Source organism: Vibrio sp. Vb1755, assembly GCF_033338635.1.
Taxonomy (GTDB): Bacteria; Pseudomonadota; Gammaproteobacteria; order Enterobacterales; family Vibrionaceae; genus Vibrio; species Vibrio alginolyticus.
This window is the reverse complement of sequence record NZ_JAWOTA010000027.1, coordinates 1-56,291: the sequence shown is the minus strand read 5'-3', so window position 1 is coordinate 56,291 and position 56,291 is coordinate 1. Positions and strand designations below refer to the sequence as shown.

The 56,291-nt window shown below is 45.5% G+C and carries 48 protein-coding genes and 1 other RNA gene; 18 read left to right on the top strand and 31 right to left on the bottom strand.

Annotation, left to right across the window (positions count from 1 at the left end; all coding sequences use genetic code 11):
• Window positions 1-21: 21 nt before the first annotated feature.
• The 8 genes from gltB (at window position 22) to R7E00_RS18805 (ending at window position 10,656) form a co-directional block, all read left to right on the top strand.
• Window positions 22-4,485 carry a glutamate synthase large subunit gene (gltB, locus tag R7E00_RS18840; protein ID WP_158159560.1) on the top strand — a complete coding sequence of 1,488 codons (4,464 nt, stop codon included), beginning with the start codon at window positions 22-24 and terminating at the stop codon, window positions 4,483-4,485.
• A gap of 20 nt (window positions 4,486-4,505) precedes the next feature.
• Window positions 4,506-5,918: an FAD-dependent oxidoreductase gene (locus R7E00_RS18835; protein ID WP_005381833.1), complete on the top strand. Its 1,413-nt coding sequence runs from the start codon at window positions 4,506-4,508 to the stop codon at window positions 5,916-5,918.
• Between the two features lie 91 nt (window positions 5,919-6,009).
• Window positions 6,010-6,438: a DUF1499 domain-containing protein gene (locus R7E00_RS18830; RefSeq protein ID WP_158159559.1), complete on the top strand. Its 429-nt coding sequence runs from the start codon at window positions 6,010-6,012 to the stop codon at window positions 6,436-6,438.
• Between the two features lie 63 nt (window positions 6,439-6,501).
• Window positions 6,502-7,197, top strand: a complete 696-nt coding sequence (mtnN, locus tag R7E00_RS18825; RefSeq protein ID WP_005381837.1) for a 5'-methylthioadenosine/S-adenosylhomocysteine nucleosidase — start codon at window positions 6,502-6,504, stop codon at window positions 7,195-7,197.
• Window positions 7,198-7,208: 11 nt separating this feature from the next.
• Window positions 7,209-8,162 (top strand): cobalamin biosynthesis family protein, encoded by a 954-nt coding sequence (locus R7E00_RS18820; protein WP_158159558.1) that lies wholly within the window; start codon window positions 7,209-7,211, stop codon window positions 8,160-8,162.
• Window positions 8,162-8,983, top strand: coding sequence for a vitamin B12 ABC transporter substrate-binding protein BtuF (btuF, locus tag R7E00_RS18815; protein ID WP_181881276.1), 822 nt, complete (start codon window positions 8,162-8,164; stop codon window positions 8,981-8,983). The genes R7E00_RS18820 and btuF overlap by 1 nt, the downstream gene beginning before the upstream one ends.
• Before the next feature lie 69 nt (window positions 8,984-9,052).
• Window positions 9,053-9,673, top strand: coding sequence for a TRIC cation channel family protein (locus tag R7E00_RS18810; RefSeq protein ID WP_005387377.1), 621 nt, complete (start codon window positions 9,053-9,055; stop codon window positions 9,671-9,673).
• A gap of 128 nt (window positions 9,674-9,801) precedes the next feature.
• Window positions 9,802-10,656 carry a LysR family transcriptional regulator gene (locus tag R7E00_RS18805; RefSeq protein ID WP_017821479.1) on the top strand — a complete coding sequence of 285 codons (855 nt, stop codon included), beginning with the start codon at window positions 9,802-9,804 and terminating at the stop codon, window positions 10,654-10,656.
• Here R7E00_RS18805 and R7E00_RS18800 read toward each other — a convergent pair.
• Window positions 10,598-11,377 (bottom strand): TSUP family transporter, encoded by a 780-nt coding sequence (locus R7E00_RS18800; RefSeq protein WP_005381847.1) that lies wholly within the window; start codon window positions 11,375-11,377, stop codon window positions 10,598-10,600. The genes R7E00_RS18805 and R7E00_RS18800 overlap by 59 nt on opposite strands.
• A gap of 249 nt (window positions 11,378-11,626) precedes the next feature.
• Here R7E00_RS18800 and R7E00_RS18795 point away from each other — a divergent pair, with 249 nt between their 5' ends.
• Both R7E00_RS18795 and R7E00_RS18790 read left to right on the top strand, forming a co-directional pair.
• On the top strand, window positions 11,627-12,541 hold the full coding sequence (locus R7E00_RS18795; RefSeq protein WP_213899725.1) for a hypothetical protein: 915 nt from the start codon (window positions 11,627-11,629) through the stop codon (window positions 12,539-12,541).
• On the top strand, window positions 12,531-12,950 hold the full coding sequence (locus R7E00_RS18790; RefSeq protein WP_169644219.1) for a hypothetical protein: 420 nt from the start codon (window positions 12,531-12,533) through the stop codon (window positions 12,948-12,950). The genes R7E00_RS18795 and R7E00_RS18790 overlap by 11 nt, the downstream gene beginning before the upstream one ends.
• Window positions 12,951-13,025: 75 nt before the next feature.
• Here R7E00_RS18790 and carB read toward each other — a convergent pair whose 3' ends face one another.
• The 5 genes from carB to secA all read right to left on the bottom strand — a co-directional run bounded on the left by carB (window position 13,026) and on the right by secA (window position 22,100).
• Complete coding sequence (gene carB, locus R7E00_RS18785; RefSeq protein WP_262606255.1) at window positions 13,026-16,259, bottom strand: carbamoyl-phosphate synthase large subunit; 3,234 nt, start codon at window positions 16,257-16,259, stop codon at window positions 13,026-13,028.
• A 16-nt stretch (window positions 16,260-16,275) separates the two neighbouring features.
• On the bottom strand, window positions 16,276-17,415 hold the full coding sequence (gene carA / locus R7E00_RS18780; protein WP_262606256.1) for a glutamine-hydrolyzing carbamoyl-phosphate synthase small subunit: 1,140 nt from the start codon (window positions 17,413-17,415) through the stop codon (window positions 16,276-16,278).
• A gap of 481 nt (window positions 17,416-17,896) precedes the next feature.
• Complete coding sequence (dapB, locus tag R7E00_RS18775) at window positions 17,897-18,706, bottom strand: 4-hydroxy-tetrahydrodipicolinate reductase (protein WP_005381860.1); 810 nt, start codon at window positions 18,704-18,706, stop codon at window positions 17,897-17,899.
• A 110-nt stretch (window positions 18,707-18,816) separates the two neighbouring features.
• Window positions 18,817-19,215 carry an 8-oxo-dGTP diphosphatase MutT gene (gene mutT, locus R7E00_RS18770; RefSeq protein ID WP_005387387.1) on the bottom strand — a complete coding sequence of 133 codons (399 nt, stop codon included), beginning with the start codon at window positions 19,213-19,215 and terminating at the stop codon, window positions 18,817-18,819.
• A gap of 155 nt (window positions 19,216-19,370) precedes the next feature.
• Entirely contained in the window at window positions 19,371-22,100 is a 2,730-nt protein-coding gene (secA, locus tag R7E00_RS18765) for a preprotein translocase subunit SecA (protein WP_258482083.1), read from the bottom strand.
• Window positions 22,101-22,507: 407 nt separating this feature from the next.
• On the opposite strand from secA, the gene R7E00_RS18760 reads away from it, so the two are divergent.
• Window positions 22,508-22,966, top strand: coding sequence for a DUF721 domain-containing protein (locus R7E00_RS18760; RefSeq protein WP_005381869.1), 459 nt, complete (start codon window positions 22,508-22,510; stop codon window positions 22,964-22,966).
• Between the two features lie 113 nt (window positions 22,967-23,079).
• Here R7E00_RS18760 and lpxC read toward each other — a convergent pair whose 3' ends face one another.
• The 16 genes from lpxC to rsmI form a co-directional block, all read right to left on the bottom strand.
• On the bottom strand, window positions 23,080-23,997 hold the full coding sequence (gene lpxC, locus R7E00_RS18755; RefSeq protein ID WP_258482085.1) for a UDP-3-O-acyl-N-acetylglucosamine deacetylase: 918 nt from the start codon (window positions 23,995-23,997) through the stop codon (window positions 23,080-23,082).
• A gap of 101 nt (window positions 23,998-24,098) precedes the next feature.
• Entirely contained in the window at window positions 24,099-25,337 is a 1,239-nt protein-coding gene (gene ftsZ, locus R7E00_RS18750) for a cell division protein FtsZ (protein ID WP_017633617.1), read from the bottom strand.
• Between the two features lie 30 nt (window positions 25,338-25,367).
• A complete protein-coding gene (ftsA, locus tag R7E00_RS18745; RefSeq protein WP_005372946.1) occupies window positions 25,368-26,630 on the bottom strand; it encodes a cell division protein FtsA in 1,263 nt (420 codons plus the stop codon).
• On the bottom strand, window positions 26,623-27,405 hold the full coding sequence (locus R7E00_RS18740; protein ID WP_005387393.1) for a cell division protein FtsQ/DivIB: 783 nt from the start codon (window positions 27,403-27,405) through the stop codon (window positions 26,623-26,625). The genes ftsA and R7E00_RS18740 overlap by 8 nt, the downstream gene beginning before the upstream one ends.
• Before the next feature lie 192 nt (window positions 27,406-27,597).
• On the bottom strand, window positions 27,598-29,055 hold the full coding sequence (murC, locus tag R7E00_RS18735) for a UDP-N-acetylmuramate--L-alanine ligase (protein ID WP_005387395.1): 1,458 nt from the start codon (window positions 29,053-29,055) through the stop codon (window positions 27,598-27,600).
• 23 nt (window positions 29,056-29,078) lie between these two features.
• The gene (murG, locus tag R7E00_RS18730; RefSeq protein ID WP_047102003.1) at window positions 29,079-30,146 is read right to left on the bottom strand and encodes an undecaprenyldiphospho-muramoylpentapeptide beta-N-acetylglucosaminyltransferase; all 1,068 of its coding nucleotides are present in this window, start codon (window positions 30,144-30,146) and stop codon (window positions 29,079-29,081) included.
• The gene (gene ftsW / locus R7E00_RS18725; protein WP_193837548.1) at window positions 30,133-31,341 is read right to left on the bottom strand and encodes a cell division protein FtsW; all 1,209 of its coding nucleotides are present in this window, start codon (window positions 31,339-31,341) and stop codon (window positions 30,133-30,135) included. The genes murG and ftsW overlap by 14 nt, the downstream gene beginning before the upstream one ends.
• An 18-nt stretch (window positions 31,342-31,359) precedes the next feature.
• Window positions 31,360-32,673 (bottom strand): UDP-N-acetylmuramoyl-L-alanine--D-glutamate ligase, encoded by a 1,314-nt coding sequence (gene murD, locus R7E00_RS18720; protein ID WP_262606257.1) that lies wholly within the window; start codon window positions 32,671-32,673, stop codon window positions 31,360-31,362.
• Window positions 32,674-32,712: 39 nt separating this feature from the next.
• Window positions 32,713-33,795 carry a phospho-N-acetylmuramoyl-pentapeptide-transferase gene (gene mraY / locus R7E00_RS18715; RefSeq protein WP_005372931.1) on the bottom strand — a complete coding sequence of 361 codons (1,083 nt, stop codon included), beginning with the start codon at window positions 33,793-33,795 and terminating at the stop codon, window positions 32,713-32,715.
• Window positions 33,795-35,159 (bottom strand): UDP-N-acetylmuramoyl-tripeptide--D-alanyl-D-alanine ligase, encoded by a 1,365-nt coding sequence (locus R7E00_RS18710; protein WP_172563375.1) that lies wholly within the window; start codon window positions 35,157-35,159, stop codon window positions 33,795-33,797. The genes mraY and R7E00_RS18710 overlap by 1 nt, the downstream gene beginning before the upstream one ends.
• Window positions 35,156-36,637 (bottom strand): UDP-N-acetylmuramoyl-L-alanyl-D-glutamate--2,6-diaminopimelate ligase, encoded by a 1,482-nt coding sequence (gene murE, locus R7E00_RS18705; protein WP_171344379.1) that lies wholly within the window; start codon window positions 36,635-36,637, stop codon window positions 35,156-35,158. Before murE ends, R7E00_RS18710 begins: the two co-directional genes overlap by 4 nt.
• 62 nt (window positions 36,638-36,699) lie before the next feature.
• Complete coding sequence (locus R7E00_RS18700) at window positions 36,700-38,493, bottom strand: penicillin-binding transpeptidase domain-containing protein (protein ID WP_086046525.1); 1,794 nt, start codon at window positions 38,491-38,493, stop codon at window positions 36,700-36,702.
• Window positions 38,490-38,807: a cell division protein FtsL gene (gene ftsL, locus R7E00_RS18695; RefSeq protein ID WP_005372920.1), complete on the bottom strand. Its 318-nt coding sequence runs from the start codon at window positions 38,805-38,807 to the stop codon at window positions 38,490-38,492. Before ftsL ends, R7E00_RS18700 begins: the two co-directional genes overlap by 4 nt.
• Window positions 38,808-38,812: 5 nt before the next feature.
• Entirely contained in the window at window positions 38,813-39,763 is a 951-nt protein-coding gene (gene rsmH, locus R7E00_RS18690) for a 16S rRNA (cytosine(1402)-N(4))-methyltransferase RsmH (protein WP_005372918.1), read from the bottom strand.
• A gap of 175 nt (window positions 39,764-39,938) precedes the next feature.
• An RNA gene (rnpB, locus tag R7E00_RS18685) (RNase P RNA component class A) lies at window positions 39,939-40,369 on the bottom strand.
• A 167-nt stretch (window positions 40,370-40,536) separates the two neighbouring features.
• Entirely contained in the window at window positions 40,537-41,400 is an 864-nt protein-coding gene (gene rsmI / locus R7E00_RS18680) for a 16S rRNA (cytidine(1402)-2'-O)-methyltransferase (RefSeq protein WP_005372907.1), read from the bottom strand.
• Window positions 41,401-41,468: 68 nt separating this feature from the next.
• Between rsmI and R7E00_RS18675 the strand changes: the two genes are divergently transcribed.
• From R7E00_RS18675 to R7E00_RS18660, 4 genes are read left to right on the top strand one after another with little or no spacing between them, the layout of a single operon-like run.
• On the top strand, window positions 41,469-43,280 hold the full coding sequence (locus tag R7E00_RS18675) for a penicillin-binding protein activator (RefSeq protein ID WP_005372905.1): 1,812 nt from the start codon (window positions 41,469-41,471) through the stop codon (window positions 43,278-43,280).
• Window positions 43,267-43,635: a YraN family protein gene (locus tag R7E00_RS18670; protein WP_005372903.1), complete on the top strand. Its 369-nt coding sequence runs from the start codon at window positions 43,267-43,269 to the stop codon at window positions 43,633-43,635. The genes R7E00_RS18675 and R7E00_RS18670 overlap by 14 nt, the downstream gene beginning before the upstream one ends.
• A gap of 3 nt (window positions 43,636-43,638) precedes the next feature.
• Window positions 43,639-44,229 (top strand): phosphoheptose isomerase, encoded by a 591-nt coding sequence (locus R7E00_RS18665; RefSeq protein WP_005372901.1) that lies wholly within the window; start codon window positions 43,639-43,641, stop codon window positions 44,227-44,229.
• 21 nt (window positions 44,230-44,250) lie between these two features.
• Window positions 44,251-44,919 (top strand): BON domain-containing protein, encoded by a 669-nt coding sequence (locus R7E00_RS18660; RefSeq protein ID WP_017633609.1) that lies wholly within the window; start codon window positions 44,251-44,253, stop codon window positions 44,917-44,919.
• Window positions 44,920-44,990: 71 nt separating this feature from the next.
• Here R7E00_RS18660 and sspB read toward each other — a convergent pair whose 3' ends face one another.
• From sspB to zapE, 8 genes are all read right to left on the bottom strand, one after another.
• Window positions 44,991-45,476: a ClpXP protease specificity-enhancing factor gene (sspB, locus tag R7E00_RS18655; protein WP_005387408.1), complete on the bottom strand. Its 486-nt coding sequence runs from the start codon at window positions 45,474-45,476 to the stop codon at window positions 44,991-44,993.
• A gap of 17 nt (window positions 45,477-45,493) precedes the next feature.
• Window positions 45,494-46,129, bottom strand: a complete 636-nt coding sequence (sspA, locus tag R7E00_RS18650) for a stringent starvation protein SspA (RefSeq protein ID WP_005372897.1) — start codon at window positions 46,127-46,129, stop codon at window positions 45,494-45,496.
• A 96-nt stretch (window positions 46,130-46,225) separates the two neighbouring features.
• Window positions 46,226-46,963 (bottom strand): cytochrome c1, encoded by a 738-nt coding sequence (locus tag R7E00_RS18645; protein WP_005372881.1) that lies wholly within the window; start codon window positions 46,961-46,963, stop codon window positions 46,226-46,228.
• On the bottom strand, window positions 46,960-48,225 hold the full coding sequence (locus tag R7E00_RS18640; protein ID WP_005372880.1) for a cytochrome b: 1,266 nt from the start codon (window positions 48,223-48,225) through the stop codon (window positions 46,960-46,962). The genes R7E00_RS18645 and R7E00_RS18640 overlap by 4 nt, the downstream gene beginning before the upstream one ends.
• Window positions 48,225-48,815 carry a ubiquinol-cytochrome c reductase iron-sulfur subunit gene (gene petA / locus R7E00_RS18635; RefSeq protein ID WP_005372877.1) on the bottom strand — a complete coding sequence of 197 codons (591 nt, stop codon included), beginning with the start codon at window positions 48,813-48,815 and terminating at the stop codon, window positions 48,225-48,227. The genes R7E00_RS18640 and petA overlap by 1 nt, the downstream gene beginning before the upstream one ends.
• Window positions 48,816-49,487: 672 nt before the next feature.
• Window positions 49,488-49,880, bottom strand: a complete 393-nt coding sequence (rpsI, locus tag R7E00_RS18630) for a 30S ribosomal protein S9 (protein WP_005372876.1) — start codon at window positions 49,878-49,880, stop codon at window positions 49,488-49,490.
• A 15-nt stretch (window positions 49,881-49,895) separates the two neighbouring features.
• Window positions 49,896-50,324, bottom strand: coding sequence for a 50S ribosomal protein L13 (gene rplM / locus R7E00_RS18625; protein WP_005372872.1), 429 nt, complete (start codon window positions 50,322-50,324; stop codon window positions 49,896-49,898).
• A gap of 251 nt (window positions 50,325-50,575) precedes the next feature.
• Complete coding sequence (gene zapE / locus R7E00_RS18620; protein WP_005387411.1) at window positions 50,576-51,679, bottom strand: cell division protein ZapE; 1,104 nt, start codon at window positions 51,677-51,679, stop codon at window positions 50,576-50,578.
• 195 nt (window positions 51,680-51,874) lie between these two features.
• Between zapE and zapG the strand changes: the two genes are divergently transcribed.
• The 3 genes from zapG to degS all read left to right on the top strand — a co-directional run bounded on the left by zapG (window position 51,875) and on the right by degS (window position 55,141).
• The gene (gene zapG, locus R7E00_RS18615) at window positions 51,875-52,318 is read left to right on the top strand and encodes a Z-ring associated protein ZapG (protein WP_005379861.1); all 444 of its coding nucleotides are present in this window, start codon (window positions 51,875-51,877) and stop codon (window positions 52,316-52,318) included.
• Window positions 52,319-52,518: 200 nt separating this feature from the next.
• Window positions 52,519-53,886 (top strand): Do family serine endopeptidase, encoded by a 1,368-nt coding sequence (locus R7E00_RS18610; RefSeq protein ID WP_025768400.1) that lies wholly within the window; start codon window positions 52,519-52,521, stop codon window positions 53,884-53,886.
• A gap of 190 nt (window positions 53,887-54,076) precedes the next feature.
• A complete protein-coding gene (degS, locus tag R7E00_RS18605) occupies window positions 54,077-55,141 on the top strand; it encodes an outer membrane-stress sensor serine endopeptidase DegS (RefSeq protein ID WP_017633606.1) in 1,065 nt (354 codons plus the stop codon).
• Between the two features lie 37 nt (window positions 55,142-55,178).
• Here the strand turns inward: degS and R7E00_RS18600 are convergent.
• On the bottom strand, window positions 55,179-56,291 hold a 1,113-nt coding region (locus R7E00_RS18600), incomplete at its 5' end, for a DNA gyrase C-terminal beta-propeller domain-containing protein (RefSeq protein ID WP_318124458.1).

The window sequence follows — 56,291 nt, the reverse complement described above, 5'->3', positions numbered from 1 at the left end:
ATAAGCAAAGGGAGAATTGCAATGGCTCTTTATGATCCAAGTCTTGAGAAAGACAACTGTGGATTTGGCTTGATCGCGCATATGGAAGGCGAACAAAGCCACAAGCTGGTACGTACAGCAATTTCTGCACTTGACCGCATGACTCACCGTGGTGGTATCGCCGCCGATGGTAAAACTGGTGATGGTTGTGGTCTTCTATTACAAAAGCCCGATTCCTATTTACGTCTTATTGCCGAAGAAAATGGTTTCAACCTTGGCAAGCAATACGCCGTAGGGATGATTTTCTTCAACCAAGATCCAGTCAAAGCTCAACTCGCTAAAGACATCGTCAACAAAGAACTGGCGCAAGAGACGCTAACTGTGGCTGGTTGGCGTGAAGTACCAACTAATTCAGAAGTACTCGGTCCAATTGCGGCCAACTCGCTTCCAAATATTCAGCAAGTCTTTGTCTCTGCACCGGCAGGTTGGCGCGAACGCGACATTGAACGTCGTCTCTACATCGCACGCCGTCGCATCGAGAAACAAATCACCGAAGATCCGGATTTCTACATCTGTAGCTTATCGACTCAAGTTTTGGTGTACAAAGGCCTATGCATGCCTGCGGACTTACCGCGCTTTTATCTTGATCTTGCCGATCTACGTATGGAATCTGCTATCTGTCTGTTCCACCAGCGTTTTTCTACCAACACTCAACCGCGTTGGCCATTAGCTCAACCGTTCCGCTACCTTGCTCATAATGGTGAGATCAATACCATTGAAGGTAACCGACAATGGGCACGCGCTCGTGCTTACAAGTTCTCGTCACCACTGCTGCCTGACCTACAAACTGCAGCACCGTTTGTGAACGAGACAGGCTCAGACTCGTCTAGCCTAGATAATATGCTAGATCTCTTTTTAGCTGGCGGCATGGATATCTTCCGTGCCATGCGTATGCTTGTGCCGCCAGCATGGCAAAACCACCCTGACATGGATCCGGATTTGCGTGCGTTTTACGATTTCAACTCCAAACACATGGAACCATGGGATGGCCCAGCAGGTATCGTACTGTCCGATGGTCGTTATGCTGCTTGTAACCTAGACCGAAACGGTCTACGTCCTGCGCGTTATGTAATTACCAAAGACAAGTTGATCACTCTGGCGTCTGAGGTAGGGATTTGGAATTACGCCCCAGATGAAGTTGCCAAAAAAGGTCGTGTAGGTCCGGGGGAATTGCTCGTCATCGACACTCGTAAAGGTAAGCTTTGGCAATCTAGCGAGATCGATAATGACCTGAAATCTCGTCACCCTTATCGCGAATGGATGGAGAACAACGTTCGCAAACTAACACCGTTCTCTCAGCTGCCTGAAGATCAAGTAGGTGAGCGCAGCTTTGATGAAGACTTGCTTAAGACTTATCAAAAGCAGTTTGCTATGAGCAATGAAGAAGTCGATCAAGTATTGCGTGTCCTCGGTGATATGGGGCAAGAAGCCGTCGGTTCGATGGGTGATGACACCCCGATGGCGGTTCTTTCTTCGAAAGAGCGCTTGGTGACTGATTACTTCCGTCAGAAGTTCGCGCAGGTCACCAACCCACCAATCGATCCACTGCGTGAGAAACACGTCATGTCGCTGGCGACCAGCATCGGCCAGGAGATGAACGTCTTCTGTGAAACCGATGGCCACGCGCATCGTGTAACCTTTGATTCTCCAGTACTGCTCTATTCAGACATGCAGCAATTACTAGAGCTGAGTGACGATCATTACCGTAATACCATTCTCGATATCAACTACGACCCACAACAAAAAGATCTTAAACAAGCCATTGATGATCTGTGTGAGCAAGCAGAGCAAGTCGTTCGTGAAGGCACGGTTTTAGTGGTTCTTTCGGACAGAGCCTTGGTCAAAGGTAAGTTACCAATTCCGGCAGCAATGGCAGTCGGCGCCGTTCAAACTCGTCTGATTGACGCGAACTTACGTTGCGATGCCAACATTGTTGTCGAAACCGCAACAGCCCGTGACCCACACCAATTTGCCGTCTTGCTTGGTTTTGGTGCCACTGCGGTTTACCCATACCTTGCTTATGAAGCGTTAGGTAAACTGATTGATGATAAAGCACTAGAGAAAGACTACCGCGATGTGATGCAAAACTACCAATACGGCATCAACAAAGGCCTGTACAAGATCATGTCGAAAATGGGGATCTCAACCATCGCCTCTTACCGCTGCTCACAACTGTTTGAAGCAGTTGGCTTGAGCCAAAATGTGGTCGATCTGTGTTTTAAAGGCGTCACAACTCGAATTGAAGGCGCGAATTTTGACGACTTCCAGCAAGATCTTACAAACTTATCTCGTAAAGCATGGGCGAAACGCAAATCGATTGATCATGGCGGCTTGTTAAAGTACGTCCATGGAGGTGAGTATCATGCTTACAACCCGGATGTCGTCGGCACGCTGCAACAGGCCGTTAAATCTGGCGAAAGTAACGACTATCAGAGCTTTGCTAAGCAGGTAAACCAACGCCCTGTTGCCATGCTGCGTGACTTAATGTCGCTGAAAAAATCAGACTCACCGCTGCCACTTGAGCAAATAGAACCACGCACTGAACTGTTCAAACGCTTTGACTCAGCGGCAATGTCCATTGGCGCACTTAGCCCAGAAGCGCATGAAGCACTTGCAACGGCGATGAACCGTCTTGGTGGTTACTCTAACTCGGGTGAAGGCGGTGAAGATCCTCGCCGTTTCGGTACTGAGCGTAACTCACGTATCAAACAGATTGCTTCTGGCCGATTTGGTGTAACGCCGCATTACCTGACTAATGCGGATGTACTGCAAATCAAGGTGGCACAAGGTGCGAAACCGGGTGAAGGTGGACAGCTACCAGGACACAAAGTCACCGCAGAAATCGCAAAACTGCGTTATTCGGTACAAGGCGTGACTCTGATCTCCCCTCCTCCGCATCACGATATCTATTCGATTGAAGATTTGGCCCAACTGATCTTCGACCTTAAACAAGTCAACCCGAATGCGCTGGTTTCGGTAAAACTCGTCTCCGAGCCAGGTGTCGGCACCATCGCAACGGGTGTAGCCAAGGCTTACGCTGATCTTATTACCATTTCGGGTTACGACGGTGGTACCGCAGCAAGCCCATTAACTTCGGTAAAATACGCTGGTAGCCCTTGGGAGTTGGGGTTGGCAGAGACACAACAAGCTCTGGTTGCTAATGGTCTGCGTCATAAGATCCGCCTACAGGTAGACGGTGGTCTAAAGACTGGTTTAGACGTAGTTAAAGCCGCAATTTTAGGTGCAGAAAGCTTCGGTTTTGGTACTGCGCCAATGGTCGCTATGGGTTGTAAGTTCCTACGAATTTGTCACCTCAACAACTGTGCAACTGGGGTTGCGACTCAAGACGAGACACTGCGTAAAGAATATTTCAAAGGTCTACCAGAAATGGTGATGAATTACTTCATCGGCCTGGCAGACGAAGTGCGCGGATTACTCGCCGAACTTGGCGTTGAAAAGCTGACGGACTTGATTGGTCGTACCGATTTACTTGAGGCAGTAGAGGGATTTACAGCGAAACAGACCAAGCTGGATCTATCCAATATTCTAGAAGCTCCAGTATCACCTGAGGGCCATCCGCTATTTTGGACAGAGCCAAACAAACCGTTTGATAAAGCTGAGCTCAACCAAAAGATCGTTGATGATGCCATGCATGCGGTCGAAAACAGTCAATCGGCAAGTTTCTTCTACAATGTCATCAACACTGATCGTTCTGTTGGTGCACGCTTATCTGGCGAAATAGCAAAACGCTATGGCAACCAAGGGTTGGCGGCTTCCCCTATCAAAATCTATCTTGACGGCACCGCAGGCCAGTCCTTTGGTGTTTGGAACGCAGGTGGTGTAGAGCTTTACCTCACGGGCGATGCGAACGACTACGTGGGCAAAGGCATGGCGGGTGGTAAAGTGGTTATCAAACCTCACCTTGGCACTGCATTTAAGTGTAATGAAGCAACCATCATTGGTAACACCTGTCTGTACGGCGCGACCGGCGGTAAACTATTTGCAGCCGGTAAAGCAGGTGAGCGTTTCGGCGTACGAAACTCAGGTACGATAGCCGTCATTGAAGGTGCTGGCGATAACGCTTGTGAGTACATGACTGGCGGTATTGTTGCCATTCTTGGTGCGACAGGTGTGAACTTTGGCGCGGGTATGACTGGAGGCTTTGCCTATGTTCTGGATGAGAACCAAAGCTTTGAAGGTCGAGTTAATACTGAGTCTGTCGAAGCCATCTCATTGTCCGATCTTTACATCCACCAAGAACATTTGCGTGGCCTAATTGCGGAACACCTTGAAGAAACAGGGTCGAGTCATGCTGAAAATATTTTGGCGAACTTTGATGAATGGATTCCAAAGTTCTATTTGGTGAAACCACAAGCGGCAGATCTTCGCACGCTACTTGGTCACCAGAGCCGCAGTGCCGCAGAGCTGCGTGTTCAAGCACAGTAATCATGGAGGATGTTTGAATCATGAGCCAGAACGTTTATCAATTTATCGATGTGCAGCGTGTAGATCCTGCGAAAAAGCCTATCAAAGTTCGTAAGATCGAGTTCGTTGAAATCTATGAACCGTTCACTAAACAACAGGCGACTGCACAAGCGGATCGCTGCTTAGATTGTGGCAACCCATATTGTGAATGGAAATGCCCAGTCCACAACTACATCCCTCAATGGTTAAAACTTGCTAATGAAGGTCGTATTCTTGAAGCGGTTGAACTATCGCATCAAACCAACAGCCTACCGGAAGTATGTGGGCGCGTTTGTCCTCAAGACCGCCTATGTGAAGGTTCATGCACGCTTAATGATGACTTTGGTGCCGTCACCATCGGTAACATAGAAAAGTACATTACCGACAAAGCGTTTGAAATGGGCTGGAAGCCAGATATGTCCAAGGTGGAGTGGACCGATAAAAAGGTCGCAATCATTGGAGCAGGCCCAGCTGGCTTGGCTGCCGCGGATATCCTAGTGCGCAATGGCGTTAAGCCAGTCGTGTTTGACCGCTACCCTGAAATTGGAGGCCTTCTGACCTTCGGTATTCCTTCCTTCAAGCTTGAAAAAGGCGTGATGGAAAACCGCCGCCGTGTGTTCACTGAAATGGGCGTCGAGTTCCGCATGAACATGGAAGTAGGCAAAGATGTCCAAATGCAAGAGCTACTTGATGAATACGATGCTGTTTTCTTGGGCGTTGGCACCTATAAATACATGCGTGCAGGTCTAGATAATGAAGATGCGCCGGGTGTGTATGACGCGCTGCCATTTTTAGTTTCGAACACCTACAAAGTCATGGATCTTGAGAGTAACCAACCCTTTATCGATATGGCAGGAAAGAAAGTCGTCGTACTGGGTGGTGGTGATACAGCAATGGACTGCGTTCGTACCTCAATTCGCCAAGGTGCCTCCAACGTAGTTTGTGCTTATCGTCGTGATGAGGCCAACATGCCGGGATCTCGTCGCGAGGTAAAAAACGCAAAGGAAGAAGGCGTGAAGTTCATGTTCAACCTTCAGCCTTTGGGAGTGGAAGTGGATGCGTCAGGCAAAGTCTCGGGGGTCAAAGTGGTGAAAACCGCACTTGGTGAACCTGATGAAGCGGGTCGCCGACGTCCAGAGCCCGTTGAAGGCAGCGAGCACGTTCTACCAGCAGACGTTGTTATCATGGCGTTTGGTTTCCAGCCGCACAAAATGGACTGGTTAGCACCGTTTGATGTCGATTTGGATCAATGGGGTCGTATCAAAGCCCCAGCGAAGCAAGAGTTCCAATTCCAGACCAGCAATGAAAAGATCTTCGCGGGTGGCGATGCGGTACGAGGTTCTGATCTTGTCGTAACCGCAATTGATGAAGGACGAAAAGCGGCAGAAGGCATTCTCGATTACCTAGAAGTTTAATCTCAGCTAACCTCACAAAAAGGGTCCTGTTATTGGATCCTTTTTCTTTTGTATCCATATAATTAGAAACAAAATTATAAGAGTAAATATAATGAAAAAAGCCGCTCTCCTTTCCATTACTTTGCTCGGCTTAACCGCTTGTAGCCAAGGAGTCACAACCATGACGGATCGTTCTCAATCACCTTGTGGTGACAAACCAAACTGCGTCTCCACCCAAGACACGCGAGAAAAATACAACCTAACGCCATTTATCTTAGTTGATTCAGCGAACATCGACGCTATTGAGCAAGTTGCGCTTGAACTGCCAGGCGCGAAAACCGCGGTGAAAGAAAGCAACTACCTTCGTATCGAGTGCACATCTAAAATCATGCGCTTCGTGGATGACCTCGAACTAAAAATAGCAGGAGACCAACTGATTGTGCGCTCGGAATCTCGTGTGGGCTACTCTGACTTTGGCGTAAACAGAAAGCGCGCCGATCAATTACGACAAAAGCTCACTCAAGCTAAGCTCATCAAATAGAAAACTGCCAACGGGGAGTGCTATACTCTCGGCCAACTAAAATATTTACCTAAAGAGAGTGTTATGAAAGTTGGTATCATCGGTGCGATGGAACAAGAAGTGACCATCCTGAAGCAAGCAATTACAAACTGCAAAACTGTAAATAAAGCAGGTTGTACGTTTTTCTCTGGTCAAATTAACGATGTCGAAGTCGTCGTACTACAATCGGGCATCGGTAAAGTTGCAGCGGCAGTGGGCACGACAATCCTTCTTGATGAATACCAACCAGACGTTGTGATTAACACAGGCTCTGCTGGCGGTTTCGATTCAAGCTTAAACCTTGGCGATGTAGTTATCTCTACAGAAGTTCGTCATCACGATGCAGACGTAACCGCTTTTGGTTATGAAATTGGCCAAATGGCCGGTCAACCAGCTGCATTCAAAGCGGATGACAAGCTAATGGACTTAGCAGAAAAAGCCCTAGCACAAATGGAAAACACTCATGCGGTTCGCGGCCTAATTTGTACTGGCGATGCGTTTGTTTGTACTGCTGAGCGTCAAGAGTTTATTCGTAAACACTTTCCGTCTGTTATCGCTGTAGAAATGGAAGCATCTGCTATCGCTCAAACTTGTCACCAATTCAACACACCGTTTGTTGTTGTGCGTGCAATCTCTGATGTCGCTGATAAAGAATCACCAATGAGCTTTGATGAGTTTCTACCTCTAGCAGCAAAAAGCTCTTCCGAAATGGTATTCAAAATGCTGGAACTCATTAAGTAAACGACTCATTCATGGAAGAAGTTTTTCAGTCATTTTATGCCAACGGTGCGCTCCTTATAATGTGGGGCGCACTGCCCTTGCACCTTCTAGTGCCAATCCCCCATTCAGCGCACCCCATCACTTTATGGCGAAAGCTAGCAGAACAGCTAGCCAACAAAGTGAACAATAATCACAATTACTCACAGAGTGTAATCTCAGGCAGTCTTGCACTAGGCTTGATGCTGTTTCCTTGTTTGATATTACTGATTGCAGTAAAGCCATTTGTTTGGCAAATCCCTTTATATGAACTGGTTCTATTGATCCTTGCGCTAGACTGGCGCAACAGCGAAACGTTAACGAAACAGCTCGTAACTAGTATGTCTTCGGAAGACAAAGCTCAGTGTCGAGCATTACTGAGACCATACCTTAATCGCGATACTGGTAGCCTCTCGATCGTTGGCATAGGTAAAGCTGGCTCAGAAACCCTGATTATGGGATACAGCCGCAACGTGATCGGTGTGCTATTTTGGTACGCACTAACAGGTGGCATTGGTGCGTTAATGTATCGACTCACAACAGAATTAGCGCGAGTGTGGTCCCCTAGCCGACGCCAATATTTGCCGTTTGGTAAACCTGTGATTCAACTGGTTGCTACTCTGGATATTATTCCACTTCGTCTCTTTGCCATACTTTTAGCTGCCGGAAAGAATACAAGTAATGTGCTCTCTGGAATACAACAGCAAGCGAAGTCTTGGCCCTTACCAGGACCTAGCTGGGTGTTATGTACTATCGGACACAAACTACAACTGTCTTTATGCGGCCCTGCTATCTATCAAGGTGTGCGTGCAGAGCGCGCAAAAATCGGTGGGCGCATTGCGCCATCGGCTATTCACCTTTCACAAATACATACGCTGCTCGTTTGGCGCGTCCTGGCTTGGATCGCAATCCAAAGTTTGCTTTTAGGAATAATTTATCAAGGATTATGATGAATAAATTATGCTTCGCATTAACGCTGTTTGTTTCGACAGCGACCTTCGCTCAACCCGCTCAACGCATTATAAGTTTAGCTCCACATGCCACCGAAATTGCCTTTGCAGCAGGGCTAGGAGACCAGCTTGTTGCTGTCAGCGAAATGAGCGATTATCCAGAACAGGCAAAGCAGCTAGAAAGAGTCTCAAATTATCAAGGAATTAAATTAGAGCGCATTATTGCTCTTCAGCCGGACTTAGTGATTGCTTGGCCAGCCGGAAACCCCGCTAAAGAGTTGGAGAAAATTAAACAGTTCGGTATTCCTATCTATTACTCCACTACAGGTTCATTAGAAGATATCGCCAACAATATTGAGCAACTCAGCCAATACAGCGAAACTCCACAAGTAGGAAAAAAGGCCGCTGAAGATTTTAGAACGCAACTGAGTACACTAAAAGAACAGTACAACACGAACGAGAAAGTTCGTTACTTTTATCAGTTGAGTGAAAAGCCTATCATCACTGTCGCCGGAAAGAACTGGCCAAGTGAAGTCTTTACTTTTTGCGGTGGTGAGAACATTTTCGCCACATCTAGCGCGCCTTATCCTCAAGTTAGCATCGAGCAAGTCATTACTCGCCAGCCAGAGGTTATTTTTACTTCTCGTCACGCAATGAGTAACGATGGTATGTGGGCTGAGTGGAGTAATGAGCTTCTTGCTCTTAAAAACAAACACATCTGGTCCCTAAACTCTGATTGGATTAACCGTCCGACACCACGCACATTGAACGCGATCAAGGAAGTGTGTGAGCACTTTAAAAGCGTTCGTCAAAAACGCTAACGATTTCGTGGCAAATACCGTACAATTTCCGCCCATTTTTTCTCACACTATTTAAAGGTACTAAGTAACATGGACTCCATGCTGCTTTATATGATCGATTTGTTCGGTACCGCTGTTTTCGCTATCTCTGGCGTATTACTGGCTGGCCGTTTAAAAATGGATCCATTCGGCGTTATCGTACTCGGCAGTGTGACTGCTATAGGTGGCGGAACAATCCGAGACATGGCGCTTGGTGCCACTCCCGTATTTTGGATAACAGATACGACTTACTTATGGGTGATATTTGTTACGTGTCTACTAACCATGCTTGTTATTCGAAGACCCAAGCGACTCTCATGGTGGGTATTACCCGTTTGTGATGCCATCGGTCTCGCTGTATTTGTGGGAATAGGAGTAGAAAAGGCACTCGCCTACAATGCTTCTGGGATGGTCGCGGTGATAATGGGGGTTATTACTGGCTGTGGCGGTGGCATTATACGAGACGTGCTGGCTCGCGAAGTTCCTATGGTATTAAGAAGCGAAGTCTATGCTACGGCATGTATTATTGGCGGCATCTTCCATACGATGGCGGTAAACATGGGTTATGACCACTCAACGGCTTTACTCGCTGGTGTAATCTCAACGCTCATTATACGTCTCGGTGCGATTCGTTGGCATCTATCCCTGCCAACTTTCGCCATTAACCGTTAAACACAAACAACATCACTCACCATGGAGTCGACCAAGTGTCGGCTCCTCTCATTTATGCTCATTTGATTCGCCAATTCTTGGGCAATTCGCTAAATTATCTCAACCATTCCTAACTTTCATTAATCATTATGTTGCTTGAAGGTATTGAAACGTTACTTGTCCTCAGTAAAGAAAAAACCATGAGCCGCACGGGCAGTCAACTCTATATTAGTCAATCTGCCGTGAGTAAACGTATTTCAAATCTAGAGAAGAAGTTAGGAAAAAAATTAATAGAGCCAAATGGTCGGCACATAAAGCTGACCTCCGATGGCCTTGCCCTCATCAACACGATCGAGCCAACGTTCAATGAGTTAAGAGGTCAGATCTATGATCAACAACAAATAGAAGATACTTCTTTGATCAAGATAGACTGCTCTGAAACCTTAGTCGCTGGATACCTCAGCATGATCATGGCAGAACACTTTGCCCATGATCAGTACATACGAATATCGACCAATCATACGCCACGCATTATTGAGAATGTGAAATCAGGCAAAGCAACATTGGGATTTTGCGCTGGCTATCTACCACCTCATCATGGATTAATGAGCCTTCACCTCGCCGATGAACCTTTCTCAATTGTCAGTCGACATTCACTTTCACAACTACCTAAAGCTATTTTGACCAATGACCTAACTAACCCTGCCAACACATATCAACAAGCTATTTTATCCAAACACGGAATCGAACCTTTGATGGAAATGGATTCGTATACTGCGGCAGCACAACTGGCTTTGGGAGGTATGGCTCCCGCTTTAATCCCTAAATCTATCCTAACGACACTTAATATCACATCTAAGTTCTGCTATGACTTTGAAGAGCTAGATCAGTTAGTTCGACCAATACATATCTGCTTACGTCACAGCACATATCGTAGCGAACGAGTTAAAGCACTGACAGAATCCATTGCTGATGTTGTTGCCAAAGAAGTTTCGTTGCCATAAGCATCGACATCACTATAACTAGAGGACGAATCCATTTTTGTCCTTTACTTACCACGACCTTCGCTCCTAACTGAGCACCAAGAAAACCGCCAACAGCCATGGTTAAGCCAAGCTTCCACACGGGCAACCCAGCGAAGATAAAAAAGAGTAGTGCCGCAATGTTTGACGTGAAATTGAGAATTTTGGTTCTAGCAGTGGCTTCGACCAAAGAAAAGTGACCTAGTGCAACAAAACAAACAGTAAAAATAGATCCAGTCCCAGGGCCAAAAAAGCCATCATAGAAACCGATTCCGCCACCAATGCATAGCGCAAACATCGCTTCAGATAACTTTGGTTCTCCATCGATTTTTCGCGTACTTGGCGCGAGTAAAAAATAGAGGGAAATGGCTATCAAAAGAACAGGGATCAAACTGGTGAGTACGCTAGCATCAATAAACTGCACAGCCTCGGCACCGATTGCAGCGCCTATAAAAGTGCAGAGTATCGCAAAACGCATTTCCTTTAAGCTGACAATACCGTTACGCACGAAATACCAGCTAGCAGAGAAACTGCCAAACGAACTTTGTAACTTATTGGTTGCTAGAGCTTGAGTCGGACTCAACCCCGCAGCCAAAAGCGCAGGGAGCGTAATGAGCCCCCCCCCACCAGCCATCGCATCAATAAAGCCTGCGGCAGTCGCAACCAAAAATAAGGCCAACAAAATCTCAACCGTGATTTCCACTACACTTCCTTTTTGAAGAGGTATCAAAGAGGAAGAAACGGTAGCACTTATTCACAAAACTACCAATGGAAAGTCAAGACACCAATCTATTCCTAATTTTCATCAGTCAATAAATCTAGAGAATGATACATTAAAAATATCAATTACATCCAAATATAGAGCCTCACCTCAAGAGCCTCTTAATATTTTGATAGAAAAAGAAAATGCTGTCTTAATAGGAAATATTTAATCTGATAAAAAACGAAAATAATGGAAGCCTTACTAACTCGACCATCAATAAAAGAGCAGCAATTACGCTTAAAAATCGAACAGATAGTGAATGTTAATCAGCTATTCAGCGTTATTGACTCTAAACCAGAGACTAGCGGTGCGGGTGTAATTTATATTGATAACAAATTCACCGTTGTACGCTTAAGAGACTTTAAATCCACATGCCATATCAATCCTACCTTTATCATTCTACGAGAACCGATAAAATTACAATCATCTCAAGAATTTGCAAAAAAAATAAAACAGGAAGAGTCAAAATCAAGATTCAATCAAGAGCTTCTATCAGCGAGCATTAGCTGTATTGGTGCAGCGATTGGCTGGATTGGGGTAGTTGGTTCGGGGCTAACAATACCAGTAAGTGGTCCTGTGGGCGTAACTATGTCCTATATCTCACACGCCGCTACTGTTGCTGCCACAGCTCAATGTGCTATTGGAGTAGCAAGAACCCGTATAGTATCTAAATCACCAGACAAATTATCGGATATAGACAGTAATGAGTGGTATCAAAATACAACTAAAGCTTTAGATTACATCTCCTTAGCTGGAGCGGGCGCTAGTGGATATCAAACGATAAAAATGGTTCAATCTCTTAAGCAAACCACTAAGAAAGGCGTTCCCGAGATTCTAAAAGGCTTAAACAGACAAGAAAGAACAAGATTAACTAAAGAAATCATCCGTAAAAACCTTCCGAGCATTTCGAATAAAGCTCGTAAACAGCTAATGTTGTCAGGAGAAATTCCTAAGAGGTATTCACAAGCAACAATATCCGCATCCATTTCTCATCAGCTTCTAGATGCAATTGGAGGCTCAATTAGCATAGTAGGAAGCGGTTATTCGGGAGAGTTAAGAAATCTTGCAATTGGAATCTATGAGGAATTGAAAGTTGAATACTAAATCAATTAGCATAGCAAACATCTCACTAAGTATATGTTTATACTTGGCATTGACTATTGGTCTGGCTATTAGCTTGAGCATTTGGAATGACTGGTTTTCTTTCACTCAACACATTGCTCTAGATACTTACCTTCTTACATTGGGAGCTATTACGGTTGTTGTTGTATGCATTCCAAACATTCTGACAATAAGCAAAGGATTAAGTATTGCTGCAAAAATAAACTTACTTACTATCTCTTTTATCATTCTCACTTGCAGCATTAATTTTGTTGCAGCAAGTGGTAGTACTATTTCTTCATCTTTGGGTACATTGCTTGCCATCATTAGCTTAATGATCTTCAAAAGCGAAGCATACCAATCGTTCCTAGCACACTTTAATGCTCTTCATTTTAGAAAAACCTCGATATAAAAAAGCCCGCTCAAATGAGCGGGCAATGAGGTTGTCATGTAAGCCCTGATTAATGAGCTTACTGATTTTTATCTGTTACGCGTCTAGACTCGCTTTCACTTTAGCGTGCAACTCTTGAACCGAAGTTACTGACGCTTTTGCGTCTGCAGTATGAGACATACATGTAGCGAACGCTGCATTCAGTGTCGTTGTGTAGTTCACTTTTTCTGCCAGTGCACCACGGCGTAGAACTTTCGAATCTTCAATCGCTTGACGACCAGCAGCCGTGTTTACGATGTAGGTGTATTCGTTGTTCTTGATGCGGTCAAGAATGTGTGGACGACCTTCGTGTACTTTGTTTACCAAACGTGGGTTAATACCCGCTTCGCCCAGAATTACAGCAGTACCGTGTGTCGCATCCAACTGGTAACCCAGTTTCACTAACTTAGAAGCTAGGTCAACAACACGCTCTTTATCACCTTCACGTACAGACAGTAGCGCACGACCACCTTCAGGATAAACCGCACCACAACCTAGCTCTGCTTTCGCGTAAGCTTCTGCGAACGTTGCACCCACACCCATTACTTCACCTGTTGAGCGCATTTCAGGGCCCAATAGAGGGTCAACACCAGGGAATTTGTTGAACGGCAGAACCACTTCTTTCACTGAGTAGTAAGGAGGGATAATCTCTTTAGTAAAGCCTTGTGACTCTAGAGATTGACCCGCCATTACACGTGCAGCGATTTTCGCTAGAGGAGCGCCTGTCGCTTTCGATACGAATGGTACCGTACGAGCAGCACGAGGGTTCACTTCAATTAGATAAACGTCGTTATCTTTCACAGCAAACTGCGTGTTCATCAAACCGCGTACACCGAGTTCGAATGCTAACTTCTCAACTTGCTCACGCATCTTGTCTTGAATTTCCTGACTTAGCGTGTATGCAGGCAGTGAACATGCAGAGTCACCAGAGTGAACACCCGCTTGTTCGATGTGCTCCATGATACCGCCGATAACGACGCGTTCACCGTCACAGATAGCATCAATATCAACTTCGGTTGCATCATCCAAGAAACGGTCTAGCAGAACTGGAGACTCGTTCGATACGCTTACTGCTTCGTTGAAGTAGCGACGCAGGTCTTGCTCGTCGTACACGATTTCCATCGCACGACCACCGAGTACATAAGATGGACGAACAACTAATGGGAAGCCAATTTCTTTCGATTTCTCAACCGCTTGCTCCATCGTTGTTACTGTCGCGTTTTCTGGCTGAAGTAGACCTAAACGGTCAACAGCGGCTTGGAAGCGTTCACGGTCTTCCGCACGGTCGATAGCATCTGGGCTAGTACCAATGATTGGCACACCAGCCGCTTCTAGAGCACGAGCCAGTTTAAGTGGCGTTTGACCACCGTACTGAACAATCACACCTTTTGGTTTTTCAACGCGAGCGATAGACAGTACATCTTCCAGAGTTACTGGCTCGAAGTACAGACGATCAGACGTATCGTAGTCAGTAGATACCGTTTCTGGGTTACAGTTAACCATAATGGTTTCGTAACCGTCTTCACGCAGCGCAAGTGATGCATGAACACAACAGTAATCGAATTCGATACCTTGGCCGATACGGTTTGGACCGCCACCAAGAACCATGATCTTATCTTTGTCTGTTGGGTTTGCTTCACATTCTTCATCGTAAGATGAGTACATGTAAGCCGTGTCAGAAGAAAACTCTGCTGCACATGTATCCACACGTTTGTAAACCGGATGAATATCAAACTGCTCACGAGCACGGCGAATTTCACTTTCAGCGACACCAAGCAATTTAGACAAGCGAGCATCAGAGAAGCCTTTGCGTTTCATCTGACGAAGCACTTCTTTGGTCAAACCTGCGTAGCCGCCCGCCTTGACTTGTTCTTCGAGTTTTACAATTTCTTCGATTTGAACCAGGAACCAGCGGTCGATTTGAGTCAAGTTGAACACACCGTCGACTGACATACCCGCTCGGAATGCATCGGCGATGTACCAGATACGCTCTGCACCTGCTTCTTTAAGTTCGTGACGAATCTTAGTCAGTGCATCTGGCGCTTCCAGATCGACCATCTCATCAAAACCAGTTGCGCCAACTTCTAGGCCACGCAGTGCTTTGTGAAGAGATTCTTGTTGGTTACGACCAATCGCCATTACCTCACCAACCGATTTCATCTGAGTTGTCAGACGATCGTTTGCACCAGCAAATTTCTCGAAGTTAAAGCGAGGGATCTTAGTTACGACGTAGTCGATAGTTGGTTCAAATGACGCAGGTGTTGCACCACCTGTGATGTCGTTTTGTAGTTCGTCTAGCGTAAAGCCAACAGCCAGTTTCGCGGCAATTTTCGCGATTGGGAAGCCTGTTGCTTTTGATGCTAGCGCAGAAGAGCGAGATACACGTGGGTTCATCTCGATGATGACCATACGACCATCTTTCGGGTTGATACCAAACTGTACGTTTGAACCACCTGTTTCAACACCAATCTCACGTAGAACGGCTAGCGATGCATTACGCATAAGCTGGTATTCTTTGTCAGTCAGTGTTTGTGCTGGAGCAACCGTGATTGAGTCGCCCGTATGGATACCCATTGGGTCAAAGTTCTCGATTGAACATACGATGATACAGTTGTCCGCTTTGTCACGAACGACTTCCATTTCGTACTCTTTCCAACCGATTAGTGACTCATCGATAAGAAGTTCGTTGGTCGGAGATAAGTCCAGACCGCGACGACAGATTTCTTCGAACTCTTCTTTGTTGTACGCGATACCACCACCAGTGCCACCCATGGTGAACGATGGACGAATGATACAAGGGAAGCCAACCATATCTAAAACTTTGTGAGCTTCTTCCATGCTCTTCGCTGTATCTGCGCGAGGACACTCAAGGCCGATAGACTTCATCGCTTTATCAAAACGAGAACGGTCTTCCGCTTTGTCGATTGCATCAGCCGTTGCACCAATCATCTCTACGCCAAACTCTGCGAGAACGCCGTGCTTCTCTAAATCTAATGCACAGTTAAGTGCTGTCTGACCACCCATAGTTGGCAGAACTGCATCAGGACGTTCTTTCTCGATGATCTTGCGTACCACTTCCCACTGAATCGGCTCGATGTAAGTCGCATCTGCCATCTCTGGGTCAGTCATAATCGTTGCTGGGTTAGAGTTAACCAGGATAACTCGGTAGCCTTCTTCGCGAAGAGCTTTACACGCTTGTGCGCCAGAGTAGTCAAACTCACATGCCTGACCGATAACAATCGGACCAGCACCAAGAATTAGAATACTTTGAATGTCAGTACGTTTTGGCATTATCTACTACTCCGAATTAAGCGCTGTGTTTTTTGATTAGTTCGATAAAGTGGTCAAATAGCGGTGCCGCGTCATGTGGACCAGGGCTCGCTTCTGGGTGACCTTGGAAGCTAAATGCTGGCTTGTCTGTGCGGTGGATACCTTGCAAAGAGCCATCAAATAGCGATACGTGAGTAGCACGTAAGTTTTCCGGTAATGTTGCTTCATCGGCCGCAAAGCCGTGGTTTTGCGAAGTGATCATCACAACGTTACGCTCTAAATCTTTTACTGGGTGGTTTGCACCGTGGTGACCAAACTTCATTTTCACCGTTTGCGCACCTGATGCTAGCGCCAGAATTTGGTGACCTAGACAAATACCAAAAATTGGTAGGCCTTTTTCTAGGAACACTTTGGTTGCTTCAATCGCGTAAGTACATGGTTCTGGGTCACCAGGGCCGTTCGATAAGAATACGCCATCTGGATTTAGTGCCAGAACTTCTTCCGCTGACGTTTCTGCAGGTACAACCGTTAAGCGGCAGCCGCGGTCAACCAACATTCGTAAGATGTTGCGTTTTGCGCCGAAGTCGTAAGCGACAACGTGGTATGGCAGCTCGCTGTCATCTTTCGCCTCTGGAAGTCCACCTTCAAGCGTCCACGAACCTTGCTTCCATTGATACGCTTCTTTTGTTGTAACTTCTTTCGCAAGGTCCATTCCTTTTAAGCCTGGGAATTCTTTTGCTTTCGCTAGTGCCAAAGCTTCGTCTAGGTTGTTGCCCGCAACAATACAGCCGTTTTGAGCACCTTTTTCACGCAGGATACGAGTGAGCTTACGAGTATCGATATCAGCGATGCCAACGATATTTTGAGACTTAAGATAATCAGAGAGGGATTGTTTGTTACGGAAGTTAGAAGCGATTAGAGGAAGATCGCGAATCACAAGGCCTTGTGCATGAATGGAAGAGGATTCTTCATCTTCGGAAGTGGTTCCGGTATTGCCAATGTGAGGATAAGTGAGAGTGACGATTTGCTGAGAATAGGAAGGATCAGTGAGGATTTCTTGATACCCCGTCATCGAGGTATTAAAAACGACTTCACCAACGGAAAGACCATCTGCCCCTATGGACACTCCGCGGAACACTGTCCCATCTTCTAGGACCAACAGTGCTAATTTACCCAAGACAACCTCCAGAATAAAAATGCAAAAAAAATAAATCAAACTGCAAACATGCCTTCCTTTACCTATAAAATCTACATAAATAGGTATTTCAGACAAATTGGCGGTATTCTAAAGTTGGACTCGAAACCTGTCAACCTACAATCAAAAATAAATGATTAATTTCTAGCGAGTAAGGTCATTTTGAATCAGTAAGGCCCAAAAAGATAACTTTTACATGCTATTACATAGAGAGGCATAGAGGTTTAATGAATTTTACAAATTTGAACTTTTTAGAGATCACAAAAAAGTATGTATTTTTCACGCAAACGTTCACCCAACAAAAAAGACATTAGTTTTTAGACATCAAAACCAAAAATACCCACAAAACAACCAAAACAACAACAAAAGTAAGCACCAAAAGACTTTCTGTTAGAATCATTTCATTTACAAATAATTCTATAGATATAAAAAAGCCGGCTACCGCCGGCGAATAATTATGTATTTAGAGTTCATTCAATCCCAAAACATCTGTCATGGTATAAAAGCCTGCTGGTTTGGCACTCAACCAAACAGCGGCCTTGACGGCGCCATTAGCAAACGTCATACGATCGGTCGCTTTGTGCGTTATCTCCACTCGTTCCCCGATATCAGCAAACATGGCTGTGTGCTCACCGACAATATCGCCAGCGCGAATTGTAGCAAAGCCGATCTCATCTTTAGTACGTTCACCTGTGATACCTTCTCGCGCATAGACAGCTACATCATTCAGCTTGTTGCCCATCGCACCAGCAATGGCTTCGCCCATCCCGATAGCGGTACCAGAAGGAGCATCAACTTTATGACGATGATGTGCTTCGACAATCTCAACATCACAGTAGTCGCCCATCACTTTGGCTGCTTTCTCAAGAAGCTTAAATACTAGGTTCACACCAACAGAGTAGTTAGGAGCCATGACAACAGGCACTTGCTTAGCGGCTTCGTCAATCAGTTCACGCTCTGCATCACTGAAACCAGTCGTCCCAATCACAATACTCTTTCCATGCTTCTTACACAGTTCAAGATTCGCCAACGTACTTACTGGGGCAGTAAAATCGATGATTACATCAAAATTATCGACGTCTTTAGCAAGATCATCCGTTAAGAACACATCGAATTTGCCTTCACCACAAAGTTCACCGATATCGACACCGACAAGTGAGGACTCAGGTCGTTCTGATCCCGCGCTCACTGTCGCCTCTGGGTTAAGGTGTGAAGCTTTAACCAAATTACGGCCCATTCGGCCTGCTGCTCCTGCGATTGCAATACGAACCATTGCGCTTTCTCTCCTTCTCTGGATAACGAGGTTTGCTCTCGTTCTCTCGTTTCGCTTAATCTGTTTAAACTAACAACATACCGTGGTTACCACAAGCAAGTTCATCAGGCTTAAGCGAACTCTTTTACGACACGCTCCAAGATAGGCACGTTCGCTTCAGGAAAGGCATAGTTACCCAATTCTCTTATCTCAACCCAGCGACCTTCTTGACCTTCTCGGCCGTAAGGCTCATTACTGAACTTAGATACCGTAATAAAATCAAACTTAAGTGATTTGTCTGGATAGTCATATTCCAAATGCTCGAAAAGGGCTTGCTCAGTAACTTCAATTCCTACCTCTTCTTCAAGTTCTCTTGCTAGAGCATGTTCAATACTTTCTCCTGACTCGACTTTCCCGCCGGGAAACTCCCAAAACCCGCCTTTATGCTTGTCGTCTGGACGCTTTGTAATAAAAATTTTTGATTTGTCTTGGTTAAAAATAATAGCCGCGACTATGTGAATTCTTTTCATAGGGGTTCCTAACTCTCAAGCTGTTACACTTCAACGGTCTTTGAATCTCTAAAACTATCCGATGCTATCAAAACTTATGAAATTCGACAGCCACAGAATTTGCTTAAAAAAAGAGCCGCCTAGGCGACTCTTTAAAAAATTATCTGACTAATACGTTAGTCGATTTTGCCGTGGCACTGTTTATACTTCTTACCACTACCACAAGGGCAAGGCTCATTGCGACCTACTTTACGTTCATCACGTACCATTGGCTGACTTGAACCTTCTTCAGATTCTTCACCTTCAGAAAGAGGGTTTTGTGCTGCTGCGTGTTGCGCTTGAGCACGACGAGCGGCCTCTTCAGCTTGCGCACGACGTTGCTCTTCCATACGTTCAACTTCTTCTTGTTGCTGAACTCGAACGCGAGATAGAACAGTAATCACATCGGTTTTCAGCGCTTCTAGTAGACCTTCAAACAGTTCAAACGATTCACGCTTGTATTCCTGTTTCGGGTTCTTCTGCGCATAGCCGCGTAAGTGAATCCCCTGACGCAAGTGATCCATTGCTGCCAAGTGCTCTTTCCAAAGCGTATCCAACGTTTGAAGCATAACCGATTTCTCGAAGTTACGAAGTACTTGCGCACCCACCACTTCCTCTTTCTCTTTGTACACTTCAACGGCTAGATTGATGATCTTCTCGCGTAGCGCCTCTTCGTAAAGCTTATCGTCTTCTTCAAGCCATTGCTTCACTGGCGCATCAAGATCGAAGTCTGCTTTCAAGCGCTCTTGTAGACCTTCAACGTCCCACATATCTTCTAGTGATTGTGGCGGGATGTACTCATCAATAACCGCTGTTAGCACATCTTCACGGTTTTGCTCGATCATACCGCTGATGTCTTCAACGTTCATCAATTCGTCGCGCAGCTCGTAGACAACCTTACGCTGATCGTTTGCCACATCATCGTATTCTAGTAGCTGCTTACGGATATCAAAGTTACGACCTTCCACTTTACGCTGTGCTTTTTCAATTGAGCGAGAAAGCATTTTCGATTCAATTGCTTCGCCTTCTTCCATACCACTTTGGATAAGGCTCGCCATACGATCAGAAGTGAAAATACGTAACAAAGAGTCTTCCATAGATAGGTAGAAGCGAGATGAACCCGCATCTCCTTGACGACCAGAACGACCACGTAGCTGGTTATCAATACGGCGAGATTCGTGGCGCTCAGTACCAATGATGTGTAGACCACCAGCATCTAGTACTTGATCATGTACCACTTTCCACTCTGCTTTAATCGCATCGATTTGTTCTTGAGTTGGGTTCTCCAAAGCTTCCACTTTTGATTGCCAACTACCGCCAAGCACAATATCCGTACCACGACCGGCCATGTTGGTCGCGATAGTTACCGCACCCGGCATACCCGCTTCAGCAACAATTTCCGCTTCCTTCTCATGGAATTTCGCATTCAATACGTTGTGTTTGATCTTCGCTTTCTTCAAGGCGTTGGAGAGTAGTTCTGATTTTTCAATCGATACGGTACCAACCAATGTTGGCTGACCTTTCGCAACGCGCTCTTTGATATCTTCAATGATTGCCGCAAACTTCTCAGCTTCGGTACGGTACACCACATCCGGCATATCGTTACGAATCATTGGTTTGTTGGTTGGGATAACAACAGTTTCCAAGCCATAAATAGATTGGAACTCAAACGCTTCAGTATCCGCAGTACCTGTCATACCAGACAGTTTTTCGTATAAGCGGAAGTAGTTCTGGAAGGTAATCGAAGCCAAAGTTTGGTTTTCGTTTTGAATCTTAACGCCTTCTTTCGCTTCTACTGCTTGGTGAAGACCTTCAGACCAACGACGACCTGGCATTGTACGACCAGTATGTTCATCAACAATTACTACTTCACCTTCGTCAGTAACGATGTAATCAACGTTGCGCTCAAACAACACATGAGCACGCAAAGCGGCATTCACGTGATGTAACATGCTGATGTTAGTCGGAGAGTAAAGTGTGTCACCCTCTTCCATAAGACCATTTTTCACCAACAGTTCTTCAACGTACTCTTGGCCCGTTTCTGTGAGGTATACTTGCTTTGATTTCTCATCAACAGTGTAGTGACCATCACCACGATATTCTTCAGAGTCTTCTTTGTCTTGCTTTTTAAGATGCGGGATCAAAAGGTTGATTCGGGTGTATAGCTCAGAGCTATCTTCAGCAGGACCAGAAATGATTAAAGGGGTACGAGCTTCATCAATTAGGATTGAGTCCACCTCATCGACAACTGCAAAGAAGCGTTCACGTTGTACGCGATCTTCGCTACGGAAAGCCATATTGTCACGAAGGTAGTCAAAACCAAATTCATTGTTCGTTCCGTACAAGATGTCAGCTTGGTACGCTTCTTTTTTCTCTTGAGGAGGCATGTTTGGCACGTTTACGCCAACAGTCATACCTAAAAATTCAAATAGAGGGCGGTTTGTCTCTGCATCACGTTTAGCTAGATAATCGTTCACTGTTACAACATGAACGCCTTTACCAGCTAGGGCATTTAGGTAAGCAGGGAGCGTTGCCGTCAGCGTTTTACCTTCACCCGTACGCATTTCAGCGATTTGACCCGCATTTAGAACCATACCACCGATAAGCTGGACGTCGAAGTGGCGCATACCGTAGACACGCTTAGATGCTTCACGAACCGTAGCAAAAGCTTCTGGAAGTAGTTTATCAAGAGTTTCACCTTTCTCTAGGCGCTCACGGAATTCAACCGTCTTTGCTTTTAACTCTTCGTCACTTAGAGCTTCGAATGTTGGCTCAAAGTTATTAATTTCTTTTACAATTTTTCTAAGGCGGCGCAGTGTTCGGTCGTTGCGACTGCCAATCACTTTTGTCAGTAGCTTAGTTATCATTTTTCGTGAATCTCTCTTTATTCAGACCGTTCCCGATCTACTCATAATGCCTTCAGTCTCTGCCAGTTTGGAACTAAGAATACTGAGATAAATCATTTATCAAAGATATTGAGTTCAAACATCCATATTTCAAGGCTAAGTTTTGAAACAATGTGGCTTAGTGTAAGGATTTTTAATCGATACAACCATAAATAGACGTATTTGTTTGAAGCACTCTGAAGTTTTTACTTAAAGTGGTGACTGATTAGCCGATATTGCATACCGCAATATGTGTAATCCATCCAGAGCAAACTTTGCTTTTTACCTTGCTACATTGTAAAACTGAAGCTAAAGACGTTAATGTAAACTATACCTTGATAGAAAGCTGCTCTAGAATAGCTATATCTCAACAAAATTAGATTTTACCTATGCGTGATCACCGTCCAACCTCGACTGAAGATGTTATTGCTGAGTCACAGTTCAAGCAGATTCAAGAACATGCTGGAGAAATCTTACAGCTTAACCAAGCTTTGCAAGAGGTCTTACCCATGGGGACGGCCGATCATTGCCGAGTAGCGAATGTTCGTAACGGCCATCTATTGATCGATGTCTCTAGTGCCGCGATCAAAATGAAGATCGATTACGATCGCCTCATGATCCTAAATAAACTTCGTACTCAAGGCTTTGCCAAGCTGATGAGCGTTGAAGTGAGGATCAATCCTTCACTATATAGAAACCGCTTTCAACAAGACGACAGACCTAAGCGTCCACCACTAACAGAATCTGCAGCAAAGTCATTAATGACGATTGCCGACATGGCGCCACCTAAAATTCAAGAGCGTTTAAAACGATTAGCCGATATGGCAGAAAAGGAAGATCGTAAGTGAACGTTATTTCAATATGCTGAAAGCTTGAATGTTATTGATAAGTCGAAGATTAAAGCCAAATAGCAAAAAACCAGGCATAAACCTGGTTTTTTATTAATTCTAATGCCAAGTATTTACGCAAGCACCATATTTGGTTCTGCGAATGCTACTGGTGAGCCGACTTCTTCTTCGAATGTAGTCCACTCCCACGCTTCCTGATCTGCAAGAACAGCACGTAACAGTTGGTTATTTAAACCGTGGCCAGATTTAAAGGCACGGAATTCACCAATGATTGGATGGCCACACATGTAAAGGTCACCAATCGCATCCAACACTTTGTGAGTCACAAACTCATTTTCAAAGCGTAGACCTTCTTCATTAAGAATACGGTAATCATCCAAAACGATAGCATTATCAAAACTACCACCCAAAACTAGGTTTTGAGATTGTAGATATTCGATATCACGCATAAAGCCAAACGTACGTGCTCGAGAAATCTCACGAACAAAGCCTTTTGACGAGAAATCAAACAGCAAACGTTGCTCGTCTGATTCAATCGCTGGGTGATTAAACTCAATTTCGAAGTCCATACGGAAGCCGTTAAATGGTACAAATTCTGCCCATTTATCACCATCTTCAAAACGAACTGACTTTTTGATGCGGATGAAGCGTTTTGGCGCATTTTGCGTTTCGATACCTGCCTGTTGTAGCAAGTATACAAATGGGCTTGCACTACCATCCATGATCGGAATTTCAGGTGCGTCTACTTCGACAACAATGTTATCGATGCCCATACCAGCAAGTGCCGCATTCAAGTGCTCAACAGTTGAAATACGCACACCTTCATCGTTTACCAATGCAGTACAAAGCATGGTGTCACGAACCGAAGCTGGATCAGCTGGAAAATCTACAGGTGGATTTACATCTGTACGACGGTAAATGATACCTGTATTTGCAGCAGCCGGGCGCAGAGTAAGTGTGACTTTACGACCAGAGTGGAGACCCACACCAGTTGTTTTCACTATTTCTTTCAGAGTACGTTGTCTGATCATCTGCTTGCCTCTCAAAAATTTGCTACAAAACACGGCCGTCTGTAACGTCGACCGTGAATGCTACCATAATTTTGAGCCATGTCAAATTTATGGGTTAAAGATTAATCAGCCTGACGACGCAAAAATGCCGGTATATCTAAATAACCACTTTCCTTTTCTTGCTTTGGAGCCGCAGAACTTTGGCTCGACGAAGCTGGAGAAGAAGGAGCAGTGTTTGTCGGCTGAGGAGTTACCTGTGGCTTCTCTTGCACTTGATTATTTTGCAAGGTCTGTGCCGGTTTTTCTTCAGCTTGCGTTGCCGCTGCTTGTTGCTGTGGTTGAGCTTGCGGCGTCGGTGCCACTTTCGCTTTACCACCCGCAACTAGCGTGATATCTGGCTTTTTCTCATTACCAATACCTGTCGCTACAACTGTTACGCGAATTTCGTCAGTCATATCAGGGTCTAGAGAAGTACCGATAACAACAGTCGCATTGTCAGAAGCGAATGCCTTCACTGTATTACCAACCGTCTCAAACTCGTCAAGACGCATATCCAGACCAGCAGTAATATTGACAAGAACACCACGAGCGCCCGCTAGATCGATGTCTTCCAGAAGTGGGCTAGAAATTGCCATTTCAGCCGCTTCTTCAGCTCGGTCTTCACCTTTGGCGATGCCGCTACCCATCATTGCGTGACCCATTTCAGACATTACAGTTCTTACGTCCGCAAAGTCGACGTTGATCATGCCAGGGCGAGTAATTAGCTCAGCAATACCTTGAACGGCATTCTTAAGAACATCGTTAGCGCTTGCAAAAGCTTCTAGTAGTGTTACACCACGACCAAGTACTTTAAGTAGCTTTTCGTTTGGAATCGTGATCAAAGAGTCAACATGCTTAGACAGCTCATCGATACCTTGCTCAGCAAATGCCAAACGCTTTTTACCTTCAAAACTAAACGGTTTAGTTACTACCGCTACTGTTAGAATGCCAAGCTCTTTAGCCACTTCAGCAATAACAGGCGCTGCACCAGTACCGGTACCGCCACCCATACCAGCTGCGATAAACACCATATCGGCGCCAGTCAGGGAATCTTTAATTCGATCTCTGTCTTCGAGAGCTGCGTCACGGCCAACCTGTGGATTAGCACCTGCACCCAGACCTTTAGTGATATCACCACCGATCTGAATAACATTGCCAACGCTTGTCTTACGAAGTGCTTGAGCATCAGTGTTGACGCTGATGAATTCCACACCTTCGATGGATTCACGCACCATGTGTTCAACGGCGTTACCACCGCCGCCACCAACCCCAACGACCTTGATTACTGCATCGTCAGACATTTCCATCATCGGTTCAAACATGTGTTGTCTCCGTTTATCCTGCAACTCAGGTTAAAACTCTTTTTGTATCCAGTTACGCAATTTATCGAAAAAGCCAGTTACAGATGAGCGTTTAGGTTCATTATAATCGCTATCGTCGCTAGACTGCATGTCTCTTGCGTAATGAAGTAATCCAACTGCCGTAGAATGGTACGGCTCTTTTACATAGTCAGTTAATCCGCTGACTTCGAGCGGTTTGCCGACCCTTACTTGATTGCGGAATACGCGTTCCGCACATTCTACCACTCCGTCCATTTGCGCAGCACCGCCGGTGAGTACAACTCCCGCAGCCAGATGGTGCTTGATACCCTCTTCGCGCAATTTTGCTTGTACAGAGTCGATAGTTTGGTTAACCAGTCCCATAAGCTCAGAGTAGCGTGGCTCAATCACTTCTGACAACGTTTGACGTTGCAGGCTACGTGATGGTCGTCCACCTACGCTTGGTACATTAACCGTGTCATCCTTACTGACCAGTTCACTCAAAGCACAGCCATATTTGACTTTTATTTCTTCAGCATCGCTCACTGGCGTGCCAAAAGCAAAAGCAATATCACTGGTTACAGCATTTCCTGCGTACGAAAATACTTCTGTGTGACGTAACGCACCGCCAGTCCAGATGGCCACATCCATCGTGCCGGCACCAATATCAACCACACAAACTCCAAGCTCTCTTTCATCCTCGGTGATTACTGCATTACTAGCAGCAAGCCCAGAAAATACGAGTTGTTCTACTTTAAGGCCGCAGCGTTCTACCGCCTTAATAATGTTGCGTGCCATGTCATTATGGCATGAGATAAGGTGGACACTCACTTCCATTCTTACCCCAGATAAACCAAGCGGATTTTTGATTCCTTCTTGGTAATCAATGGTGAACTCTTGCGGGATCACATGAAGAATTCGCTGTTCATCACCGATTTTAATCGATTTTGCGGTATGGATAGCGCGATCCATGTCTTCTTGAGACACCTCTTCATCAGAAATCGTGCCCATACCTTTTTCAATTCGGCTTGCGATATGCTTACCAGACAACGAAATGAAGACTCGGCTGATCTGGCACTCTGCCATTAATTCAGCTTGATCAATTGCACGTTGTACTGATTTTACAACCGACTCCAAATCATTCACGCCACCTTTATCCATGCCGCGTGAGGGGCTACTACCTGCGCCAATAATATTAATTTGACCGTCTGGTAAAACCTCACCCACTAGAGCCGATACGGTTGCAGTGCCTATATCAAGACCAACAATAATGTTGTCATCAGCGGCCTTAGTCATCTGTACTCTCTTCTAACTCTTGTTCAGGGAACCAACCAACTGCGGCTCCTGTATCGTACCTAAGATCGATATAACTGATTCTTTGCGTGTCACTGCCAAGCTTGTTATAGAGCTTAAAAAAGCGCTCTATACGCTCAAGAAGAGACTCTTTACCGAGCTCTAATCGAATACCGTTATCAAGGATGATTTGCCAAGCTCGTCGCTCGTTTAATACCAGAGACGATATCGCTAAACCCAATTGCTGAAACTTAGGACTCAAATCACGGTAAGTCTGTAAGACTTCCGGTCCGCTATCTTTGGGTCCGTACAGCTTCACTTTTTCTTCTTGCAACAGAGCAACATCTCCATCAAAAACGAACCCGTTTTTATCTAACAGTTCGTTGCCATTCCAAATGGCTTCTGGTTGATGCTCCGTCAAAAAAACTTTTACTGTATCCGGCCACTGCTTTCGGATTGCGGCATGCGCTACCCATGGCAGAGCTTCGACACTTTGCTGTAATACATCAATATCCTGAGACATAAATGTACCGATGTGATCAATTCGACTAAATGCAGCCTGCACATCGTCAGCTTGGACATACTCCAGTTTCCCCTGAAGTACTATTTTGGAGAGAGGTAACCTTTGGTCATCCCACATCCAACTGATCGCCGCGTACAAAACAGAACTAATTAAAGTCACAACCACAACGAAAAATAACGCACCCAAGATTTTTTCTTGGCGACCACGGTTGTTACCCGTGTTTGGTCGCTCGTCATTCAGTGCAATATTCAACAACGTCTTCGTTTCCTGACTTTTGTCGTGTACTTTTTACCCATATAATTACGCAGAGGTAAAAGTCTTGACTTTAACCTTGGGATTATACTGAGCTCTTGTAAACTATCAAACACTGATAGCAATAAATCACAATGATATTGACGCAAAATCGAGATCTGAGTCTTTATCTGTCCTTCGCATCAACAATATGTGTCAGCCAAGCATCTTGTTTATATTCAATTTAAGACCTGCCAGCTGTTTCGCCACTTTACCAATATCACCCGCACCTTGCGTTAAGATTAGGTCGCCGTCTTGTATAACGTTAGCTAAAACTGAAGGTAATTGCTCGATTTCTGGAACAAAAATCGGATCTACCTTGCCTCGGCTGCGAATTGTGCGACATAAAGCGCGCCCATCAGCACCTGCAATCGGCTTTTCACCCGCTGCGTAAACATCCAGCATGATCAATACATCCACCTGTTCAAGCACATTCGCGAAATCATCGTATAAATCACGAGTACGGCTATAACGGTGCGGTTGGAAAATCATCACCAAACGCTTGTCTTGCCAACCACTGCGTGCTGCATTAATGGTTACATCCACTTCTGTTGGATGATGGCCGTAATCATCAACAAGCATTGCATGGCCGTTGCCAGTATCAAACTCGCCAAGGTGATCAAAACGTCTTCCCGTACCTTGCGTACCAGCCATTGCCTTTAGGATCGCATCGTCTTCAATATCATCTTCAGTAGCAACCGCAATCGCAGCAGACGCATTCAATGCATTGTGACGACCTGGAATATTCAGCGTGATATCTAAGTTAGCTCGCCCTTTACGTACTACCGTAAATTTGCCTTGCTGTCCCTCTTGACGATAATCTTCAATACGTACGTCGGCATCTTCAGAAAAACCGTAAGTTATCACTTGACGACTAATACGTGGGATTAACTCTCGAACTACAGGATCGTCAATGCAAACAATTGCTTGGCCGTAAAACGGTAGATTATGAAGGAAATCGATGAAGGTTTGCTTTAAGGTTTCAAAGTCACCACCATAGGTATCCATATGATCGGCTTCGATATTGGTAACAATGCTCACCATTGGTTGCAAGTGCAGGAATGACGCGTCACTTTCATCTGCCTCTGCAATTAGAATACGACTCGAGCCTAGACGCGCATTTGTACCTGCGCTTTTCACCAAACCGCCATTCACAAACGTTGGATCAAGACCGGCTTCAGAATAGATTTGAGTAACAAGAGCGGTCGTCGTGGTTTTACCGTGTGTACCCGCAACGGCAATACCGTGACGGAATCGCATCAATTCAGCCAACATCTCTGCGCGGCGTACAATAGGGATGCGTAATTCACGTGCCGCCATCACTTCTGGGTTTTCTTCGTTGATCGCCGTTGACACAACAACCACACTGGCTTTTTCTACATTACTGGCTTGATGACCAATAAATACCGTCGCACCTTTTGATACCAAACGCTCTGTCACAGCGTTCTCTGATAGATCAGAACCTGTGATTTGGTAGCCTTCGTTCAACAGCACTTCTGCAATGCCGCTCATGCCCGCACCACCAATACCGATGAAGTGGATGGATTTCACGCGGCGCATCTCTGGCACCATTGCGCGAATCTGAGCTAAGTCTTGTGTATGTTGGATTGTCATCAATTCTATTCTCAATAATTCGGTTAACGCTTTTCGGTCAAAGCGACAATGGCTTGTGCGACAACTCGGTCAGCATTCAATTTTGCAGCGCCACGCGCTTGCTCAGCCATTGTAAGTAAAGCTTGGCGATCCAATTGTTGGATCTGCTGAGTCAGAGACTCAACGGTTAAATCTGGTTGTTCAATCATTTTCGCCGCGCCGCAATCCACCAAGTGGTCTGCATTAAGTGCTTGCTGGCGGTCTTTGTGCATGAATGGAACAAAAATAGCGCCTACACCTGCCGCCGAGACTTCAGAAACGGTTAACGCTCCAGAGCGACAAACTAAAAGGTCAGCCCATGCGTAAGCTTCTGCAACGTCATCAATGAATTCCATTACTTCTGCATTTACCACACCATTAGCTTGGTATGCTGCATTCACTTCTTCGGCGGCACCTTTGCCCGCTTGATGACGAACATAGTAATCTTCGCCCAATTTCGACATCACTTCTGGCAGAGTTTGGTTAAGAATACGTGCGCCTTGGCTGCCACCCATCACCAAAATGCGAATTGGACCTTGGCGCTCTTGCATGCGCTCAATTGGCGCTGCTAATTGAGTCACATCTTCACGAACAGGGTTCCCAACCACTTCGGCATTTGGAAAAGCGCCTGGGAAAGCCTGAAAAACCTTCTTAGCGATTTTCGATAACCATTGGTTCGTTAAACCTGCTACTGCATTTTGTTCATGCAGAACAACAGGAATGCCACTCATCCAAGCGGCAATACCGCCCGGGCCGCTAACATAACCGCCCATACCAAGCACTGCGTCTGGCTGCCAGCGTTTCATGTGAGCACGAGCCTGCATAATGGCATTGATAATTTGAAATGGTGCTGCAAGAAGACGTTTAACGCCTTGACCTCGTAACCCTTTCACTTTGATAAAGTCGATTTCAATGCCATGTTTTGGCACCAAATCCGCTTCCATTCGATCCGCCGTACCTAACCAACGGATCTCCCAACCTTGCTCTTGAAGCTGTTTTGCTACCGCCAAACCTGGGAATACGTGACCGCCAGTACCACCAGCCATCACCATCAAACGTTTATTTTGTTTCATTAGCTTGTTGTTCTGATTGTTGTTCTGATTGTTGTTGCTCGCGTTTCAAGCGGCATTCGTAATCGATACGCAGTAGTATGGACACTGCGACGGACATAATTATTAGACTAGAACCACCATAACTGATGAGTGGAAGTGTTAAACCTTTAGTTGGAACAATACCGGCGGCAGCTCCAACATTAACCAAGGTTTGAAACGCAAACCAAATACCAATTCCGAAAGCCAGATAACCTCCGAACATTTCGCCTTCTTCAAATGCACGCTTGCCGATGTAAACCGCTTTTAGCACCAAGCTAAAAATCAGCATTAAGACCAGCACTACGCCTACGAAACCAAGCTCTTCAGCAAGTACGGCAAACACAAAGTCGGTATGCGCTTCCGGTAGATATTCCAGTTTTTGAATTGAATTACCGAGACCTTGTCCGAACCATTCACCACGACCAAACGCCATCAAAGACTGAGTCAACTGATAGCCACTGCCAAATGGATCTTCCCACGGGTCAAGGAAGGAGGTTACTCGTCGCATACGGTATGGCTCGACGAGAATCAAACCTACTACAGCGCCGATACCAGCCACCATCAAGGCGAGAAACTGGGTTAGTTTTGCACCTGCGATAAAAAGCATGCCAAACAGCGTGACCAGCATCACGACGACCGTCCCCAAGTCTGGCTGACCAAGTAGTAATACTGCGAAGAAGGCAAACACCATGATTGGCTTCATAAAGCCACCAAAGAACGTTTGTCGTACTTCGTCTTGCTTTCGAACTAAGTAACCAGACATGAAGATAAACAGCGATAGCTTCGCGACTTCCGCTGGCTGAAGGTTAAACAGCCCAAGGGGAATCCAACGAGACGCACCATTAACCGACTTACCCGCCAAGAGCACGATGATCAACAGTGCGAAAGAAGCCCAAAGTAAGTAATGGCTCTTCTTAAACCACTCTTGCAAAGGCACTTGCAAAATAACAGCGGAGGTCCCTAACGCCAGCACGAGAAACGTCGCATGACGAAACATAAAGTGGAACGGCTGTTCCGTTAATCGAGAGCTGATTGGAAATGATGCAGAGGTTACCATGACCAAACCAGTCAACATCAAACCCAGTGCAATCCACACTAACTGACGATCAAACATCGCCTCTGGGGCTGGATGCTTGAGCCAATTGCCAATACTGCGTTTAACGTTACCTAAACCCACGAAGTGTGTAACCTTTAATTATGCATATTTCTGAGCAAGAGCAGCGAAAGCATCACCTCTTGCCATAAAGTTGTCGAATTGATCAAAGCTAGCACATGCAGGAGACAGCATCACCATATCACCTGGTTTTAACTGCGAAGATACTTGTTGAATCACATCTTCCATAGTGTCGAAACGTATTGCAGATTCATGCAGTGGCATAAATTCATCGCCATCAGCGCCAAAGCAACACAGTTGCAAGTTAAGCGTCGCGAAGATCGGTTTTAATGGCGAGAAGTCAGCACCTTTGCCAACACCACCAACGAGTAAGTAGAGCTTGCCTGTCGATTCCAAACCAGATAGCGCAGCCACAGTGCTGGCAATATTAGTTGCTTTAGAGTCATTCACCCATTTGACGCCTTGATTATCCGCAACCACCTGGCATCGGTGTGTCAGTCCCGTGTAATTTTTAAGTGCATTCAATGCTTTGTGATAGTTTACGTCCGCAGCTTTTAATAGCGCTAAAGCAACCAGAGCGTTAGATAAGTTGTGCTTACCAACCAACTTAAGCTCATCACTTGCGACAACTCGTTGACCGTGATCGAGCAGCCAAGTACGGTTGCCATCCACCTCGAGACCAAAGTCCTGATTGTCGCTGCCAAATGTCACCAATGGCATCTCTGCGTCTGGGAAGGTTTCTTGATCATCACGGTTCACGACTGCAAGAGCAGCATGGTTAAAAATACGCAACTTAGCTTGTCGATAGTCAGACATGCCTTGATAACGATCCATATGATCTTCAGAAAGATTCAGAAACGCAGCGGCTTTGAGCTTTAAGCTTGACGTCGTTTCTAACTGGAAGCTCGAGAGTTCGAGTACATATAGGTCTGCGTCTTGTTCTAACAAATCCAGAGCAGGCACACCGATGTTACCACCAACGCCAACATCCAAACCTGCAGCGTTAGCCATCACACCTGTGAGGTCGGTTACTGTGCTCTTACCGTTTGAGCCCGTAATCGCAATCACCGGTTTCTGCACCGCCCAAGCGAATAACTCGATATCACCTACTACTGCCGTACCTTTTGCTAATACGGCTTGGATCTCTGGTGTCGCTAGCGCAATACCAGGGTTGGTCACGATAAGATCCGCGTCAGAAAGCCAGTCTGTATTCCAACCACCACTATGCAGTTGAACATCTTCCGGCAAGCGCTCTGCACCCGGAGGATTTACGCGAGTATCAATGACTTTGACCACAAGCTGTGGCTGATTTTTTCTTAGGTGTTTAACGACAGAGAGCCCGGTAATACCGAGCCCTACGACGACAACACTATGTATGTTTTGCCAACGTTCCATATTTGATCACACTGTAAATCTTGTTCTTGGAAAGTGCGATTAACGCACTTTCAATGTCGCAAGACCAATCAGAACAAGAACCATAGAAATAATCCAGAAACGCACGATTACGCGAGGTTCTGGCCAACCTTTCAATTCGTAGTGGTGGTGAATCGGTGCCATACGAAAAATGCGCTGACCACGCAGTTTGTATGAACCCACCTGTAGAATTACCGACAGCGTTTCCATCACAAACACACCGCCCATGATCACCAACACCAACTCTTGACGAACGAGAACAGCAATAGTGCCTAACGCGCCGCCAAGCGCTAGTGAGCCGACATCACCCATGAACACTTGTGCTGGATACGTGTTAAACCACAAGAAACCAAGGCCTGCACCGACGATTGCTGTACATACGACAACCAACTCAGAAGCATGTGGTAAGTATGGTATATGAAGGTATTCAGAGAAGTTAACGTTACCGGTCGCCCATGCAATAACCGCGAAGCCTGCTGCAACAAGAACCGTTGGCATGATTGCCAAACCGTCTAGACCATCAGTCAGGTTAACCGCGTTACTTGTACCTACAATGACAAAGTAAGTCAGAATGATATACATCAAACCAAGCTGCGGCATGATGTCTTTAAAGAATGGCACCACTAGCTGAGTTGCTGCTGTGTCTTTACCGTAAGCATACAATGCGAAAGCGACGACAAACGCGATCAACGACTGCCAGAAGTACTTCCAACGCGCGATCAAGCCATCGGTATTTTTGCGTACCACTTTACGATAATCATCAACAAATCCGACCGCACCGTAGCCAAGTAAGACTGTCAGTACCGCCCATACGTAAGGGTTGGATAAGTCTGTCCATAGCAAAATCGTGATTGAGATGGCCGCTAAGATCATGATACCGCCCATTGTTGGGGTACCACGCTTACTAAAGTGAGATTCAGGACCTTCGTTACGCACTACCTGACCAATTTGCAGCATTTGCAAACGCTTGATCATGATTGGTCCCATCCATAATGACAGACCTAGAGCGGTTAATACGCTTAGGATTGCTCGAAAAGACAAGTATTCAAACAATCGGAAAAAAGACAGGTATGGCTGTAGCAGCTCGGCAAGCCAAATAATCATTAATAATACTCCTTCAAAGCAGCAGCGACTTCAAACATACGTGCACCATTCGCTCCTTTCACCAATATCGTATGGTTTTCAGGAACGGCTTGGTCTAGATGCTGCTTGATGTATTCAATCATCTCTTGGTGCGTCTCAAAATGAATGCCTTGGCAAAGATCACTGATCACCTTGGCGTCTGCACCATATGTGAGAACATGTTCAAATTTTTGTGGGGCAGCATGTTCCCCGACTTGACGATGAAGTGCAAGACTTTCCTCGCCCAATTCCGCCATATTACCTAAAATCAGCCAGCGTTGACCTGGGAAAGCGGCCAATAAATCAACTGCCGCTTTCATGGCTGGCACGCTCGCGTTGTAGCTGTCGTCAATCAATTTTATCTTTTCGCTCAGCGCTTCAACCTCGACGCGACCTTTCACTTTGTTCAAATGTTTAAGGCCAGCACGAACCTCTTCTAATGTGGCGCCCATTTGTAACGCAATAATAGAAGCAGCGATCGCATTCGCAACGTTGTGTTGACCTATAATACCCAGAGACAGTTCAATTTCTTGTGAGCTTGCTGCGATATGTAAGTCAAAGCTTGCTTCACCTGCGACGTTCAATACAATGTTAGAAGCGAAGAAGTCTGCATCAGTATTACTTTGTGAAAAAGTAATGACTTTCTTATCTGCTAACACTTCATCCCACTTGGCTTCACCATTGCTGTCTAGGTTAACAATCGCAATACCACCAGCTGAAAGGCCTTGGTAGATTTCACCTTTGGCTTGTTTCACGCCATCGATAGAACCAAAGCCTTCAAGGTGAGCGGCTGCTACATTGTTCACTAACGCGATATCTGGTTTTACTAACTGAGTCGTGTAAGCAATTTCACCTATATGGTTAGCACCAAGCTCAATCACGGCATAATCATCATCCTGCTGTGAGCGTAATAATGTCAACGGAACACCAATATCATTATTGAAGTTACCCGCCGTGAATAGCACTTTGCCTTTCAATTGCAGGATACTCGCAACCATTTCTTTTACGGTCGTTTTACCGCAACTTCCGGTGATGGCAACGGTAGGTGTTTGGCATGCTTGATGCACCCAAGAAGCAAATTCACCCAATGCAAGTTTGGTATCCGACACCACAATTTGCGGCACATTCACATCTAAGCGTTTTTCCACGAGTAAAGCACCGGCACCTGCATCTACCGCTTGTTGGCAAAAGTTGTGCGCATCAAAGCGCTCCCCTACTAACGCCACAAATAGAGCCCCACGCTCAATCGCTCGTGTATCAGTAGAAACCGCGTCGATAAGTAGATCGTCGCCGAATCGCTCGCCACGTGTGATGTCTGCAATTTGAGATAACGTTACTTTGATCATGAGGTCAATCCTAAAAGTTGCATTGCGGACTCGCGGTCGGAGTAATGAATCGTTTCGCCATTACGAATCTGATAATCTTCATGACCCTTCCCAGCTAACAAGATAATGTCGTTTGGCGAAGCATTTTCAATGGCATAAGACAGTGCTTTGAAGCGGTCATGCTGAACAATCGCTTCAGCAGGTTTTGACAGCCCAGCTAACATGTCTTTCACAATCTGAACCGGGTCTTCGCTGCGTGGGTTATCGTCAGTCAACACCACTCTGTCGCCTAGACGCTCTGCAATTTCCGCCATCATTGGGCGCTTACCTGCATCGCGATCACCACCGCAGCCAAAAATAGCCCACAGCTGGCCTTCACAATGAACTCGTAAAGCTTGCAGCGCTTTTTCTAAAGCATCAGGAGTATGGGCATAATCAACCACGACTTTGGCACGATCCTCAGTTTGGAATAACTCCATTCGGCCGAGTACAGGTTGCAGTTGACCTGCGGTTTCGAGTAACGCTTGTTTCTCTTTACCTAAGCTTAATAAGGTCGCAAAAGCGAGCATTAAGTTGGTTGCATTAAACTCACCAATCAATGGCGCGTGCAATTCACCTGAGCCAAATTTACCATCGAACTTAATAGTAATCCCTGACTCCGCGTAACTGACTTCCGTCGCCCAAATTGCGCTTTCAAATTCAGTATTCGGTTTGAGCGAAACAGCGACCGCATTACTTAACTGCGACGCCCATTGATGACCTACTTCATCATCAACATTGATAATGGCACGTTCACATTGGTGTTGCGTGAACAACCCAAGCTTTGCATTGGCATACTCTTCCATCGTGCCATGGTAATCAAGATGGTCACGACTTAAGTTAGTAAACACGCTCGCCGCAAATGATAATGCTTTGACACGACCTTGCGTCAGGCCATGGGAAGATACTTCTAGCGCGGTGTATGTGGCTTGTTGATTTGCGAGAGAGGAGAGCGTTTTCTGAATTTCAACGGCATTCCCCGTTGTATTCGCAGCTTGTTGCAAGTTATTGAGGAAGCCATTTCCTGTTGTTCCCATTACCGCCGCTTTATGGTCAAGCAGTTCTAGCCATTGCGCTATTAACTGGGTAATGGTGGTTTTGCCGTTGGTGCCGGTGACACCAATCAAATCCATATCAGGGTAAGCATAAAGCTTTCCAGCAATTGCGGATAAACGTTGGTCCAACCTATCAATGTAAATGACGGGAACATCATCAATGATTTCCACCGTACCATGTGTTTTGACATCGCAGGCTTGCGCCAGGGCTGCATTTGCACCTTGCTCAATTGCAGAGGCAATGAATTTACGCCCATCCACAACATGGCCAATCACTGCTACAAACGTGGTTCCAGGTTGAACTCTTCGGCTGTCGAGCTCCAATTCAGAAACAAGAACGGACGATAAGCTAGGGCAATCCACCCAAGGGGAAAGCAGCACGTCCATACTGATGGCTTTAGTCATATTTGTTCTCCGAGCTTTGGCTCAGGTTTTCTTAATTTTGTTTGCTCAGTAAACCACAGGGCTTACTGTTGGAATTTGTTTTCGTCAGGTGCAACATTGAGTATTTGTAGCGCGCCTTTCATGATTTCAGAGAAGACAGGAGACGCTACCGAACCACCATAGTAGTCATCGCCTTGAGGCTCGTTTACGATCACTACTAAAGCAATTCGCGGATCGCTAACCGGAGCAAGCCCAGCCGTGTAGGTGATGTACTCGTCGCTGTACCCACCGGCAGAAGCTTTACGTGATGTACCCGTTTTCGCTCCTACTCGATAACCAGGAACTGCCGCTCTGCGAGCCGAGCCCCCTTTTTGAGTTACGGTTTCCAACATGTCTAATACTTGACGCGCATACTTCGCACTCACCACTTGACGTGACATGTCATGATCATTGCTTTCAATAATATGAATAGGCTCGTATTTGCCAAGGTTTCCAAGCGTCGCATAAGCATGGGCTAGCTGGATTGGTGTAATTGATAGACCGTAACCAAACGCAATCGTGGCGCGTTCAATTGGCGACCAACGAGTTCGTGTAGGAAAAATACCCGTCACTTCCCCAACTAGGTTTAGGCCAGAAAGCTCACCAAAACCCACTGAACTGTACAGCCCAAGAAGCGCCTCTACCGGCATTTGCATTGCTAGCTTCGTCACACCGATATTACTCGACTTTTTAAGGATCGTGGTCAAGCTCGCTTTGCCTACGCGAGAGACATCTCTGACTCGACTACCACCTAAACGTAGGACACCATTACCGGTATCTACGATGGTATCTTTATCGGCTATCCCATTTTCTAAGGCGGCTAAAATAACGAAAGGCTTAATGGTCGAACCAGGCTCCATTGAGTCCGTGATCACTCGGTTACGCATTTGATAGCTTTGCCAATCGCTACGATTGTTAGGGTTGTAAGAAGGAGCATTAACCATGGCCAATACGGCGCCCGTTTTTACATCCAACATGACAACGGAACCTGAAGTGGCGCGGTGGTCCGCAACGGCTTGCTTAATCGCACGATACGCAATCGCCTGTAGGCGCTGATCGATGGTTAACTGAAGTGATTTACCTTCTTGCTTGTCTTGCCAAGCAATGTTTTCCACAACACGACCATAACGGTCTTTACGAATAGTTTTCTTACCCGCCGCGCCAGTGAGCCATTCATCGTAGCTACGCTCCACACCTTCTAGGCCATGCCCGTCAATGCCTGTTACACCGACTAAGTGAGCACTAACCTCACCTGCAGGATAATAACGACGAGATTCCGACTTAAGGCCAACACCTGGCAGCTTTAGCTCACGAATATAGTTCGCCATGGCCGGACTGACCTGGCGCTGCAAGTAGATAAAGCGGCGTTTTTCATTGCGCTTGATTTTGTCTATTAACCCTTGTCGGTCAATACCAAGAACATCCGCTAATGCATGCCAACTTTTGGTCTGGCTTAACGCGTTTTCTTTAAATATCGTGGCAGGATCTGCCCAAACCGCCTCAACCGGTACACTGACAGCAAGCGGCTCACCATTTCGATCCGAAATAATACCGCGAGCAGAAGGAATGGATTTAACACGAACCGAACGTAGGTCACCTTGTTTAATCAGGTTATCTGGCTCAATGATTTGGATGTAGGCTACGCGTGCCACCAAAAGGGCAAATGCACAAAAAACAAAAAACAGTAATAGATGGAAGCGCCAACGAATCAAGAAAGATTCTTCGACCGCCACTTTCACTGCTTTGTTATCGGTTTTCTTATCCCCCGTAGCCGCTTTCTCTTTTGCTACAGGTTTACGCTTATTGGCTTGTTTCGTGTTGGATTTTTTTCTAATCATTTGAGCGTGACAACCACTTCTTTATCGCCATCAGGTCGTTTCATTTCAAGTTCTTTTTTGGCAAGGTCTTGAACACGACTGTGTTCCGCGAGGGCAGTTTCTTCCAACATTAAGTTACGCCATTCGCTATCTAATCGTTCTCGTTCAACCAACGTATGGTCTTTCTCGGTGATCGCTTGACGCGCATGGTGGGTAGCAAATACCACTCCCATTGCCGATGCCACGATCAATAGCAACAACAGTAATGGCCAGCGACCAACAGTGAGGAGATCCGTTGCAATCAACTTAGCAAGATTAGGAGTGGATTTCGTCATAATAATTAAAGCTTTTCTGCAATTCTTAACACAGAGCTGCGCGAACGAGGGTTCATTTCAATTTCTTGTTTGCTTGGTTTAATCGCTTTGCTCACCGCTTTCATATTCGCACTACCAAGAGCACGAATTTGCTCTTCCGTCATTGGAATACCGTGTGGCACTTCAGGCCCTTTGCTCTCTTTACGGATAAAACGTTTGACCATACGGTCTTCCAGAGAGTGGAAGCTAATCACAGATAAACGGCCTTCAGGAGCAAGAATGCTCGCCGCGCCTTTAAGTGCCGTATCAATTTCTTCTAACTCACTGTTGATGTAAATACGAAAAGCCTGGAAAGCACGAGTCGCAGGGTGTTTTTTCTCTTTAAAACTTTTCGGTGCGGCATCTGAAATCAATTTTGCCAGCTGACCAGTGCGAACCATTGGCTCATTTTCTTCATCTTCACGGTAGGCAACAATCGCTTTTGCAATACGGCGCGCATGTTTATCTTCCCCAAACTCGCGAATGACCCAAGTGATATCATCGAGGTCTGCTTCCATCAACCATTGAGATACTGGAACACCTGATGTCGGGTCCATACGCATATCTAGCGGACCGTCTTTCATAAAGCTAAAGCCACGCTCTGCGTCGTCTAACTGAGGAGAAGAAACGCCTAAATCCAGCAGAACACCATCCACTTTTCCAACTAGCCCATACTCTTCAGCATACTCAGCAATACCAGAAAATGGACCATGAATAATGGTGAAGCGAGGGTCATTGATTTTGCCTGCCTCAGCGATCGCTTGAGGGTCACGGTCGATACTGTACAGTCGGCCATTTTCACCGAGTTTAGATAGAATTGTCCGGCTGTGACCGCCACGGCCAAATGTTCCATCAATATAGACGCCGTCTGGTTTGATAGCTAAGCCATCAATGGATTCATTTAATAACACGGAAATATGTTGGAAGGTTTCGGTCATAGCTTTCTCGTTGAATGATCTTGAGGCGATTCTTTAGTGTACTGATTTCCTACATCATCGCCACCACAAGTCTAAAGTTAGACGTGATTTACGCCAAGTTTATTGGTAATGACATAGTTTGCGTCAATTAAATGCAAAAAACCCATCACTACCGAAGTAGAGATGGGTCTCGAATAGGTGGAGCCGACACATAAGCCGGGTTCTGTTCCGCTTGCACGGCGGTAGCCATTCGTCTAGGCCAGCAATCACTCACTGGCTCGAGCAACCTACCCGCCTCCTTACGCGAGCAACGCAATGTGGAGGCCTATTTGGTCTTGCTTCAGGTGGAGTTTACCCTGCTACGAACTATTGCTAGTCGTCCGGTGCGCTCTTACCGCACCCTTTCACCCTTACCTGTACCCTTACGGGCCATCGGCGGTCTTCTCTCTGCTGCACTTGTCGTAGGCTTGCGCCCCCCAGGCGTTACCTGGCACCTTGCTCTATGAAGCCCGGACTTTCCTCCCCTTTGTCAGTCTCCCGAAGGACGTCAACGTCAGTCTCCCAAAGGGACTTCGACGTCAGTCTCCCGAAGGACATCAACAAAGCAGCGACTACCCAGTCAGCTCCGAGGGCGGATTGTATAGAGTTCTCACTTCAGAGTCTAGTTAGATCACAGATATGATGAAATGAATGCACTAAGTGATGACTTTTTAGTCAACGTGCCAAAAATAGATAATAAAAAGGCCGATGCCTAAACATCAGCCCTCATTGACCATTTATCTCGCTAGCGGCACTTAGTCTAAGTTTTCTAAGCCCCATTTATATAGCGCATTCTTCTTCAAGTTATGTATTTCTGCCACCAAAGCAGCTGCTTTTTTCAAAGGCAGCTCTTTGGTCAAAATCCCTAACGTGCGTAAAGCATCTTCAGGTAGTGAGTCGTCTGTTGTTTCACGATGGCCATGTACCAACAATACCATTTCACCACGCTGTTGGTTATCGTCACTTTTCACCCATTCAATCAGCTCACCTAACGGCATGCCTTGAATGGTTTCAAAGGTTTTTGTTAGCTCTCTTGCCAACACAACTTCTCTATCTGGGCCAAGAACGTCTAACATGTCTTGTAGAGAGTCTAAAATACGGTGCGGTGACTCGTAAAAAATACACGTACGCTCTACCGAAGCAATCTCTAGGAATTTATCCTTACGACCTTTGCTTTTCGGTGGTAAAAAACCTTCGAAGCTAAAGCGATCCGATGGCAAGCCAGAGGCACTTAACGCCGTAATGACCGCACAAGCACCTGGAAGAGGCACAACTCTAACGCCCGCTTGACGACATTTTGTCACCAAATGGTATCCTGGGTCGCTGATAAGTGGCGTACCAGCGTCAGAAACTAATGCGATAGACTGACCGGAAAGCAGCTTTTCTACCAAAACTTGTGCTTTTTGCTGCTCATTGTGGTCGTGTAGAGCAAAAGTTTTGGTTTGAATATTGAAGTGAGACAGTAATTTGCCCGTATGTCGAGTATCCTCAGCGGCAATGATGTCCACAGTCGACAGAATTTCGATAGCACGTTGGGTGATATCCGCTAAATTTCCGATTGGAGTCGGTACGATATAGAGAGTTGGCCCCTCATTCGGCAACTTATTTTTATCTGTCATTTGTTTACCATCACTTCAACGATTAATATAGAGACAATTTTGTACAAAATTATAGAGAACTCACGGCAATGATTAACCATAAGAGACTCAGTGTACCACGCATACTTACTCCTGTTGCACTAGCAATTACGCTCGCCGCCTGTTCTTCAGGTCCAAGACAGCCTGATGGCGTTGATGTAACACTTGAGCCTACTCAGTCTGTTCAGAACTATATGATCCAAGCTGATAGCACGGAAGGCAGTTTACAAAATGACTGGTTGATCATGGCAACCAAAGCCGCGATTCAAGCAAACCAGTTTGATCAAGCAGAAATGTTGATCAAGCGCCTGGCTCGTCAACAGTTAACCGAAGTTCAGCAAGCAGAGTGGCAACTAGCGCGTGCGACCATACAGCAAAAACAGGGTAATTACTCTCAGTTGCTGCAATTGTTGAATTTTAAACCTTGGTGGAAGTTGCCAAATGAGCAATGGAAAGACTATTACTTGATGCGTGCCGACGCTTATCAAGGTCTTAACCAAGCGTTTGAGGCAAACCGCCAACTGGTTGCATTTGGCCAATATGCATCGTCCGCGGAGCAGAGAGAGATTTCTAGCCGTATTTGGATGAACTTTGGCAGCTACTCCGAGTACGAACTGACCTCATTAGAAACAGAGCCAAATGAAGATGTTTTGGATGGTTGGCTACAACTCGCTATTTATGCGAAAACGCTGTCGGGCAACTTATCCCAACTAAAAAATACCCTAGAACGCTGGTTAAACGAGAACCCATCGCACCCAGCCGCTATCTACACACCAGAAGAGATTCAAAACATTCTCTCTCTAGACATCGTTAAACCAAACAACACCGCTTTGTTACTGCCGCTTACTGGTAAGTTCTCGCCACAAGCGCAATTAATTCGTGATGGTTTTGTGTTTGCTATGATGAATGATCGTAACCGTGATCCAAGCGCTACCCTCACGGTAATAGACACTAATGCGTATAACGCCGACCAAATTAAACAACGTTTGATCAATGAAAACATCGACTTTGTTGTTGGTCCCCTAGAAAAAGAAAACGTTGAGCTATTGCACACAACCATGGATGGCTCAGAAAATGGTCCTACGATTCCAGCCCTTGCGCTAAATATTCCCGAAGATGTGCAACCAGATAGCAATATTTGCTACTTGGCATTATCACCAGAACAAGAAGCCGCACAGGCAGCGAAACACTTGTTCAGCGAAGGCTATAACTTCCCTCTGATTCTGGCACCAAAGGGCAGCTTTGGTGAGCGTGTAACTGAAGCGTTCAACAAAGAATGGCGCAAGTACAGCTCTAATAAAGTCGCAGCAAGTTATTTTGGTGACAAGCGCCAACTTCAAAAAGACATCAATGAAGTATTTGGTCTGCAAGAAAGCAAACAACGTATTGCTCAGATGCAATCACTAATGCGTATCAAGCTTGAAACACAGCCACGTAGCCGTCGTGATGTCGATGCGGTTTATATTGTTGCTAGAAGCACGGAACTGACTTTGATCAAGCCGTTTATTGAGGTAGCGATTAACCCAGACGCCAAAGCGCCACAAATTTTCTCTAGCTCGCGTAGCAACAGTGGCGGCGCGACTTACGAAGATCTAACAGGCATCATCTACAGCGATATTCCATTACTGATTGACCCAGACCCTAGCGTGACCGCTGAAATGAACGAGCTGTGGTCAGAGCAATCTAACATGGAAAAACGTTTGAAAGCACTGGGTATGGATGCGTATAAATTGATTGGGGAGCTGCCACAAATGAAGGTCGTTCCGGGCTACTCAGTTGGCGGCCAAACCGGTATTTTAAGTATCGACAATAATTGTGTTGTACAGCGTGAGCTAAGCTGGGCTGAGCGTGGGGCTCTTTAGCAAGCGACAAATCGGAAATCAATATGAAGCTCTGGCGAAGCAGTATTTACAACGCCAGGGCTTGAACTTTATTGAACAAAATTTTCTGACTAAGGTCGGTGAGATTGATTTAATCTTCCAACAAGGTGAAACTATTGTGTTTGTTGAAGTCAAATACCGTAAGAACAATCACTTTGGCTCGGCAGCAGAAATGGTGACGCACGCTAAAATGCGCAAGCTAGTCAAAACCGCACAAGTTTGGCTTAGCCAACAAAAGCGCTTAAAACACAATATCGATTATCGATTTGATGTCATCGCCATTCATGATAATGGGCGAGATATCAACTGGATAGAAAACGCAATCTCTGAAGGATAAGCGATGCTAGACAGCATTAAAGACAGCTTTACAGAAAGTATTCAAATTCAAATCGCAGCAGCAGAGGCGCTGCCTGATGCCATTACTCATGCAGCTCAAGCGATGGTGTCGAGCCTGCTTAATGGCAATAAAATTTTATGTTGTGGTAATGGCGGCAGTGCTTCAAACGCTCAACAATTTGTTTCTTGTCTTTTAAACCGTTTTGAAACTGAGCGCCCTAGCTTACCAGCAATGGCCTTAACCGCCGATAATACCACCCTAACCGCAGTGGCCAACGATTACCACTACCAGGAAATCTTCTCAAAACAGGTACGAGCGTTTGGTCAACCAGGCGACATTTTGCTTGCCATGTCGACTAGCGGTAACAGTAAAAATATTATCAAAGCGATGGAAGCAGCCGTAACTCGAGACATGACGATTATCGCGCTAACAGGAAAAGATGGCGGAGAGATGGCAGGACTGCTCGGTGAGAACGACGTCGAAATTCGTATTCCATCACACCGCACTGCACGTATTCACGAAGTACATATGGTAACACTCCATTGTCTTTGTGATCTTATTGACCAGGTGCTTTTCCCTGCTCACGAAGAGTAACCAAGACTGAGAGTCAGAATTATGATACGTAGCCTTGTTATCTTATTAACAGCATTGAGTTTAAGTGGTTGCGCAGGTTTGTTTATCGCAGGTGCAGCAACCACAGCGAATATTGTCACGGACACACGCACGACAAAACAAATCTGGCAGGACAATAACATCGAATTCGAAGTTGCGGCGATCGGCAATAAAGCACCGTTTAAAGGTGAAGTTCGTGTCGTTGCCAGTTCATATAATGGGACTGTAGTCCTTATGGGACAAGCTCCGACACAAGACCTTATCCTTGCTTTAGAGCGAAGGGCTCGAGAAGTTAGTGGTGTAAAAGTCATACACAATCAAATCAAACAAAAAGAGCCACTCACTGTTACCCAGATTAGCAATGACAGCTGGATCACAACCAAAGTAAAGTCAGCTTTGCTTACTGATTCTGAGCTTAATGGTGTTAAGGTTAAAGTGATCACCGAAGATGGCGACGTTTTTCTGTTTGGTTATGTCACGCCAGAGCAAGGCGATCGAGCGACAGAAATCGCGCGTAATATCTCAGGCGTAAAACAAGTCATTAAAGGGTTCCAATACGGCGAAATGGAGCCTGTTGAAGTAGACTTACCGAGTGACGGTGTACAAACAATAGAAAGTGAGGCAAGCACAGAAAGTGAAGAGAACGTCGAAGTCTTTACGATTAGTGAGTAATTTCCAAAGTCTGGCTTGAAATCATCTTCAACAAGTTAAAAAGAAAAAAGCAGCGTTACGCTGCTTTTTTATTATTTAATCACTCTTAAGCTTGGTTTGCCTTTTGGTCGAGGAGCATCGTCCTCTTCGGCATCTGAATCAGAAACTAACTCAGAAGGCTCATCACTAACCGTTGTGAACGATGGGGATGATTCTTCCTCGGTCATCGCTTCTTCTTCGATGTGAGTGTACGCTTCTTCTGGTTCAAACATAGTACCAGCACCATTCTCACGTGCATAAATAGCTTGAACAGCATACACAGGCACGATCACTGAGTGCGGACGACCGCTAAAGCGAGCATGGAAGGTAATCGCATCATTACCTAACTCAAGATTACCCACTGCACGTGGCGCAATATTCAAAATAATTTGACCATCTTGAATAAATTCAACCGGGACACGCACCCCTGGCATTGTTGCATCCACAACCAAGTGAGGAGTCAAGTCATTGTCTACTAACCAGTCGTAAAATGCGCGAAGCATATACGGGCGGCGAGCAGTCATTTTTGCAATATCCATAACGTGTTTTAAATCGCTTAGCGAACTAGGCGCATTTCACGTTCAGCTTCAGTCAAAGAAGCAAGGAACGAATCACGTTCAAATACGCGGTTCATGTATACCTTGATTTCTTTTGAACCAGGGCCAACAAGATCGATACCAAGTTGAGGCAAACGCCACAATAGTGGAGCTAGGTAACAATCGATCAAGCTGAATTCTTCGCTCATGAAGTACTCATATTCAGCAAAAATTGGCGCTAACGTCAGAAGATCATTACGCAGCTTTGTGCGTGCTTTTTCTGATTCTTCCGCATTACCTTTCATCACTTTTTCAGCGAGTGAATACCAGTTGCGTTCGATACGGTACATCATCAAGCGGCTGTTGCCACGAGCAACAGGGTAAACCGGCATTAGAGGTGGATGAGGGAAACGCTCGTCCAAGTACTCCATGATGATTTTTGAATCGTAAAGAGCTAGCTCACGGTCAACAAGAGTTGGCACTGATTTATATGGGTTTAGCTCAACAAGCTCAGCAGGAAGGTTTGCTTCGTCAACAAGCTCAACTTCAACACTTACGCCTTTTTCAGCTAGTACAATGCGAACCTGATGGCTATACAAATCTGATGCACTTGAGAAAAGAGTCATCACAGAACGTTTATTGGCAGCTACAGCCATGGAGCCCTCCAGTACACTTACAAATAAAAACAATGGAGGCTAAGCCTCCATTGTACATCAATTAAAATTGGGAATTAGCACGGTATTTTAGCACAATTAATGCACATCGCGCCAATACTCTTTCTTGAGCATCACAACAACGATGGTTAGAAGCACTAAGAAGCCCATTACCCACCAGCCTAGAGCATGACGCTCAAGCTGCACTGGGTCACCTGAATAAACTAAGAAGTTAACGAGATCGCCAACCGCTTTGTCATATTCGCCTTCACTCAGCTCACCCGTGCCATCGGTTTCAGTACCAACAACAACTTGTACTTCTTCGCCATCTACGATTTTCGTATCGTAAATCGGCGTCGGGATGCCCTGTAGCTCTTCAAGCACATGCGGCATACCAACACTCGGGAAGACGATGTTGTTCACGCCGAATGGACGAGATGGATCAACATAGAAAGAGCGTAAGTAAGTGTATAACCAATCAGCACCACGAACTCGTGCAACCAACGTAAGATCTGGTGGTGGAGCACCAAACCAGTTTGCCGCTTGCTTCGGTGGCATAGCATTGACCATTAGATCACCGATTTTCGCTTCAGGATTGAAAATCAGGTTTTCTTTCATTAAGTCTGTTGGAATTTCCAAGTCTGTTGCTACACGCTCGTAACGCTGGTATTGCGTAGAGTGACAAGCAAAACAGTAGTTCATGAATAACTTCGCGCCGTTTTGTAGCGAAGCTTTATCCGTAAGGTCAACATTCGCTTTATCCAGCGGAACATTGGCCCCAGCTGCCATCGCTAGTGATGGCAACATAGCAAATAGAATTACAATCCACTTCTTCATTTGAATGTCACCCTCTCTGGTAATGGTTTGGTTGCTTCATTTTTGCTGTAGAAGAACAGCAACACAAAGAACATGAAGTAACACAAGCTAAAGATCTGAGATAGTAGTGTGTACGTTGGTGTCGCAGGTAACGCACCTAAAATACCCAGAGCGATAAAGGCGATGGTGAACTGTACAATATTCAATAGATGAAGTTTGCTACGGTAACGGTATGAACGAACTTTACAACGATCCAACCAAGGTAGAACAAACAGCACTGCAATTGACGCGCCCATTAGGATAACACCTAATAGTTTGTCTGGAACCGCACGTAAGATTGCGTAGAACGGCGTGAAGTACCATACCGGAGCAATATGCTCTGGTGTCTTCAGTGGGTTTGCAGCTTCAAAGTTAGGAGGCTCAAGGAAGTATCCACCCATTTCTGGGTTAAAGAACAGCACGTAACAGAAGAAGAACAAGAAACCAGCAACACCGACCAAGTCCTTAACCGTGCCGTACGGATGGAAAGGAATCGAATCAATGATGTCATATTTCTTCGTGTAGTAATCGTGGAACTTGAATTGCGTTTTGTAATCGTCGCCCATTGAGCCTTTTGGCAGCTTAGTTTCGATACCATCCGGGTTGTTTGAGCCTACTTCGTGCAGCGCCAATACGTGCAGAACAACAAGAAGAAGCAAAACGATAGGCAGTGCAATAACGTGTAGTGCGAAGAAACGGTTTAGCGTTGCACCAGAGATGATGTAGTCACCACGAATCCAAAGTGTTAGGTCATCACCGATAACAGGAATAGCACCAAACAGGGAAATGATTACCTGCGCACCCCAGTATGACATCTGACCCCATGGAAGTAGGTAACCCATGAACGCTTCAGCCATGAGAACTAGGAAGATCAACATACCGAAGATCCACAACAGTTCACGAGGTTTTTGGTATGAACCGTAGATCAAACCACGGAACATGTGAAGATACACAACAACGAAAAACGCTGACGCTCCAGTGGAATGCATGTAACGCAGAAGCCAACCGTACTCTACATCACGCATAATGTATTCGATAGACGCAAATGCACCGTCACCTGAAGGAACATAGTTCATCGTTAGCCAAATACCCGTTAGGATTTGGTTAACAAGAACCAGCATCGCCAGAGAACCGAAAAGGTACCAAAAGTTGAAGTTCTTAGGCATTGGGTATTCAGACAAATGCTTTTTATAAGCATTCATTGCAGGAATACGCTTTTCAACCCAATCTAACATTGCTTGCATTATGCATCTCCCTCATCAACACCCACAATGAGCTTGGTATCGCTCAAATACATGTGCTTAGGAACGACAAGGTTCAACGGAGCAGGTACTCCTTGGAACACTCGACCAGCCATGTCGAACTTAGAACCATGACAAGGACAGAAGAAGCCAGATCTTACGCCCTGCACCTGCTCTGAGAAAGAGTCAGGTAGATAGGTTGGTGAACAACCTAAGTGGGTACAGAAACCAACTGCGACGAAAAACTCTTCCTTAATCGAACGAAACTCATTCTGAGCGTACTCAGGCTGCTGCTCCATTTCAGATTGTGGATCGCGAAGCTTATCACCGATCGATTTTAAGTTATCCAGAACGCTTTGAGTGCGGCGAACAATCCATACAGGTTTTCCCTGCCACTCAACACGAACCAGCTGACCTGGTTCAATTTTACTTATATCCACTTCCACCGGTGCGCCCGCCGCTTTGGCTTTAGCACTCGGATTCCATGATTTGATAAAAGGCACGGCGACGGCGACTGCCCCTAACCCACCAACAACTGCCGTTGTAGCGGTTAGAAAACGCCTGCGACCGTTATTTAAAGGCGCGTTGCTCATCCAAACATTCTCCCATTTGCTCCCTTTGGATCGTTATTATTCCGCTTATAAGAGCATGGCTAACAAATAATGAATTTAGTTCTATTTATTGGAGGGAAATGATAAAGAAAACCCTACTTTTTGACAAGATAAAGCTACCTTTTTGTAACATTTGTGAGGCAAATCGCTCGCGTCGTCACAAAAGCGGCAGAATTATAAAAAATTGATGTGATTTGTAACAAGAAAGCACCACATAGAAGCCCCGCTGAAAGCTGATAAAACCTTTTATCTTGGTAGTTTTCAGTTAATTACACAGAGAAATATTTCGTATTACGCGTTCAGCTTACTGTGTTTATATTTTCAATTTTGTAGCACGCAGAATGCTCAAAAAGGAGCGTAAGTCATTTTAAAACATGTTACAGGAAGAATAAGATACAAAGACATTCTTGCTGATGAATACATCTATGCTGCATCGCAAGAGAAAGCGTGGTGAGTCGCGATTAAATAAGGCACAGATATAAAACGGCACTGGCACCTTTCGACGAAGAGGACGAATAAGAAGGCCTGCTCGGAGTGTGATGATAAGTGAAGGCTGTTCGTTGCTTTAAATACAAAAAAGCCCGGCATAGAGCCGAGCTTTTGGTACACAGTTTCCAGAGTAACTCTGAAAGCATAATTCCCGATAAGAGGAAATTAACGCTTAGAGAACTGTGGACGACGACGTGCTTTACGTAGACCAACTTTCTTACGTTCAACGCAACGAGCGTCACGAGTAACGTAGCCAGCTGCGCGTAGAGCAGGACGTAGAGACTCATCGTATTCCATAAGCGCGCGAGTGATACCGTGACGGATAGCACCAGCTTGACCAGAAATACCGCCGCCTTTAACTGTTACGTAAAGGTCTAGCTTTTCAGTTAGTTCAACTAGCTCTAGAGGTTGTTGTACAACCATACGTGCTGTTGGACGACCGAAGTATTCGTCAAGGTTACGCTTGTTTACTACAATGTTACCGCTGCCTGGTTTAATGAAAACACGTGCAGCTGAGCTTTTGCGACGGCCAGTGCCGTAGTATTGATTCTCTGCCATTTTCGAAATCCCCAATTAGATGTCTAGTACTTGTGGTTGTTGAGCAACATGGTTGTGCTCAGCGCCCGCGTAAACTTTTAGCTTACGGTACATAGCACGGCCTAGAGGACCACGTGGAAGCATGCCTTTAACTGCAAGCTCAAGAGCCATCTCAGGTTTACGATCGATCAACTTTTCAAAAGTGATAGATTTTAGACCACCTGGGAATTCAGAGTGACGGTAGTACACTTTGTTCTTAGCTTTGTTACCAGTTACAGCAACTTTCTCAGCGTTGATAACGATGATGTAATCACCAGTGTCAACGTGAGGAGTGTATTCAGCTTTATGTTTGCCACGTAGGCGAGATGCAATTTCACTTGCTAGACGGCCAAGAGTTTTACCTTCAGCGTCTACAACGTACCAGTCGCGTTTTACAGTTTCTGGTTTAGCAACGAAAGTTTTCATGCTAACAATAACCCGTTAATTAAATTTTAAACTTTAAAGGAACACCCAATAGTGCTCCCACACTGTCTAAGAGCCCAGTCATCACCCCTTCGAGTCGTTGGTACTCTCGACCTTCAATTTCGAAATAACTTCGATAATCAGGTCTGCAGTAACGGTGGGTCGCAGGATTATAGAGAAGAGCGAAGAAAAAATCACCTTTTTTTGCGCCAAATCACTAATTTTTTCTTCACTTTTTTAAGAACCCATTGGATCTAGGCCAAATGTTCACGCGCGAGATACTCATGACTTTGCATCTCAGTAAGCCGAGACAAACAGCGCTTAAATTCGAACTCTAACTGCCCGTCAGTATATAAGTCGGCCATTGGCACTTCAGCAGAAATAATCAACTTAACATTGCGCTCGTAAAACTCATCGACCAGCGCGATAAAGCGTCTCGCCGCATCATCTATTTTTCGGTTCATTTGTTGAACATCTGCCAGTAATACCGTGTGGTAAATACGAGACAATTCAATGTAGTCATTTTGACTGCGAGCAGTTTGACACAACTGAGCAAACGACGCATGCAGCACCCCGTCGCTTGCTTCAATCACCGCTAGTTGACGGTGGTTAACTTCGATTTGATGAGCAACAAACTGACGCTCTCCAGTCAGCTGCTGATAATATTTGTTAAGGTTTATGCTAGCCTGCTCATCAAGCGGGTAATGGTATATTTCAGCCTGTTCTAACGTTCTTAAGCGATAATCAACGCCACTATCGACATTCAACACTTCACAACGTGCCAAAATCATATCGATCGCGGGCAAAAAGCGCGCTCTTTGCAAACCGTTACGATATAAGTTCTGCGGCTCGATGTTTGAAGTCGCGACTAGGATCATCTGCCGCTTGAACATTTCTTGAAGTAGCGTTGCAAGGATCATCGCATCAGTAATGTCGGAAACAAAAAATTCATCAAAGCAAACCACATCTGCTTCTTCTTTAAATTTATCCGCCACTTTTGATAGAGGATTTTCGACATCACCTAACAGCTTCAACTCATCATGTACTCGATACATAAATCGATGGAAGTGGACGCGCATTTTTCTTTGGGTCGGTAAAGCATCAAAAAATGCGTCCATAAGGTAGGTTTTACCGCGACCTACCCCCCCCCAAAAGTAAAGGCCTTTTGGTGGTTCAGGCTTGTCGATTTTTTTCCCCATTAGCTTTTGCCATTTGGAAAGCTGAGGCACAGGCGCTGACTGAAATTCAACGATAGCATGGTAAAGCTTGTCTAATGCAACGACCGCTTGATACTGAGCTTCATCACGCTGAAACCCGTGTTCTGCTATGTCTTTTTGATATTGTTGTAGTGGTGTCATCGTATTAAGTCGTATAGAGGTATAGAGAAAAGGGTTACCTCGGGGTCAACTTTGAGAATAGAGAGAAGTAGTTATCAGTCCCCGAAGACATACTGCTATTTTTCTTTATCGGCTGTTCAAGCCATAGTAACATGGACAAGCACCGCGTGTAACTAAGTAGTAAAAGACTTGTTAAAACAACTATAAGGAGCAGTTATGCCTTGGATTTATGCCATTGTGGGTTTGCTGGTCGGTACAATCGTAGGCGTAGTCATTAGTAGACTAACCACCCCTGAATACAAGAAACAAAAGTCTGTGCAGAAAGAACTTGAAGCGGCCAAGTTTGAATTAGAGCAACAACGTCAAGAGCTCGTCGATCATTTTGCACAAACCGCAGAGATGTTGGACACCCTAGGTAAAGATTACACCAAGCTATACCAACATATGGCCAAGACCTCTTCTGAGCTTTTGCCAAACTTACCAGAACAAGACAACCCGTTTGATAAGAAAACGGCAATGTCGTCTGAAACCATTGCAGAAGATCAACCAGAGTTCAACGAACAACCAAAAGACTACGCTAATGGCGCCACCGGTCTTTTGAAGGATCAAGAGAAAGAAATCATTAATGCTCCCGAAGCGGTAACCGCAAAAGCATCATAATCCTCTCTTACTTCTATCTAGGGCCGATACATTTGTATCGGCCCTTTTTTGAACTTTTTCACCTCACCTTCGCTCTAACTTGGATGTGCACTGCCTCCCCTTTTGATTGTCCGAACTAGACCCTATATTAGTTGTTAACAAAGTGAACTAACCGTTCGGATATTTCTTTTTGGCAGACATGTTTCAAGAGGAGTTATTGGATGAAAAAACCACTGCTTGCGCTCACCGTTCTATCTCTGAGTTTGGGGTCGATTATTGCCCCAGTTCAAGCCACTGCCGCATTACCTTTGAATGTGGATGGCCAACAGTTACCTAGCTTGGCACCAATGCTTGAGAAGGTGACCCCAGCTGTTGTGAGTATTGCTGTAGAAGGTAAACAAGTACAAACCAGCCGCATTCCCGAGCAATTTCAATTTTTCTTTGGCCCAGACTTTCCTATGGAACAAAGGCGAGAGCGCCCGTTCAGAGGTTTAGGTTCTGGTGTCATTATTGATGCGAAGAAAGGCCATATTGTCACTAACTACCATGTGATTAAGGGGGCAGATGAGATTCGAGTTCGCCTCTTTGACGGGCGCGAGTATGACGCTACGCTCGTTGGCGGTGATGAAATGGCCGATGTTGCGTTACTTAAATTAGAGAAAGCGAAAAACTTAACGCAGATTAAGGTCGCGGATTCCGACAAACTGCGTGTCGGTGACTTTACGGTTGCGATTGGTAACCCATTTGGACTCGGTCAAACTGTGACTTCGGGTATTGTTTCAGCCCTTGGTCGTAGCGGCTTAAACGTTGAAAACTTCGAAAACTTCATCCAAACCGATGCCGCAATTAACAGCGGTAACTCTGGTGGTGCATTGGTCAACCTTAATGGTGAGCTGATCGGTATTAATACTGCGATTTTAGGCCCTAACGGCGGTAATGTGGGTATTGGCTTTGCGATTCCATCAAACATGATGAAAAACCTCACTGATCAAATTCTAGAGTTTGGTGAAGTCAAACGCGGCATGTTGGGTGTGCAAGGTGGCGAAGTAACCTCTGAGCTAGCTGATGCATTGGGTTACGAGTCAAGTAAAGGGGCCTTTATTGGTCAAGTCGTACCGGACAGCGCAGCCGATAAAGCAGGGTTAAAAGCCGGTGACGTAATTGTATCGGTGAACGGCAAAGCGATTAATACTTTCTCAGAGCTCCGCGCAAAAGTGGCAACACTGGGAGCAGGTAAAGAAATCACATTAGGTGTGGTTCGAGATGGTAAGAATAAAACCTTTGATGTAACGCTTGGCGAATCTACGAATATGAAAGCTAAAGCGGAGACATTACATGAGGGACTCAAAGGTGCGGAGTTAAGCAATACAACACCAAGTGATGTAATCCAAGGTGTTAAAGTATCGAGCGTTGCAGATAACTCTCCAGCGGCTCAATATCAATTACAACAAGGTGACATTATTATCGGTGTGAACCGTCAACGAGTGAAAAACCTTGCCGAGCTTCGTACAATCGTAGAGAAACACAAAGGTGTACTGGCTCTTAATATTCAACGTGGTGAACGTACTATTTATCTTGTCATTCGTTAACCACTTTCAAAGTGATAGGAAATAAGGTTTTCGATGCATAGTACTGAGTGATAAGGCTCGATCACTTTTCCTTATCGCTCAATAACTAATGAAAAGGGCAGCGCGATGACGTGCTGCCCTTTTGTTATTTTTCAATGTAATGCTATTCTTCATCTTCGATGCCATTTTGGCGCTCACGCATGGAGAGGATATGCTCAGCTTTTTATTACGTTCTGTCTTTTTAGGCTTGGCTACTGCCGCAGTGGTATTACTGGCGGTTCCATCTTTGCGCAACAACGTAATTCCTGCCGCGCTTGATCCTCAACCTGTTAATATCGCATCAGTCGAGTTGACGTTTAATCAAGCGGTCCGAAGAGCAGCGCCTGCAGTGGTAAACATCTACAGCCGTAAGTATGTTGAGAATGATCGCAGTAAACTCTCGACTCAAGGTCTGGGGTCAGGTGTCATTGTTAGTGAGAAAGGCTACATCATTACTAACTATCATGTGGTTGCTCAAGCTGATCAAATTGTTGTGGCATTACAAGACGGCAGAGCCGCAGCGGCTCAGCTCGTAGGGACAGATAAACGTACTGATATAGCCGTGCTGCGTGTCGAAGGTTCGAATTTGCCCGTAATCCCTCTGAACTCTAATTACAAACCACAAGTGGGCGATGTAGTACTAGCCATCGGTAACCCATACAACCTTGGACAAACCACAACGTTCGGCATTATTTCTGCCACAGGTCGTTCATCTATTAGCGATGGTCGTCAAGCATTCATTCAAACCGATGCCGCCATCAATGAAGGTAACTCTGGTGGAGCCCTAGTGAACACACAAGGCGAGCTCGTCGGCATTAACACCGCCTCTTTTCAGCAAGCGACAGACTTAGAAACTTACGGTATTTCTTTTGCGATCCCTGCGCCGCTAGCCAGTAAGATCATGCAGAAAATCATCGCTGATGGCCGCGTGATTCGTGGTTATATTGGAATCGACGGCCAAGACATTAATGCGGTCACTGCTCGCCTACTTGGAAATGAACACATAGGTGGTATTGTCGTACTTGGTATTGATCCAAATGGCCCAGCCAATGCGGCTGGCTTTCAAAAACAAGATATCATTATCAGTATTGATGGCAATAAGGTTCAGGGGCGTCAGAGCGTTATGGATATCGTCACCGATTTACGTCCTGGCACCACCGTGGACGTCGGTATCATTCGCAAAGGAAAAGAGATGACCTTGAAAGTCACCATTGCTGAAGACAAGCAAGAAGCATAAAAAATCCCAGCCATTGGCTGGGATTTTTATTTGTGCGTTACTCGCTATCGCTCGGTGTTTCCGTCGTATCGGAATCATCCAGCTCAACTTCAATGCGAGTGACTCGCTGCAAACCTCTCGGTAATAACCCACCTCGGCGACCACGTTCGCCACGGAAGTTATCAAGGTCAGACGGTTTAAGACCCAACTTTCGCTTACCCGCGTACAGCGTTAACGATGCACCTTTTGGTAAAGACATTAAGTGAGATAGTACTTCTTCTCGCTCTTTTGCTTTAGCAGCAGGAATGTTGATGATCTTATTCCCTTTACCTTTCGCCAGTTGTGGCAAGTCTTTGATTGGGAACAGCAGCATGCGACCTTGGTTAGTGATTGCTAAGATTTCATCAGAGTCTAAATCTTCAATCTCTTTTGGCGTCATGATCTCAGAGTTGGCAGGTAAAGTGACGAGCGCTTTACCACTGCGGTTTTTAGACAGCAAGTCCGCGCCTTTACATACAAAGCCGTAACCTGCATCTGAACCCACCAGCCACAGCTGATCTTCTTCACTCATGATGACTTGGCGAATACTGCTACCAGCCGTAATATTCAAGCGACCGGTAATCGGCTCACCTTGACTACGAGCAGAAGGCAGTGAGTGCGATTCCAGAGAGTAACTTCGACCGTCACTACCTAGGAATACCGCAGGCTGATTACTCTTACCTCGAGCATGCGCTAAATACTTATCACCCGACTTATAGTTTAAGCCTTCGGCATCCACGTCATGGCCTTTCGCGTGACGAATCCAACCTTTCTCAGAAAGCACAACCGTGATTGGCTCACTTGGTACGAGGTCACGTTCAGTCAGCGCTTTTGCTTCTGCACGCTCAACCATTGGAGAGCGACGGTCATCACCGTATTTCTCTGCGTCTGCTTTGATTTCTTTTTTCAGTAGTGTATTCAGACGACGCTCAGAACCGAGTAGCTGTTCTAGCTTCTCACGCTCTTTCTCTAGCTCGTCTTGCTCACCACGGATCTTCATCTCTTCTAGTTTTGCTAGATGACGAAGTTTGGTATCTAAAATTGCATCCGCTTGGATATCGGTAATACCAAAGCGTTCCATCAGCACCGCTTTTGGATCGTCTTCAGTACGGATGATCTCAATCACTTCATC

Excerpts from the sequence above, each read along its gene's own strand:
- gltB (WP_158159560.1), top strand. The coding sequence starts at position 22 with ATGGCTCTTTATGATCCAAGTCTTGAGAAAGACAACTGTGGATTTGGC.
- R7E00_RS18835 (WP_005381833.1), top strand. The coding sequence starts at position 4,506 with ATGAGCCAGAACGTTTATCAATTTATCGATGTGCAGCGTGTAGATCCT.
- R7E00_RS18830 (WP_158159559.1), top strand. The coding sequence starts at position 6,010 with ATGAAAAAAGCCGCTCTCCTTTCCATTACTTTGCTCGGCTTAACCGCT.
- mtnN (WP_005381837.1), top strand. The coding sequence starts at position 6,502 with ATGAAAGTTGGTATCATCGGTGCGATGGAACAAGAAGTGACCATCCTG.
- R7E00_RS18820 (WP_158159558.1), top strand. The coding sequence starts at position 7,209 with ATGGAAGAAGTTTTTCAGTCATTTTATGCCAACGGTGCGCTCCTTATA.
- btuF (WP_181881276.1), top strand. The coding sequence starts at position 8,162 with ATGAATAAATTATGCTTCGCATTAACGCTGTTTGTTTCGACAGCGACC.
- R7E00_RS18810 (WP_005387377.1), top strand. The coding sequence starts at position 9,053 with ATGGACTCCATGCTGCTTTATATGATCGATTTGTTCGGTACCGCTGTT.
- R7E00_RS18805 (WP_017821479.1), top strand. The coding sequence starts at position 9,802 with ATGTTGCTTGAAGGTATTGAAACGTTACTTGTCCTCAGTAAAGAAAAA.
- R7E00_RS18795 (WP_213899725.1), top strand. The coding sequence starts at position 11,627 with ATGGAAGCCTTACTAACTCGACCATCAATAAAAGAGCAGCAATTACGC.
- carB (WP_262606255.1), bottom strand. The coding sequence starts at position 16,259 with ATGCCAAAACGTACTGACATTCAAAGTATTCTAATTCTTGGTGCTGGT.
- dapB (WP_005381860.1), bottom strand. The coding sequence starts at position 18,706 with ATGGTTCGTATTGCAATCGCAGGAGCAGCAGGCCGAATGGGCCGTAAT.
- mutT (WP_005387387.1), bottom strand. The coding sequence starts at position 19,215 with ATGAAAAGAATTCACATAGTCGCGGCTATTATTTTTAACCAAGACAAA.
- secA (WP_258482083.1), bottom strand. The coding sequence starts at position 22,100 with ATGATAACTAAGCTACTGACAAAAGTGATTGGCAGTCGCAACGACCGA.
- R7E00_RS18760 (WP_005381869.1), top strand. The coding sequence starts at position 22,508 with ATGCGTGATCACCGTCCAACCTCGACTGAAGATGTTATTGCTGAGTCA.
- lpxC (WP_258482085.1), bottom strand. The coding sequence starts at position 23,997 with ATGATCAGACAACGTACTCTGAAAGAAATAGTGAAAACAACTGGTGTG.
- ftsZ (WP_017633617.1), bottom strand. The coding sequence starts at position 25,337 with ATGTTTGAACCGATGATGGAAATGTCTGACGATGCAGTAATCAAGGTC.
- ftsA (WP_005372946.1), bottom strand. The coding sequence starts at position 26,630 with ATGACTAAGGCCGCTGATGACAACATTATTGTTGGTCTTGATATAGGC.
- murC (WP_005387395.1), bottom strand. The coding sequence starts at position 29,055 with ATGACAATCCAACATACACAAGACTTAGCTCAGATTCGCGCAATGGTG.
- murG (WP_047102003.1), bottom strand. The coding sequence starts at position 30,146 with ATGAAACAAAATAAACGTTTGATGGTGATGGCTGGTGGTACTGGCGGT.
- murD (WP_262606257.1), bottom strand. The coding sequence starts at position 32,673 with ATGGAACGTTGGCAAAACATACATAGTGTTGTCGTCGTAGGGCTCGGT.
- mraY (WP_005372931.1), bottom strand. The coding sequence starts at position 33,795 with ATGATTATTTGGCTTGCCGAGCTGCTACAGCCATACCTGTCTTTTTTC.
- R7E00_RS18710 (WP_172563375.1), bottom strand. The coding sequence starts at position 35,159 with ATGATCAAAGTAACGTTATCTCAAATTGCAGACATCACACGTGGCGAG.
- murE (WP_171344379.1), bottom strand. The coding sequence starts at position 36,637 with ATGACTAAAGCCATCAGTATGGACGTGCTGCTTTCCCCTTGGGTGGAT.
- R7E00_RS18700 (WP_086046525.1), bottom strand. The coding sequence starts at position 38,493 with ATGATTAGAAAAAAATCCAACACGAAACAAGCCAATAAGCGTAAACCT.
- ftsL (WP_005372920.1), bottom strand. The coding sequence starts at position 38,807 with ATGACGAAATCCACTCCTAATCTTGCTAAGTTGATTGCAACGGATCTC.
- rsmH (WP_005372918.1), bottom strand. The coding sequence starts at position 39,763 with ATGACCGAAACCTTCCAACATATTTCCGTGTTATTAAATGAATCCATT.
- rsmI (WP_005372907.1), bottom strand. The coding sequence starts at position 41,400 with ATGACAGATAAAAATAAGTTGCCGAATGAGGGGCCAACTCTCTATATC.
- R7E00_RS18675 (WP_005372905.1), top strand. The coding sequence starts at position 41,469 with ATGATTAACCATAAGAGACTCAGTGTACCACGCATACTTACTCCTGTT.
- R7E00_RS18665 (WP_005372901.1), top strand. The coding sequence starts at position 43,639 with ATGCTAGACAGCATTAAAGACAGCTTTACAGAAAGTATTCAAATTCAA.
- R7E00_RS18660 (WP_017633609.1), top strand. The coding sequence starts at position 44,251 with ATGATACGTAGCCTTGTTATCTTATTAACAGCATTGAGTTTAAGTGGT.
- sspB (WP_005387408.1), bottom strand. The coding sequence starts at position 45,476 with ATGGATATTGCAAAAATGACTGCTCGCCGCCCGTATATGCTTCGCGCA.
- sspA (WP_005372897.1), bottom strand. The coding sequence starts at position 46,129 with ATGGCTGTAGCTGCCAATAAACGTTCTGTGATGACTCTTTTCTCAAGT.
- R7E00_RS18645 (WP_005372881.1), bottom strand. The coding sequence starts at position 46,963 with ATGAAGAAGTGGATTGTAATTCTATTTGCTATGTTGCCATCACTAGCG.
- R7E00_RS18640 (WP_005372880.1), bottom strand. The coding sequence starts at position 48,225 with ATGCAAGCAATGTTAGATTGGGTTGAAAAGCGTATTCCTGCAATGAAT.
- petA (WP_005372877.1), bottom strand. The coding sequence starts at position 48,815 with ATGAGCAACGCGCCTTTAAATAACGGTCGCAGGCGTTTTCTAACCGCT.
- rpsI (WP_005372876.1), bottom strand. The coding sequence starts at position 49,880 with ATGGCAGAGAATCAATACTACGGCACTGGCCGTCGCAAAAGCTCAGCT.
- rplM (WP_005372872.1), bottom strand. The coding sequence starts at position 50,324 with ATGAAAACTTTCGTTGCTAAACCAGAAACTGTAAAACGCGACTGGTAC.
- zapE (WP_005387411.1), bottom strand. The coding sequence starts at position 51,679 with ATGACACCACTACAACAATATCAAAAAGACATAGCAGAACACGGGTTT.
- zapG (WP_005379861.1), top strand. The coding sequence starts at position 51,875 with ATGCCTTGGATTTATGCCATTGTGGGTTTGCTGGTCGGTACAATCGTA.
- R7E00_RS18610 (WP_025768400.1), top strand. The coding sequence starts at position 52,519 with ATGAAAAAACCACTGCTTGCGCTCACCGTTCTATCTCTGAGTTTGGGG.
- degS (WP_017633606.1), top strand. The coding sequence starts at position 54,077 with ATGCTCAGCTTTTTATTACGTTCTGTCTTTTTAGGCTTGGCTACTGCC.